Source organism: Achromobacter mucicolens (assembly GCF_902859725.1).
GTDB classification, from domain to species: Bacteria; Pseudomonadota; Gammaproteobacteria; order Burkholderiales; family Burkholderiaceae_B; genus Achromobacter; species Achromobacter mucicolens.
Window position 1 is genome coordinate 1 of record NZ_CADIJP010000020.1, and the last position, 57,671, is coordinate 57,671.

General features: G+C 65.4%; 48 protein-coding genes and 1 pseudogene (1 of these 49 running past the window's edge). 27 read left to right on the top strand and 22 right to left on the bottom strand.

All coding sequences use genetic code 11. The annotated features are described in order from the left end of the window. From HV786_RS22040 to HV786_RS22050, 3 genes are all read right to left on the bottom strand, one after another. Nucleotides 1–327: biotin/lipoyl-containing protein (locus HV786_RS22040; RefSeq protein WP_338076557.1), on the bottom strand; the 327-nt coding region annotated here is incomplete at its 3' end. Nucleotides 328–430: 103 nt separating this feature from the next. After that, nucleotides 431–3,298 (bottom strand): 2-oxoglutarate dehydrogenase E1 component, encoded by a 2,868-nt coding sequence (locus HV786_RS22045; protein WP_128827711.1) that lies wholly within the window; start codon nucleotides 3,296–3,298, stop codon nucleotides 431–433. Between the two features lie 327 nt (nucleotides 3,299–3,625). Continuing rightward, a complete protein-coding gene (locus HV786_RS22050) occupies nucleotides 3,626–4,096 on the bottom strand; it encodes an Lrp/AsnC family transcriptional regulator (RefSeq protein ID WP_056322133.1) in 471 nt (156 codons plus the stop codon). A gap of 192 nt (nucleotides 4,097–4,288) precedes the next feature. On the opposite strand from HV786_RS22050, the gene HV786_RS22055 reads away from it, so the two are divergent. Further along, a complete protein-coding gene (locus tag HV786_RS22055) occupies nucleotides 4,289–5,305 on the top strand; it encodes a 1-aminocyclopropane-1-carboxylate deaminase (RefSeq protein WP_128827710.1) in 1,017 nt (338 codons plus the stop codon). A 14-nt stretch (nucleotides 5,306–5,319) separates the two neighbouring features. On the opposite strand, the gene HV786_RS22060 is transcribed toward HV786_RS22055, so the two are convergent. Next, nucleotides 5,320–6,561, bottom strand: a complete 1,242-nt coding sequence (locus HV786_RS22060; protein ID WP_128827709.1) for an MFS transporter — start codon at nucleotides 6,559–6,561, stop codon at nucleotides 5,320–5,322. Between the two features lie 147 nt (nucleotides 6,562–6,708). On the opposite strand from HV786_RS22060, the gene HV786_RS22065 reads away from it, so the two are divergent. The 4 genes and pseudogenes from HV786_RS22065 (at nucleotide 6,709) to HV786_RS22080 (ending at nucleotide 11,216) form a co-directional block, all read left to right on the top strand. Then, nucleotides 6,709–7,617, top strand: a complete 909-nt coding sequence (locus tag HV786_RS22065) for a LysR family transcriptional regulator (RefSeq protein WP_128827708.1) — start codon at nucleotides 6,709–6,711, stop codon at nucleotides 7,615–7,617. Between the two features lie 101 nt (nucleotides 7,618–7,718). Continuing rightward, nucleotides 7,719–8,663 carry an allantoinase PuuE gene (gene puuE, locus HV786_RS22070; RefSeq protein WP_128827707.1) on the top strand — a complete coding sequence of 315 codons (945 nt, stop codon included), beginning with the start codon at nucleotides 7,719–7,721 and terminating at the stop codon, nucleotides 8,661–8,663. Between the two features lie 77 nt (nucleotides 8,664–8,740). Then, nucleotides 8,741–9,985, top strand: a pseudogene (locus HV786_RS22075) (hydantoinase/carbamoylase family amidase); the annotation flags it as partial. A gap of 4 nt (nucleotides 9,986–9,989) precedes the next feature. Beyond that, the gene (locus HV786_RS22080; protein WP_175211863.1) at nucleotides 9,990–11,216 is read left to right on the top strand and encodes a M20 family metallopeptidase; all 1,227 of its coding nucleotides are present in this window, start codon (nucleotides 9,990–9,992) and stop codon (nucleotides 11,214–11,216) included. Here the strand turns inward: HV786_RS22080 and HV786_RS22085 are convergent. Next, the gene (locus HV786_RS22085; protein WP_175211865.1) at nucleotides 11,213–13,264 is read right to left on the bottom strand and encodes an OPT family oligopeptide transporter; all 2,052 of its coding nucleotides are present in this window, start codon (nucleotides 13,262–13,264) and stop codon (nucleotides 11,213–11,215) included. The genes HV786_RS22080 and HV786_RS22085 overlap by 4 nt on opposite strands. A 212-nt stretch (nucleotides 13,265–13,476) precedes the next feature. On the opposite strand from HV786_RS22085, the gene mdeB reads away from it, so the two are divergent. The 3 genes from mdeB to HV786_RS22100 all read left to right on the top strand — a co-directional run bounded on the left by mdeB (nucleotide 13,477) and on the right by HV786_RS22100 (nucleotide 19,232). After that, on the top strand, nucleotides 13,477–16,164 hold the full coding sequence (gene mdeB / locus HV786_RS22090; RefSeq protein WP_175211867.1) for an alpha-ketoglutarate dehydrogenase: 2,688 nt from the start codon (nucleotides 13,477–13,479) through the stop codon (nucleotides 16,162–16,164). A gap of 214 nt (nucleotides 16,165–16,378) precedes the next feature. Beyond that, a complete protein-coding gene (locus HV786_RS22095; protein WP_056322119.1) occupies nucleotides 16,379–18,679 on the top strand; it encodes an NADP-dependent malic enzyme in 2,301 nt (766 codons plus the stop codon). A 100-nt stretch (nucleotides 18,680–18,779) separates the two neighbouring features. Next, nucleotides 18,780–19,232, top strand: a complete 453-nt coding sequence (locus tag HV786_RS22100; protein ID WP_128827706.1) for a DUF2214 family protein — start codon at nucleotides 18,780–18,782, stop codon at nucleotides 19,230–19,232. 9 nt (nucleotides 19,233–19,241) lie between these two features. On the opposite strand, the gene HV786_RS22105 is transcribed toward HV786_RS22100, so the two are convergent. After that, a complete protein-coding gene (locus HV786_RS22105; protein WP_128827705.1) occupies nucleotides 19,242–20,354 on the bottom strand; it encodes a hypothetical protein in 1,113 nt (370 codons plus the stop codon). A gap of 170 nt (nucleotides 20,355–20,524) precedes the next feature. Here HV786_RS22105 and HV786_RS22110 point away from each other — a divergent pair, with 170 nt between their 5' ends. From HV786_RS22110 to HV786_RS22125, 4 genes are all read left to right on the top strand, one after another. Further along, the gene (locus HV786_RS22110) at nucleotides 20,525–21,064 is read left to right on the top strand and encodes a fimbrial protein (RefSeq protein ID WP_128827704.1); all 540 of its coding nucleotides are present in this window, start codon (nucleotides 20,525–20,527) and stop codon (nucleotides 21,062–21,064) included. A gap of 79 nt (nucleotides 21,065–21,143) precedes the next feature. Then, complete coding sequence (locus HV786_RS22115) at nucleotides 21,144–21,881, top strand: fimbria/pilus periplasmic chaperone (RefSeq protein ID WP_128827703.1); 738 nt, start codon at nucleotides 21,144–21,146, stop codon at nucleotides 21,879–21,881. A 139-nt stretch (nucleotides 21,882–22,020) separates the two neighbouring features. Continuing rightward, nucleotides 22,021–24,591: a fimbria/pilus outer membrane usher protein gene (locus HV786_RS22120; protein ID WP_128827702.1), complete on the top strand. Its 2,571-nt coding sequence runs from the start codon at nucleotides 22,021–22,023 to the stop codon at nucleotides 24,589–24,591. 14 nt (nucleotides 24,592–24,605) lie between these two features. After that, complete coding sequence (locus HV786_RS22125) at nucleotides 24,606–25,631, top strand: fimbrial protein (protein WP_158216662.1); 1,026 nt, start codon at nucleotides 24,606–24,608, stop codon at nucleotides 25,629–25,631. A gap of 95 nt (nucleotides 25,632–25,726) precedes the next feature. On the opposite strand, the gene HV786_RS22130 is transcribed toward HV786_RS22125, so the two are convergent. The 7 genes from HV786_RS22130 to HV786_RS22160 form a co-directional block, all read right to left on the bottom strand. Further along, nucleotides 25,727–27,037, bottom strand: coding sequence for a citrate synthase (locus HV786_RS22130; protein WP_056322100.1), 1,311 nt, complete (start codon nucleotides 27,035–27,037; stop codon nucleotides 25,727–25,729). A 19-nt stretch (nucleotides 27,038–27,056) separates the two neighbouring features. Continuing rightward, entirely contained in the window at nucleotides 27,057–27,317 is a 261-nt protein-coding gene (locus tag HV786_RS22135) for a succinate dehydrogenase assembly factor 2 (RefSeq protein WP_056322097.1), read from the bottom strand. Nucleotides 27,318–27,341: 24 nt separating this feature from the next. Continuing rightward, nucleotides 27,342–28,058: a succinate dehydrogenase iron-sulfur subunit gene (locus HV786_RS22140; protein ID WP_056322095.1), complete on the bottom strand. Its 717-nt coding sequence runs from the start codon at nucleotides 28,056–28,058 to the stop codon at nucleotides 27,342–27,344. Nucleotides 28,059–28,076: 18 nt separating this feature from the next. Continuing rightward, complete coding sequence (gene sdhA, locus HV786_RS22145) at nucleotides 28,077–29,855, bottom strand: succinate dehydrogenase flavoprotein subunit (protein ID WP_056322092.1); 1,779 nt, start codon at nucleotides 29,853–29,855, stop codon at nucleotides 28,077–28,079. A 3-nt stretch (nucleotides 29,856–29,858) separates the two neighbouring features. Continuing rightward, entirely contained in the window at nucleotides 29,859–30,242 is a 384-nt protein-coding gene (sdhD, locus tag HV786_RS22150) for a succinate dehydrogenase, hydrophobic membrane anchor protein (RefSeq protein WP_056567857.1), read from the bottom strand. Continuing rightward, a complete protein-coding gene (gene sdhC / locus HV786_RS22155) occupies nucleotides 30,243–30,656 on the bottom strand; it encodes a succinate dehydrogenase, cytochrome b556 subunit (RefSeq protein WP_128827700.1) in 414 nt (137 codons plus the stop codon). Nucleotides 30,657–30,776: 120 nt separating this feature from the next. Next, the gene (locus tag HV786_RS22160; RefSeq protein WP_056322083.1) at nucleotides 30,777–31,556 is read right to left on the bottom strand and encodes a GntR family transcriptional regulator; all 780 of its coding nucleotides are present in this window, start codon (nucleotides 31,554–31,556) and stop codon (nucleotides 30,777–30,779) included. A gap of 357 nt (nucleotides 31,557–31,913) precedes the next feature. Between HV786_RS22160 and HV786_RS22165 the strand changes: the two genes are divergently transcribed. From HV786_RS22165 to HV786_RS22230, 14 genes are all read left to right on the top strand, one after another. After that, nucleotides 31,914–32,903 (top strand): malate dehydrogenase, encoded by a 990-nt coding sequence (locus HV786_RS22165; RefSeq protein ID WP_056322080.1) that lies wholly within the window; start codon nucleotides 31,914–31,916, stop codon nucleotides 32,901–32,903. Between the two features lie 211 nt (nucleotides 32,904–33,114). Beyond that, nucleotides 33,115–34,005: a methylisocitrate lyase gene (prpB, locus tag HV786_RS22170; RefSeq protein ID WP_056322077.1), complete on the top strand. Its 891-nt coding sequence runs from the start codon at nucleotides 33,115–33,117 to the stop codon at nucleotides 34,003–34,005. Nucleotides 34,006–34,095: 90 nt separating this feature from the next. Beyond that, the gene (gene prpC, locus HV786_RS22175) at nucleotides 34,096–35,289 is read left to right on the top strand and encodes a bifunctional 2-methylcitrate synthase/citrate synthase (RefSeq protein ID WP_128827699.1); all 1,194 of its coding nucleotides are present in this window, start codon (nucleotides 34,096–34,098) and stop codon (nucleotides 35,287–35,289) included. 58 nt (nucleotides 35,290–35,347) lie between these two features. Next, nucleotides 35,348–36,799, top strand: coding sequence for a bifunctional 2-methylcitrate dehydratase/aconitate hydratase (locus HV786_RS22180; protein WP_128827698.1), 1,452 nt, complete (start codon nucleotides 35,348–35,350; stop codon nucleotides 36,797–36,799). 126 nt (nucleotides 36,800–36,925) lie between these two features. Next, nucleotides 36,926–37,354 carry a CopD family protein gene (locus HV786_RS22185; RefSeq protein WP_172802131.1) on the top strand — a complete coding sequence of 143 codons (429 nt, stop codon included), beginning with the start codon at nucleotides 36,926–36,928 and terminating at the stop codon, nucleotides 37,352–37,354. A 33-nt stretch (nucleotides 37,355–37,387) separates the two neighbouring features. Then, entirely contained in the window at nucleotides 37,388–39,172 is a 1,785-nt protein-coding gene (locus HV786_RS22190; protein ID WP_175211875.1) for a THUMP domain-containing protein, read from the top strand. A 200-nt stretch (nucleotides 39,173–39,372) separates the two neighbouring features. Further along, complete coding sequence (locus HV786_RS22195) at nucleotides 39,373–39,561, top strand: hypothetical protein (RefSeq protein WP_008161862.1); 189 nt, start codon at nucleotides 39,373–39,375, stop codon at nucleotides 39,559–39,561. A gap of 333 nt (nucleotides 39,562–39,894) precedes the next feature. After that, nucleotides 39,895–40,416 carry an RDD family protein gene (locus tag HV786_RS22200; RefSeq protein WP_128827696.1) on the top strand — a complete coding sequence of 174 codons (522 nt, stop codon included), beginning with the start codon at nucleotides 39,895–39,897 and terminating at the stop codon, nucleotides 40,414–40,416. A gap of 146 nt (nucleotides 40,417–40,562) precedes the next feature. Further along, nucleotides 40,563–41,468, top strand: a complete 906-nt coding sequence (locus HV786_RS22205; RefSeq protein WP_128827695.1) for a DUF2167 domain-containing protein — start codon at nucleotides 40,563–40,565, stop codon at nucleotides 41,466–41,468. Between the two features lie 103 nt (nucleotides 41,469–41,571). After that, nucleotides 41,572–42,444, top strand: coding sequence for a UDP-2,3-diacylglucosamine diphosphatase (locus HV786_RS22210; RefSeq protein ID WP_128827694.1), 873 nt, complete (start codon nucleotides 41,572–41,574; stop codon nucleotides 42,442–42,444). 125 nt (nucleotides 42,445–42,569) lie between these two features. After that, nucleotides 42,570–44,285, top strand: coding sequence for an acetate--CoA ligase (locus HV786_RS22215; RefSeq protein WP_128827693.1), 1,716 nt, complete (start codon nucleotides 42,570–42,572; stop codon nucleotides 44,283–44,285). Nucleotide 44,286: 1 nt separating this feature from the next. Then, entirely contained in the window at nucleotides 44,287–44,808 is a 522-nt protein-coding gene (locus HV786_RS22220) for a gamma carbonic anhydrase family protein (RefSeq protein ID WP_056322060.1), read from the top strand. Between the two features lie 97 nt (nucleotides 44,809–44,905). Beyond that, complete coding sequence (gene hslO, locus HV786_RS22225) at nucleotides 44,906–45,838, top strand: Hsp33 family molecular chaperone HslO (RefSeq protein ID WP_056322057.1); 933 nt, start codon at nucleotides 44,906–44,908, stop codon at nucleotides 45,836–45,838. Between the two features lie 92 nt (nucleotides 45,839–45,930). Continuing rightward, on the top strand, nucleotides 45,931–46,683 hold the full coding sequence (locus tag HV786_RS22230; protein ID WP_175211876.1) for a pilus assembly protein: 753 nt from the start codon (nucleotides 45,931–45,933) through the stop codon (nucleotides 46,681–46,683). Between the two features lie 39 nt (nucleotides 46,684–46,722). On the opposite strand, the gene ftsB is transcribed toward HV786_RS22230, so the two are convergent. The 4 genes from ftsB to HV786_RS22250 form a co-directional block, all read right to left on the bottom strand. Continuing rightward, nucleotides 46,723–47,190 carry a cell division protein FtsB gene (ftsB, locus tag HV786_RS22235; protein ID WP_142050246.1) on the bottom strand — a complete coding sequence of 156 codons (468 nt, stop codon included), beginning with the start codon at nucleotides 47,188–47,190 and terminating at the stop codon, nucleotides 46,723–46,725. Between the two features lie 66 nt (nucleotides 47,191–47,256). Further along, nucleotides 47,257–48,543 (bottom strand): phosphopyruvate hydratase, encoded by a 1,287-nt coding sequence (gene eno / locus HV786_RS22240; RefSeq protein WP_062838541.1) that lies wholly within the window; start codon nucleotides 48,541–48,543, stop codon nucleotides 47,257–47,259. A 4-nt stretch (nucleotides 48,544–48,547) separates the two neighbouring features. Then, nucleotides 48,548–48,832 carry a DUF1330 domain-containing protein gene (locus HV786_RS22245; protein WP_056322046.1) on the bottom strand — a complete coding sequence of 95 codons (285 nt, stop codon included), beginning with the start codon at nucleotides 48,830–48,832 and terminating at the stop codon, nucleotides 48,548–48,550. A gap of 203 nt (nucleotides 48,833–49,035) precedes the next feature. After that, a complete protein-coding gene (locus HV786_RS22250) occupies nucleotides 49,036–50,688 on the bottom strand; it encodes a CTP synthase (RefSeq protein WP_128827692.1) in 1,653 nt (550 codons plus the stop codon). Nucleotides 50,689–50,910: 222 nt separating this feature from the next. Between HV786_RS22250 and HV786_RS22255 the strand changes: the two genes are divergently transcribed. After that, complete coding sequence (locus tag HV786_RS22255; protein WP_128827691.1) at nucleotides 50,911–51,909, top strand: hypothetical protein; 999 nt, start codon at nucleotides 50,911–50,913, stop codon at nucleotides 51,907–51,909. Between the two features lie 92 nt (nucleotides 51,910–52,001). Here the strand turns inward: HV786_RS22255 and HV786_RS22260 are convergent, their stop codons facing one another. From HV786_RS22260 to gsiC, 5 genes are all read right to left on the bottom strand, one after another. Beyond that, the gene (locus HV786_RS22260; RefSeq protein WP_128827690.1) at nucleotides 52,002–53,792 is read right to left on the bottom strand and encodes an aminopeptidase P family protein; all 1,791 of its coding nucleotides are present in this window, start codon (nucleotides 53,790–53,792) and stop codon (nucleotides 52,002–52,004) included. A gap of 14 nt (nucleotides 53,793–53,806) precedes the next feature. Continuing rightward, nucleotides 53,807–54,640, bottom strand: coding sequence for a M55 family metallopeptidase (locus tag HV786_RS22265; protein ID WP_128828361.1), 834 nt, complete (start codon nucleotides 54,638–54,640; stop codon nucleotides 53,807–53,809). A 20-nt stretch (nucleotides 54,641–54,660) separates the two neighbouring features. Then, on the bottom strand, nucleotides 54,661–55,755 hold the full coding sequence (locus tag HV786_RS22270) for a DmpA family aminopeptidase (RefSeq protein ID WP_175211877.1): 1,095 nt from the start codon (nucleotides 55,753–55,755) through the stop codon (nucleotides 54,661–54,663). A gap of 145 nt (nucleotides 55,756–55,900) precedes the next feature. Beyond that, nucleotides 55,901–56,800 carry a glutathione ABC transporter permease GsiD gene (gene gsiD, locus HV786_RS22275; protein ID WP_056322031.1) on the bottom strand — a complete coding sequence of 300 codons (900 nt, stop codon included), beginning with the start codon at nucleotides 56,798–56,800 and terminating at the stop codon, nucleotides 55,901–55,903. Between the two features lie 7 nt (nucleotides 56,801–56,807). Next, nucleotides 56,808–57,671, bottom strand: the 3' portion of a protein-coding gene (gene gsiC / locus HV786_RS22280; protein WP_056322028.1) for a glutathione ABC transporter permease GsiC. 57 nt of this gene lie beyond the right edge of the window; the window shows 864 of its 921 coding nt (coding positions 58–921); its start codon lies off the right edge, out of view — the gene reads right to left on this strand; its stop codon occupies nucleotides 56,808–56,810.

Genomic DNA, 57,671 nt, shown 5'->3' on the forward strand with positions numbered 1-57,671 from the left:
GGCAGCGGCGGGCGCCGGCGCGGCGGCGGCTTGCTCAGCGGCCTTGGGCGCTTCGGCCGGTGCGGTGGCGGCGGCGGCGGCCTTGGCGGCGGTGTCGATGCGGGCCAGCACTTCGCCGGAGGTCACGGTGCTGCCATCGCCCTTGACGATTTCGGACAGCACGCCCGACGCGGGGGCCGGCACTTCCAGCACGACCTTGTCGGTTTCGACTTCGATCAGGATTTCGTCGGCTTCAACGGCAGCGCCCGGCTGCTTCTTCCAGGTCAGCAGGGTCGCTTCGGAAACGGATTCGGAAAGTTGGGGAACGACGACGTCGGTAATAGCCATTTTGTTTATTCCGTAGAGAGTGTGTTCTTGTCACGCGGCGCGGCAAGGTTCGAAACGGGGTTCCGGAACGCTTGCCGCCCGCGGCGCGTGCATCAAGTAAGGGTTACTTCGTCAACATGACCTTGAACTTGGGCGCGAAGGCCGTTTCGATCAGGGCCTTCTGCTGCTCCTGGTGCTTGGCCAGGTAGCCCACGGCCGGCGATGCCGACGCGGCACGGCCTGCGTAGCCAAGCTTCTGGCCCTCGACCATGTTCTCGTACACGTGATGCTGAACGTAGAACCAGGCGCCTTGGTTCTGGGGTTCGTCCTGCACCCAGATCACTTCGGTTGCCTTGGGGTACTTGCGCAGTTCGGCTTCGAACGACTTGTGCGCAAACGGATACAGCTGCTCGACGCGGATGATGGCGACGTTGTCGGCGCCACGCTCGCGGCGGGCGTTGACCAGGTCGTAGTACACCTTGCCCGAGCAAGCCAGCACGCGCTTGACCTTGCTGGCGTCGATGGCCTCGTCGACCTCGCCGATGACCGGGCGGAAGCTGCCGCCGGCCAGATCGGTCAGGGGCGAACCGGCGTCCTTGTTGCGCAGCAGCGACTTCGGCGTGAACAGCACCAGCGGCTTGCGGAACGGACGGATCATCTGGCGGCGCAGAACGTGGAAGATCTGCGAAGCCGACGTCGGCTGAACCACTTGCATGTTGTTGTCGGCGCACAGCTGCAGGAAGCGCTCGATGCGGCCCGACGAGTGCTCGGGACCCTGGCCTTCGTAGCCGTGCGGCAGCATCAGCGTCAGGCCCGACTGGCGGCCCCACTTGGCTTCGCCGGAGCTGATGAACTGGTCGATCACGACCTGGGCGCCGTTGACGAAGTCGCCGAACTGGCCTTCCCAGATGACCAGCGTGTTGGGTTCGGCGCTGGAGAAGCCGTATTCAAAGCCCAGCACCGCCTCTTCGGACAGCACGGAGTCGATGACGGTGAACGGCGCCTGGCCTTCCGAGACGTTCTGCAGCGGAATGTAGGTGCCGTCGTTCCAGCGTTCGCGGTTCTGGTCGTGCAGCACGGCGTGGCGGTGCGTGAACGTGCCGCGGCCCGAATCCTGGCCGGTGATGCGGATGGCGTAGCCCGAGGACACCAGGGTCGCGAAGGCGAGGTGTTCGCCCATGCCCCAGTCCAGGTTCATTTCGCCCTTGGCCATGGTGCGGCGGTCGTTCAGCAGCTTGGCGACCAGCGGGTGCACCGTGAAGCCTTCCGGCACGGTGGTGATGCGTTCGCCGATGCGCTTGAGTTCAGCCAGCGGCACGGCGGTGTCGGCCTGGTCGGTCCACTTGGCGCCCAGGAACGGCGACCAGTCGATGGCGTACTTGCTCTTGTAGTCGGTCAGCACCGGTTCGATGGTGCGCTGGCCGTCTTCCATGAGCTGGCGGTAGTCCTTGACCAGCTGATCGGCTTCGCCGTCGGCCAGCACGCCTTGCGTGGTCAGCTTGTCGGCGTACAGCTTGCGCGTGCCGGGGTGGTGGCCGATGCGCTTGTACATCAGGGGCTGCGTCAGCGACGGGGTGTCCTGCTCGTTGTGGCCCAGCTTGCGGAAGCAGACGATGTCCACGACGACGTCGTGGCGGAACTGCAGACGGTAGTCCAGCGCCAGCTTGGTGACGAACACCACGGCTTCGGGATCGTCGCCGTTGACGTGGAACACCGGGGCTTCGATCATCTTGACCACGTCGGTGCAATACAGCGTCGAACGCGAGTCACGCGGGTCGGACGTGGTGAAGCCGATCTGGTTGTTGATGACGATGTGCAGCGTGCCGCCCGTACCGTAGCCGCGCGTCTGCGCCAGGTTCAGGGTTTCCATCACGACGCCCTGGCCGGCAAAGGCCGCGTCGCCGTGCACCAGCACCGGCAGCACTTGCTTGCCTTCGGTATCGCCGCGGCGTTCCTGGCGGGCGCGTGCGCTGCCTTCGACGACGGGGTTGACGATTTCAAGGTGCGACGGGTTGAACGCCAGCGACAGGTGGACGGGGCCGCCGCGCGTGGACAGGTCGCTCGAGAAGCCGTTGTGGTACTTCACGTCGCCGTCGGTCAGACCTTCGGCGTGCTTGCCTTCGAACTCGGCGAACAGGTCGCCGGGCATCTTGCCCATGATGTTCACGAGCAGGTTCAGGCGGCCGCGGTGGGCCATGCCGACCACGATTTCCTGGACGCCGTTTTCACCGGCGTGGTTGACCACTTCGTCCATCGAGGCGATGAAGCTTTCGCCGCCTTCCAGCGAGAAGCGCTTCTGGCCGACGTACTTGGTGTGCAGGAAGCGTTCCAGGCCTTCGGACTCGGTGAGCTGCTGAAGGATGTGGCGCTTTTCTTCCGCGGTGTACGTGGGCGCGCCCAGCGTGGTTTCCAGGCGTTCCTGGATCCAGCGCTTGGCGGCGGGGTCGGAGATGTGGGTGAATTCTGCACCGATGCTGCGGCAGTAGGTGTCGCGCAGCGCCTTCAGGATGTCGCGCAGCGTCATCGTGCTGGCGGTCGTGAAGTAGGTGTTGGTGGCCGAGTACGTCTGGTCCAGATCGGCTTCGGTCAGGCCGTAGAAGGCGGGATCGAGCTCGGGGATCGGCGGACGTTCCTGGCGCTTGAGCGGATCGAGGTCGGCCCAGCGCGAACCCAGCGAACGGTAGGCGGCAATCAGCGATTGCACCGAAACCTGCTTGCTGGCCACGCTCAGGTCGGGTTCGGCGGCGCGTTGCACGAAGGCATTGGCCTTGGCGCGCTGGGCGAACGATTCGACGATGGGAGCGTGGGCCTGGTCGCGAGTGGATTCCTGGCCGTCGGTTGCGGGAGCGTGCTGCAATTGGTCGAAATATTCGCGCCAGTTGTCAGGTACCGAACCGGGGTTATCGAGGTAGGCTTCGTAAAGCTCCTCGACATACGGGGCATTACCCCCAAAGAGGTAAGACGTGGATAGAGATTCTATTTCCGAAGACATATCGCTTCACCTTTACGAGTGCTTCACTCGAGACGATGCAGGAAAACCTTCCGCGACACGGGCTTCCCGTTAAGCGGATAGCAGGGGCAGAAGGCGCGTACAAGCCTTGAAAGCCTATGGTCGAGAAGTATAACCCTTTGAGTTTACGGGCGTCTTCCCGCATTTCCGTGACGCGAAAGCCCTTTCGGAATGCCGTCATGCAGCAACGGAATGTCCGTCCAACCCCTTCCAATGCGCCGTCTACGCGCCACCAAAATCGGTCAATGCAAAATGCCGCAGCGCGTCATTTTGAATAGCAGAAAAGGCAAGTGTTGCATTTACGCCGCGTCAAACAGGCAGCGCAGTGGTCGACATGATCTCTTTCAAGACGAAAAAGGTGCGAATTTGGCGTACGCCGGGCAGCTTGATGATCTCGCCCGCATGCAGCTTGTTGAACCGTTCCAGATCGCGGATGCGCAGCATCAGGAAGTAGTCGAATTCGCCCGCAACGAGGTGGCATTCCAGGCATCCGCTGATGCTCTTGGCCGCCTCCTCGAAGTCGGTGAACGAGTCGGGTGTGGATCGGTCCAGCACCACGCCCACGATGACGAGCGTGGCCATGTCCACGTCGGCCGGTTCCAGCAGCGCGACCGTTTTGCGGATGATGCCTTCGCTTTTGAGCCGCTCGACGCGCCGCAGACACGCGGCCGGACTGAGATGCACGCGTGCGCTCAGGTCCAGATTGGTGATCTGCGCGTCGTCCTGAAGAATGCGCAGGATCTGACGGTCGATGCGGTCCAGCGTGAACACGGCGGTCATTTAATACGTCCCTGAAAATTAAATTTGGTCGCGGGTTTTAATTTGGAAATATTAAATCCCTAAATGCCAATAAACGAAGTTTCGATTTGGCGGATTGAAAAAATACGCAATTGACCCCTCAAGCCCATGATTTCTATGATTTTTGCGAACCCTGCCAAAAAGCGCAGGCCGCCCGAATCATCAGGAGCCACCATGGATCTGCAACGCTTTCCCCGACATCGCCTGACCTTCGGCGATACCCCGATCGAAAAGCTGGACCGCCTTTCACAGCATCTGGGCGGCGAGGTCGAGATCTACGCCAAGCGCGAGGACTGCAACAGCGGCCTGGCGTTCGGCGGCAACAAGCTGCGCAAGCTTGAATACCTGATCCCGCAGGCGCTGGAACAAGGTTGCGACACGCTCGTCACCATCGGCGGCATCCAGTCCAATCACACGCGCATGGTCGCGGCGGTGGCCGCCAAGCTGGGATTGGCCTGCGTGCTGGTGCAGGAAAACTGGGTGGATTATTCGGATGCGGTCTACGACCGCGTCGGCAACATCATGATGAGCCGCCTCATGGGCGCGGACGTGCGGCTGGTCGACCAGGGTTTCGACATCGGCTTTCGCCGCAGCTGGGAAGAGGCGCTTGAAGAAGTGAAACGCCGCGGCGGCAAGCCCTATGCGATTCCCGCGGGCGCGTCCGACCATGAACTGGGCGGGCTGGGCTACGTGGGCTTTGCCGAAGAGGTGCGCCGCCAGGAAGCCGATCTGGGATTCAAGTTCGACTACATCGTCGTCTGCGCGGTCACGGGCAGCACGCAGGCCGGCATGGTCGTGGGCTTTGCCGCCGACGGCCGCGCCGACCGCGTCATCGGCATCGACGCATCCGCCACGCCGGAGCAGACGCGCGCCCAAGTCCTGCGCATCGCGCGGCGCACCGCCGACCTCGTCGGACTGGACAGACCCATCGAAGACAAGGACGTGGTGCTAGACACGCGTTACGCTTATCCCGCGTATGGCCTGCCGTCAGCCGAAACCAACGATGCCATCCGTACGTGCGCCCGCCTGGAAGGCATGATGACCGACCCCGTGTACGAAGGGAAATCCATGCAGGGGATGATGGACATCATCCGCAAAGGCGAAATTCCCGCCGGTTCGAAGGTCCTGTATGCGCACCTGGGAGGGGTGCCGGCGATCAACGCCTACAGCTTTCTCTACCGCAACGGATAGCGGCGGCTTCGGCGTCATGGGGTGGCCTTGCGGGGACTTGCGGTGACATTGCCGCCCTGCCCTTGCGCCAAGGGAAACCCATGGCGGCGCGCCGCTGCCGCCACGATCAGCGTCGCCGCCAGCAACAGCAACAGCGCGGGCGCAAAGGCGGCAACGCCCGCGCCTTCCAGCAAAATGCCGCCAATGACGCCGCCGCCCGCGATCGCCAGGTTCCAGGCCGTGACCAGCATCGATTGCGCCACATCGGCCGACTCGCCCGCTGTCTTGGCCAGCGCGGTCTGCAACAGCGTCGGCGCGCCGCCGAACGCCAGTCCCCATGCCGCCACCGCCGTGGTCACCACGGCCGGATCATTGCCGCTGATGCCCAGGACCAGCGCCGACAGCGCAAACAGCACCGTGCTGGCCAGCGTCATGACGCGCAGATGGCTGTCGATCAGAACGCCGATGATCCAGAGCCCCCCGAGCGATGACAGCCCGAACACCAGCAGCATCATGTCCGTGCGGTCGCCCATGCCGCGCGCCGCCAGGAACGGCGCAATGTAGGTATAGAGAATGTTGTGCGCCAGGACGAACGAGAACACCACGAACAGCACCGCGCGCACGCCCGGCAGGGTGAAGACGTGGCGCAGCGGCGCGCGCTTGCCCACGGTCTGCCCCGCAAAGTCCGGCACCTGGATGCGCACCCACGCCATCAGGATCAGCGCCAGCGCGCTCATGATGCCGAAACACCAGCGCCACCCCACGAGGTTGCCCAGAAAGGTCCCTGCCGGCACGCCAAGCGACAACGCCAGCGGCGTGCCCACCATCGCAATGGCGATCGCCCGCCCCTTCTGGCGCTCGGGCACCATGCGCGCCGCGTAGCCCGCGGCCAGCGCCCACAGCAGCCCGGCGGACACGCCCGCAACAAAACGCGCCGCCATCGTCAGCACGTAGCTGGCGGACACCGTCGTGACGGTGTTGGCGATGACAAAGCCGGCAATCGCGGCCAGCAGCAACGGGCGGCGTCTCACGCCTTGCGTCGCGGCAGTCAACGGTATCGCCGCCACCAGCGAACCGATCGCGTAAATCGTCACCAGCTGTCCGGCCATCGCTTCGGAAATAGTCAGCCCCGCGCTGATCTGCGGCAGCAGCCCGGCCGGCAGGGCTTCCGTCAGGATCGTGACGAAACCGGCCAGCGCCAGCGCCAGCAGTACTGCAATGGGAAGACGCGACTCGCGCGCAACGGGGCCGGGGGCCGTCACCTGAAAACCTGCCATGTTCTGCCTTTTGATTGGCCGGCAGCGGGCGGATAAGCCCGACCCCGGCGCGTGTTGTGTGAAGGCAGCCATGTTGGCGGCAGGCGCGGCCCGGGACAATAATGCCGATGTTCAAAACATATCGGACAAATTGTCCTGAATCGCATCATGGTCGAATCGCTCAGCGCCATTGCTGCCTTCGTGCAGGCCGCGGAAACGCGCAGTTATTCCGAGGCCGCCCGCAACCTCGGCGTGTCCGCCTCGGCCGTGGGCAAGAGCGTTTGCCGGCTGGAAACGCGCCTTGGCGTGCGCCTGCTCCACCGCAGCACACGCAGCATCACCTTGACGGCCGAAGGCGCCGTTTTTCTTGAACGCTGCCGCCGCATCCTGTGCGAACTCGAGTCGGCCGAACTGGAACTGTCCGAAACCCGTCGGGCGCCCCAAGGGCGGCTGCGCATCAGCCTGCCGCTGGTCGGGATGCTGGTCATGCCCGCGCTGACCGCGTTCATGCACCGCTACCCGGCCATCGAACTGGACGTGGATTTCTCGGATCGTCTGGTGGATGTCATCAACGAAGGTTTCGACATCGTGATGCGCACGGGCGAGCCGACGGATTCGCGGCTGGTGTCGCGCCCGGTGGGCAACTACCGGCTGCTGCTTGTCGCGGCGCCGGACTATCTGGCCCGCCGCGGCACGCCCGGCGCCCCCGCCGACCTGAGTCATCACGCGTGCCTGCAGCACCGGTTTCCCAGCACGGGAAAACTGGAGCCCTGGCCGCTCGCGCACGACGACGCAACGCCGGCGTGGACACTGCCCGTGTCGATGGTGTGCAACACATCCGCGGCCCTGCTGGATGTGGCGGTGGCGGGTCTAGGCATCGCGTGCCTGCCCGATTTCCTGGTGCGGCCCGCCATGCAGCGCGGCGAACTGGTTTCCGTGCTGGACCGCCATGTCGAGCATCATGGCACGTTCCGGCTGCTGTGGGCGTCCAGCAAACATCTGGCGCCCAAATTGCGCGTCTTCATCGATTTCATGAGCGCGGAATTGTTCAAGGAAGACAACGCTGTGGCAGTCTGACCGCGCCGATCCGGGGCGTAGGGCATACGCTGATGGCCTGCGGCTGGTATTTGATGTACATACTTTGTATACACAATCCACACCATGCCTCTGCCCTGCCAATGTCTTCCTACGACGCTACCGCTCCCTACCCTCGCGACCTGGTCGGCTACGGCCGCAATCCGCCTCACGCGCAATGGCCAGGCAACGCGCGGATTGCGGTGCAGTTCGTCCTGAATTACGAGGAAGGCGGCGAAAACAGCGTGCTGCATGGCGACGCCGGCTCCGAGCAATTCCTGTCCGAAATGTTCAGCCCCGCCAGCTATCCGGACCGGCATCTCAGCATGGAAGGCATCTATGAATACGGCTCGCGGGCGGGCGTGTGGCGCATCCTGCGGGAATTTGAAAAGCGCCAGTTGCCGCTGACGGTGTTCGGCGTCGGCATGGCGCTGCAACGCCATCCGGACCTGACCGCGGCGTTCGTGGAACTGGGTCATGAAATTGCCTGCCACGGGTGGCGCTGGATCCACTACCAGAACGTGGATGAAGCCACCGAGCGCGAGCACATGCGCCTGGCCATCGACGCCATCACCACGCTGACCGGCACGCGGCCGCTGGGCTGGTACACGGGCCGCGACAGCCCCCGCACCCGCACGCTGGTCGCCGACGACGGCGGATTCGAGTATGACAGCGATTATTACGGCGACGACCTGCCCTTCTGGATGCAGGTGCGCAAATCGGATGGCGCCACGGCGCCGCAGCTCATCGTGCCCTACACGCTGGACTGCAACGACATGCGCTTCGCGCTGCCGCAGGGCTTTTCCCACGCCGATCCCTTTTTCCAGTACCTGAAGGACAGCTTCGACGCGTTGTATGCCGAAGGCGACGAAGCGCCCAAGATGCTCAGCATCGGCATGCACTGCCGCCTCCTGGGCCGGCCCGGCCGCATCGTTGCCCTGCAGCGTTTCCTGGATCACATCGCGCGCCACGATCGCGTCTGGGTGTGCCGCCGGCTGGACATCGCGCGACACTGGAAATCCACCCACCCCTACATCTCCGACCGTTGAACAGGACGACCATGACCAACAATCTGAACGAGCCGAACGTCGAGCCGCGCCCGCACAGCCGCCACGGCGACACGGGCATGGGCAGCGACATCTGGGACTGGCACGAGGCGCTCAGCGTCTACAGCGATCCGGGCTACGCCGAAAAAGGCCAGCTCACGGTCACCTACCTGACCGACGCGCACCGCGCCTGCGCCGCGCGCATCTCGCAATGGATGCGCGACTGCGGCTTTGACGAGGTCGGCATCGACGCCGTCGGCAATGTGGTGGGACGCTATCGCGCCGCCCAGCCCGGCGCGCCGGTCCTCATGACCGGCAGCCACTTCGACACGGTGCGCAACGCCGGCAAATACGACGGCAGGCTTGGCATCTTCGTGCCCATGGCCTGCGTGCGCGCGCTGCATCGCGAGAACCGGCGGCTGCCCTTCGACGTGGAGGTGATCGCCTTCGCCGAGGAAGAAGGCCAGCGCTACCGGGCCACGTTCCTGGGCTCGGGCGCGTTGATTGGCAGCTTCAATCCCGACTGGCTGGCGCAGAAGGATGCCGACGGCATCACCATGCGCGAGGCCATGACGCACGCGGGCCTGGACATCGATGGGATTGCCGGCCTGCGGCGCGATCCGGCCAATTACCTGGGCTTTGTCGAGGTGCACATCGAGCAGGGTCCGGTCCTGTATGAAATGGGGCTGCCGCTTGGCGTCGTCACGTCCATCAACGGCTGCGTGCGCCATCAGGTGCAGATCCTGGGTCTGGCCAGCCATGCCGGCACCACGCCCATGAACCGGCGGCGCGACGCGGCCGTGGCGGCCGCCGAGCTGGCGCTCTATGTTGAACGCCGCGCCGCCCGCGATGGCGATTCGGTCGGCACGGTAGGCATGTTCGAGGTGCCCAGCGGATCGATCAACGTCGTGCCGGGCGAGTGCCGCTTCAGCCTGGACCTGCGCGCCCCCAGCGATGCGCAGCGCGACGCGCTGGTCGATGACGTGCTGGCCGAGCTGGCCGCCATCTGCGCGCGGCGCGGTCTGCGCTATTCGATTGAAGAAACCATGCGCGCCGCCGCCGCACCCAGCGATCCGCGCTGGCAGCAGCGCTGGGAGCGCGCGGTCGACGCGCTGGGCGTCCCCGTGCACCGCATGCCCAGCGGCGCAGGCCACGACGCCATGAAGCTGCACGAGATCATGCCGCAGGCGATGCTCTTCGTGCGCGGCCAGAACAACGGCATCAGCCACAACCCCCGCGAATCCACCACCAGCGACGATATCGAACTTGCCGCGCAAGCCATGCTGGGCTTGCTCGACGCGCTGGCCAACGAAACCTCGACATAACGCCATGACCGATTACGCCCGACTCGACGCCTGGGTGGACGCCCATTTCGACGAAGAAGTCCGCTTCCTGCAAGCACTGGTGCGCGTGCCCACCGACACGCCGCCCGGCAACAACGCCCCGCACGCCGAGCGCACCGCGCAGCTGCTGCAGGATTTTGGCCTGCACGCCGAAGCGCACCCCGTGCCGGCCCAGGCCGTCGCGGACTACGGCATGCAGTCCATCACCAACCTCATCGTGCGCCGCGAATACGGCGGCGCAGGCCCGCGCATCGCGCTCAACGCGCACGGCGATGTGGTGCCCCCCGGCGACGGCTGGAAGCACGATCCCTACGGCGCCGAGATCGAGGACGGCTGCCTGTACGGCCGCGCCGCAGCCGTCAGCAAGAGCGACTTCGCCAGCTTCACGTTTGCGCTGCGGGCGCTGGAAGCCGTCGCCATGCCGTCGCGCGGCGCGGTGGAGCTGCACTTTACGTATGACGAGGAATTCGGCGGTCTGCTGGGTCCGGGCTGGCTCCTGGAGCAGGGATTGACCCGCCCCGACCTCATGATCGCGGCCGGCTTCAGCTATGAAGTCGTCACCGCGCACAACGGCTGCCTGCAGATGGAAGTGACGGTGCACGGCAAGATGGCCCACGCCGCCATCCCAAGCAGCGGCGTAGACGCCTTGCAAGGCGCCGTCGCGATTCTGAATGCGCTGTATGCGCAGAACGCGCTTTACCGGGCGATCACGTCGCAGGTCCCGGGCATTTCGCATCCGTACCTGAACGTGGGGCGGATCGAAGGCGGCACCAACACGAACGTGGTGCCCGGCAAGGTCAGCTTCAAGCTGGACCGCCGCATGATCCCCGAAGAAAACGCCGCAGAGGTCGAGGCCGACATCCGGCGCATCATCGAAGAAGCCGCGGCTTCATGTGCTGGTGTCCGTGTCGAGATCAAGCGGCTGCTGCTGGCCAATTCGATGCGCCCGCTCGCCGGCGCGCAGCCGCTGGTGCAGGCCATCCAGCAACATGGCGAGGCCGTGTTCGGCGAACCCATCCCCGCGATGGGCACGCCGCTGTATACCGACGTGCGCCTGTACGCCGAAGCCGGCATCCCCGGCGTGATCTACGGCGCGGGCCCGCGCACGGTGCTGGAATCGCACGCCAAGCGCAACGACGAACGCATCAATCTGGAAGACCTGCGCCGCGCCACGAAAGTCATCGCCCGCACGCTGGCGGATTTGCTGCACTAAGCCAGCCGCATCACCCGGCGCCAGAACAGCACGGCCACCAGCACGAAGACGGCCAACCCGAGGTAGGACGCCATGCCGGCGAACGCCTCGCCTGCGATCGCCAGCGGCGCCTCGGAGCCCGTGCCGCCGATGATGGCCGCCATCAGCACCCCCACCAGGCTCTCGCCCACGATCAGGCCCGAGGCGATCAGCACGCCGCGGCGGTTGGCCGCCTCGGCAAAGCGGTCGTAGGGCTGGTTGGCGGCGGCGGCGCGGCGGCGCAGGGCGCGCTCAAGCAGCCAGGCCAGCAGCGCGCCCGCCACGATGGGCGCGGCGACGGTCGGCGGCAGGTAGATGCCTATGCCGACCGCCAGCACGGGAATGCGCGCCACCTTGCAGGTGCGCTTCATGATCTCGTCCACCACGATCAGCCCCACGCCCACCGCCATGCCGATCAGGATCATCGTCCAGTTCAACTGGTGGGTGAAGATGCCGCGCGTGATCGCCAGCATCAGCGTGGCCTGCGGCGCGGACAGCGCCTGCGAGGCGTCCATGCCCTCTCGCGGCATCGCGTCCGCAAACCCGTAAGCGTTGTACAGCAGCTCCAGCACCGGCGAAATCACCGCCGCGCCGACGACGCAGCCGATCAGCAGCGCGACCTGCTGACGCCACGGGGTGGCCCCCACCAGCCAGCCGGTCTTCAGGTCCTGCAGGTTGTCATTCGAAATCGACGCCACCGCCACCACGGCCGAGGTGCTGAAGATCGCCAGGGCAATCGCCATCTGCACGCCGTTTTCCAGCGCCATCAGCTCGCCGCCCACGCCCAGCATCAGCACGGAAACCAGGACGATGGCGACGATGCCCACGCCGGAGATCGGGCTGGTCGACGACCCCACCAGGCCGGCCATGTAGCCGCAAGCCGCGGCCACCAGGAAACCGAACACGAAGGCAAAGAGGACCGCGTAGGCGACCAGCTTCCAGATGGCGCCGGCCGACAGCGGCGTGCCCGACAGGAACACCTGGAACGTGAAGACCAGGATCGCCACCAGCACCAGCGTCACGGCCGAGATCCAGCCTGCCGACAGGTCGCGTTCGGTGCGCGGCGCGGCGCCCGCTCGGGCCGCCCCCTCCTTGGTCAGGGCCGAAAACGAGGCGTTCACGCCGCGCGCCATCGGCACGAACAGCGTCGCCAGCGTCCAGATCGCGCCCACGCCGATCACGCCCGCGCCAATGAAGCGCACCTGCGAGGACCACAGGCCCGTGGCATAGGACGCCAGCGTCGCGCCCGCGGGCATGTCGCCCATGGCGGTCAGGATGGGCACCGCGATGCCCCAGGCAATGACCAGCCCGGTCAACATCGCCAGCCCGGCGACGATGCCGATCAGGTAGCCCGCGCCCAACAGCGCCAGCGAAAAGCCCATCGGCAGCCTGAACACGGCGCCGCCCAATGCAAACCAGCCGCTGACGCTGTCGCCCAGCACGCGCAGCCCGCTGGCGGCAAAACTGACCACGGCCGCCGCGACGCCCCCGGCGACGATGTCGCCCATGCCGGTGGCGGCGGGTTTGGCCGACGCGTGCGCGGCGGTCTGCGGCGCGTCCTGCGCGCGCTCGGCGCTGCCCACCCGCAGAATTTCCGCCGCCGCCACGCCTTCCGGATACGGCAGGTTGCTCTGCACCACCATCACGTGGCGCAGCGGAATCGTGAACATCACGCCCAGCATGCCGCCGGCCGCGCAGATGCCCAGCGTCTGCCAGAACGGGAACCCCTGCCAGTGGCCCATCATGACCAGCGCCGGCAGGATGAAGATGATGGACGACAGCGTGCCGGCCGCCGAGGCCTGCGTCTGCACCATGTTGTTTTCAAGGATGTTGGCGTCCTTGAACATGCGAAGGACCGACATCGAGATCACTGCCGCCGGAATGGCCGACGAGAACGTCAGGCCCACTTTGAGCCCCAGGAACACGTTCGAGGCGGTGAAGATGACGGTGATCAGCGCGCCGAGCAGGACGCCCCGGACGGTCAGCTCGGGCAGCGTGACCTCCGGCGGAACGCGGATGGGCTGGGTCATGGGTTTCTCCCTATTGATAGCCGCGCATTCTAGCGCCAGACCGTCCACCCCGTGGTCACCAGCGGTAAACGCGATCGTGCAGTGGAACCTGCCGTGCCGCATGAGCCTGACGAAAGATTATGCTGAAAGCGCCGGATTCCCCCGGGGAATTTGATGACTCATGCCTCGGGCATGGGTCTAGCATGAGCAGTAAAAACAGGAGACGACTTACCATGCTCGACCCTCGCCAGCCCCTATCCGGATCGGCCCTCCAGGACGACGCCGACCCCGCCGAAACCGCCGAATGGCGCGAAGCGTTGCAGTCCCTGCTGCAGGCCGACGGGGCCGAGCGCGCGGGCTACGTGCTGGACAGCGTCCTGGGCCACGCCGCCTCGCTCGGGCTGCGAGCCAACAGCCAGACCCGCACCGCCTACCTGAACACCATTCCCGCCGACCAGGAACCGCCCTTCCCCGGCAACCTCGCCGTCGAAGAGCGCATCGCCCGCATCAACCGCTGGAACGCGCTGGCGATGGTGGTGCGCGCCAATCAGGCGCATGGCGAGCTGGGCGGCCACATCGCCAGCTACGCGTCGGCCGCCGACCTGTTCGAAGTCGGCTTCAACCATTTCTTTCGCGCCCGCACGGACGGCAGCCCGGGCGACATCGTCTACATGCAGCCGCACTCGGCGCCCGGCGTCTACGCGCGCGCCTTCCTCGAAGGCTTTCTGGGCGAAGACGACCTGGCGCATTTCCGCCAGGAAATCACCGCAACCACGCGCGGCTTGCGCGGCCTGTCCTCGTACCCCCATCCGTGGCTGATGCCGGACTTCTGGCAGTTCCCCACCGGCTCGATGGGCATCGGCCCCATCAACGCCATCTACCAGGCGCGCTTCATGCGCTATCTGGAACATCGCTCGCTGGTGCCCGGCGCCGACCGCAAGGTGTGGGGCATCTTTGGCGACGGCGAAATGGACGAGCCCGAATCCATCGCGGCGCTCACGCTGGCCGCGCGCGAAAAGCTCGACAACCTGATCTTCGTCGTCAACTGCAACCTGCAGCGCCTGGACGGCCCGGTGCGCGGCAACGGCCGCATCATCGACGAACTCGAAACCCTGTATGCCGGCGCGGGCTGGAACGTCATCAAGCTCGTCTGGGGCAGCGACTGGGACGCGCTGCTGCGCCGGGACACCGGCGGCGCGCTGGCCCGCGCCTTCGCCAACACCGTGGACGGCCAGTTCCAGACCTTCGCGGCCAACGATGGCGCATTCAACCGCGCCCACTTCTTCAACCAGAATCCCGAGCTGGCGGCGCTGGTGGCCGACTGGTCCGACGAGGCCATCGACCGCCTGCACCGGGGCGGCCATGACATGGTGAAGATCCATGCCGCCTACCATCGCGCCGCGAACCATCGCGGCCAGCCCACCGTCATCCTCGCGCAGACCAAGAAGGGGTTTGGCATGGGGACGGCCGGCCAGGGCAAGATGACCACCCACCAGCAAAAGAAGCTGGACGACGAAGCGCTGCTCGCGTTCCGCGACCGCTTCGCGCTGCCGATTTCCGACGCCGACTGCCTGGCGCTCAAGTTCTACCGCCCCGCCGACGACAGCGCCGAAATGCGGCACCTGCAGGCGCGCCGCGCCGCGTTGGGCGGCTATATCCCGCGCCGAAACGCCGAGGCCCCGCGGCTCGCGCCCCCGGACGCCGACCAATGGGCGCGCTTTGCGCTGGCGGCCGACGGCAAGGAGATGTCGTCCACGATGGCCATCGTGCGCATGCTGACCGCGCTGCTCAAGGACGCCACCGTGGGCCCGCGCATCGTGCCCATCGTCGCGGACGAGGCGCGCACCTTCGGCATGGCCAACCTGTTCCGGCAGATCGGCATCTATTCCGCGCAGGGCCAGCTCTATGAGCCCGAGGACATCGGCTCGGTGTTGTACTACCGCGAGGCACGCGATGGCCAGATCCTCGAAGAAGGCATCACCGAGGCCGGCGCCATCTCGTCCTGGACGGCGGCCGGCACCAGTTACTCGGTCAACGGCCTGCCGATGCTGCCGTTCTATATCTATTACTCGATGTTCGGATTCCAGCGCATCGGGGACCTGATCTGGGCCGCCGCCGACCAGCGCGCCCGGGGCTTTCTGATCGGCGCCACGTCGGGCCGCACGACGCTGGGCGGCGAAGGCCTGCAGCACCAGGACGGCTCCAGCCACATCATGGCCGCCACCGTGCCCAATTGCCGCGCCTATGACCCGGCCTACGCCTTTGAGGTCGCCGTCATCGTCGAACATGGCATGCGGCGCATGCTGGACGAGCAACGCGATGAATTCTTCTACCTGACCGTCACGAACGAGAACCTGGCGCAGCCCGACATGCCCCAGGATCCCGCGACGCGCGAAGGCATCCTGCGCGGCCTGTACCGGCTGCGGCCCGCACGCGGCAAGGCGCAGGTCCGCCTGCTCGGCGCCGGCCCCATGCTGCGCGAAGCCGAGCTGGCTGCCGCGCGCCTGCAGGACGAATTCGGCGTGGATGCGGAAGTCTGGAGCGTGACCAGCTTTTCGGAGCTGGCCCGCAGCGGCCGCCAGGCCGAGCGCGCGCGCGTGCTGGGCCTGGAAGCACCGCAGGACCAGGACTGGGTGCACACCTGCCTGGCCGGCAGCGACGCGCCGGTGATCGCGGCCAGCGACTACGTGCGCGCCGTGCCCGAACAGATCCGCGCCTACGTAAAAGCGCCCTACCGCACTTTGGGCACGGACGGTTTCGGGCGCAGCGACACGCGGGCGCGGTTGCGCGATTTCTTCGAGGTCGGCGCCGACTGGATCGTGCTGCATGCGCTGGACAGCCTGGACAGGCAGGACGATGCGCGCGCCATGCGCCGCGCCCTGAACGCCGGCAGCCGCCAGGCGCCGCCGTGGGAAATCTAGGGGCTCATCCATTGCGCCTCGCCCATCGGGGCGGCGCTGCGCACGCGTTTGCTTGATCAAAAGCGAACGCTCGCTGCAGTGCAGCAACCAAGCACCCGCGCTTTCTGGTGAAATACGGGTGTTCCCTAAGCATTTCGCAATGAATACGGCGGGCCGCGAGCCCGCCTTTTGCATCCCTGTTTTTTTTCCGTTAGCCCTTTCAGGCCCCGATCCCATGGACGAAACTCTCACCAAACTGGCGTTGGACTACCACGCCTATCCCACTCCCGGCAAAATCTCGGTCACCCCGACCAAGACCCTGGCCAACCAGGACGACCTGTCCCTGGCCTACTCCCCCGGCGTGGCTGCGGCTTGCATGGCCATTTTCGACCAGGGCGACGACGCCGCCTCCAAGTACACGTCGCGCGGCAACCTCGTGGGCGTGATCACCAACGGCACCGCCGTGCTGGGCCTGGGCAACATCGGTCCGCTGGCCGCCAAGCCCGTGATGGAAGGCAAGGGTTGCCTGTTCAAGAAATTCGCCGGCATCGACGTGTTCGACATCGAACTCGCGGAAAACGATCCGGACAAGCTGGTGGACATCATTGCCGCGCTCGAGCCCACGCTGGGCGGCGTCAACCTTGAAGACATCAAGGCGCCCGAGTGCTTCTACATCGAGAAGAAGCTGCGCGAGCGCATGAAGATCCCCGTCTTCCACGACGACCAGCACGGCACCGCCATCATCTCGTCGGCCGCCATCCTGAACGGCCTGAAGGTCGTGAACAAGGACATCGGCTCGGTCAAGCTGGCCTGCTCCGGCGCCGGCGCCGCTGCCATCGCCTGCCTGGACCTGCTGGTTCACCTGGGCATCAAGCGCGAAAACATCTTCGTGGTCGACTCGCGCGGCGTCATCTGGGACGGCCGCGACGAGAACATGGAAGCCAACAAGAAGCGCTACGCGCAAAAGACCGACGCGCGCACGCTGGCCGACGTGGTCAATGGCGCCGACGTGTTCCTGGGCTGCTCGACCGCTGGCGTGCTGACCGCCGACATGGTCAAGACCATGGCCGACCGTCCGCTGATCCTGGCCCTGGCCAACCCGGAACCCGAAATCCGCCCCGAAGTCGCCAAGGCCGCGCGCCCCGACTGCATCATCGCGACGGGCCGTTCGGACTACCCGAACCAGGTCAACAACGTCCTGTGCTTCCCCTTCATCTTCCGCGGCGCCATGGATGCTGGCGCTTCGCGCATCACCGAGGAAATGAAGCTGGCGTGCGTCAAGGCCATCGCCGACCTCGCCCAGGCCGAGCAGAACGATGAAGTGGCCCGCGCCTACGCTGGCCAGGAACTGTCGTTCGGCCCCGAGTACATCATCCCCAAGCCGTTCGACCCGCGCCTGATCGTCCAGATCGCGCCGGCCGTCGCGCAGGCCGCCGCCGACTCCGGCGTTGCCGCCCGTCCCATCGAAGACATCGAGGCCTACCGCCAGAAGCTGATGGGCTTCGTGTACCACTCGGGCCAGCTGATGCGTCCGCTGTTCGCCCAGGCCAAGAAGGCGCCCAAGCGCGTCATCTACGCCGACGGCGAAGACGAGCGCGTCCTGCGCGCCGTGCAGACGGTTGCCGACGAGAAGCTGGCGTTCCCGATCCTGATCGGCCGTCCCGCCGTCATCGAGATGCGCATCCAGAAGGCCGGCCTGCGCCTCATCGCCGGCCAGCACTTCGAGATCGTGGATCCCGAAGACGACAGCCGCTTCAACGAAACCTGGAACGCGTACTACCAGCTCAAGGGCCGTGAAGGCGTGACGCCGGCCATCGCCAAGGCGATGATCCGCAAGCACAACACGCTGATCGGTGCGATGCTGCTGCGCCGTGGCGATGCCGACGCACTGCTGTGCGGCGTGGCCAGCAAGTACGACAACCAGCTCAAGTACATCGACGAAATCATCGGCAAGAAGGAAGGCCAGACCTACGCCGCCCTGAACGTGCTGATGCTGCCCGACCAGACGCTGTTCGTCACCGACACCCACGTCAACGAAAACCCGACGGCCGAGGAAGTCGCCAGCATCACGATCCAGGCCGCCGACGAAATGCTGCGTTTCGGCGTGGTGCCGAAGATCGCGCTGCTGTCGCACTCGAACTTCGGCAGCCGCATCACGGAATCGTCGCGCAAGATGGCCGCCGCGCGCCAGATCGTGCAAGACCGCGCCCCTGACCTGGAAGTCGACGGCGAAATGCACGCCGACGCCGCCCTGTCCGAAAAGATCCGCGTCCTGGCCTACCCGGACAGCACGCTGAAGGGCCCGGCCAACCTTCTGGTCATGCCAAATCTGGACACCGGCAACATCACGTACAACATGCTGAAGATGACCGGCAGCAATGGCGTCGCGATGGGCCCGATCCTGCTGGGCGCCGCGCGTCCCGTGCACATCCTGACCACCAGCGCCACCGTGCGCCGCATCGTCAACATGACGGCCCTGGCCGTGGTGGATGCGCAGCAGGAAGCCGCGGAAGAAGCCAAGAAGCGCCGCCGCTGATCGCACCCTCTGGCTGCAAGCTCACGGGCGCCCCTCAAACGGGGCGCCCGTTTCCTTTTTTGGATGGTAAAACCTAGCTTGACCTTTACCTGGAGACGACATGCTGGCCGATGCAATGTATGCCTGGTTCCACTACCTGGCGATCTTCGTTCTGGTGGTGGTGCTCACCGCCGAAGCCGTATTGCTGCGCCCCGACCTGACGCCCGCCGGCGTCAAGCGCCTCATCATCTACGACCGCCTCTACGGCGTGAGCGCAGTCCTCGTCCTCATCACCGGCGTGCTGCGGCTGACCGCCGGCGCCAAGGGCGCCGCGTTCTACATGGGCAATCCCTGGTTCCACGCGAAGATTTCGCTCTTTGTCGTCATCGCGCTCTGTTCCATTCCGCCCACGCTGACCTTTCTGCGCTGGGCAAAGCAACGGCGCCAGCAGCCGGAGTTCGTCCCGGCCCTGCCCGAGATCAAGCGCGCGCGGCGCTGGGTGATGATCGCCTCGCACCTGTTCATCTTCCTGCCGCTCTTCGCGGTGCTGATGGCGCGCGGCATCGGCTACTGATGCCGGCGGCTATGGGCAGCGGGCGCGCGCCGGGCGCGCCGGCTCCTTGCCGTCGACGACGAACGTGTCAAAGCGGAACACACCCGCCGCTTCGTTGCTGACGATCTTGATGAACTCGCCCTGCGGCGTATGCATCACGGACATGCCTTCGGGCACGTCCTCGTGGCCGGGCCGCACCGCGGCCTGCCCATTCCAAGGACTGAAGACCAGGACGCCCGGGTACGGCTCACGATCCTCCCCCGAGCCCCGCCGCGCGGTCTTGAACTGCGTGCCGGCGGGGTACCTCAGGCCGCCAAACTGCGTGCGGCACGCCAGCTCCGCGTCCGTGACGCGCAATACGTTGCGCGATGCATCCAGATAGAGCGTGGGCCGGCTGAGAAACAGCCCGTACAGCGGCACGGCCGCCTCGCCATCCACCTCGAGCCGCCAGCGGTCGGCGTCCCGCGAACCATCCGTGTAGACCGTGCCGCTTGATCCGCGCAACGCCGTGCCTGCCGCGATGGCCAGGCCCGCGGCCTCGTTGCCCGACGCCAGCACGCATTGTTCGAACGCCTTCATGGCGCCGTCCGGTTCGACGGCGAACTCGATGTCGTGTGCGCCGTCGCACTCCCAACCTTGCACGGTCTGCACGCCCGCGCCCCGCAGGATGACCGTGCGCGGATGCCGGCCGAGCGTGGCATAGGTTTGCGCTTCGTACTCGGTATCCAGGTAGCGCCGGGCCGACGTTGCCTGAACGCCCAGCATCTGCACCGCTTGCGGAAAACTGGCCTCGACGTAGGTGTCGAGCTTGCCCTCGTCCTGCAGCGTCAGGCGCGTGCCCGCCGGCATCGCCACGCCGCCGACCACTGCGGGCTCCTGCAACGTGACGCGCAGCGCCGCCTGCTTGCGATCGATGTCCCGGCCCACCTGCCACATCACTGCCTGGAACCACGCATAGAAGCTGAACGGCGCGGCCAGCGCAAGGCAAAGCGCGATGGATGTCTTCCAATACTTGCGGACGGTGCGCCGGGCGCCGCCGCTGGCCGCCAGGACGATGCCCCAGCCCAACAACAACAGGCCGGCAAAAAAGCCGGCCGTAAGCAGAATGAAAAAACTGGCGCTGGGAAGTGCTATCGGAATCATGGCGGTGATGCTATCCGCAAAATTACTCTCTGGCGAATTATCAGAATTTTATTAAAGACACCGCATCTCGGACCGACTGTAATCCTACATGTCGCCGAGAAGTACGCCATAAACCGCTGAAAAGCACCGTCGGCGCATTGCGTTTCAGCCCATTTGACAGGCATCAACTTATGAAATCCAAAGTACTCATCGCGCTGGCCATCGGCGCCCTCGCTTCCAATTCGCAGCTGGCATTTGCCTCGGACGGCACGATCAATTTCACGGGCGCCATATCCGCCAACACGTGCACCATCGACGGCAACGGCACCGGCAACAAGAACTTCAACGTGCTCATGCCCACGGTCGGCGTCGATTCACTGACGGCCGCGGGCCAAACGGCCGGCACCACGCCCTTCACCATCCGCCTGACCGCATGCACCCCGGGCACGGGCATGGTCCACACCCTGTTCGAACCCGGCGCCAACGGCAATGCCGCCACCGGCAACCTGACGATCGCCGCGGGGGGTGCAGCCAACGTCGAGATCCGCCTCTTGAATGGCGACGCAACACCCATCAGCGTCACCGTCGCTGACGAGGCCCAGAACTCGAAGGCCGTCTCCCTGGCCAACGGCGAGGCCACGCTTCATTACCAGGCTCAGTATTTCGCGCTCGGCCAGGCAGGCGCGGGCAACGTGAACGCCACTGCCAAATACACCATCATTTATCAATAAGCCGCCCGGCTTGGCCTTGCGCTCGTTTGCAGCCGCCCGGATCAGTAGTCAGGCCGCCATTTACAGTCCGAGGAAACCGATGAACCCATTCAACGTAGCTCTTGCAGCCGGAGCGTTGGCAGGCTGTATCTTCGCCGCCGCGCCGGCAACCGCGTCCGTCGTCATTGGCAGCACGCGAATCGTCTATGAGGCCGGCCAGGCGGAAGTCAATGTCAAGCTCAAGAACGAGGGCGACCAGCCCGCGCTCACCCAGACCTGGATCGACACGGGCGACGCCAAGGCGGCGCCGGGATCCATCCAGGTGCCATTTATCGTGACCCCGCCCGTGTCCCGCATCGACCAGGGCAAGGGCCAGACCCTGCGCCTGATGCACACGGGCGAACCGATGGCTCAGGACAAGGAGTCCGTGTTCTGGCTCAATGTGCTGGAAATTCCGCCCAAGGACAAAGCCAACCAGAACCTCTTGCAGATGGCATTCCGGTCGCGGATCAAGCTGTTCTATCGCCCCGCGGGACTCAAAGGCAAGGCCGAGGATGCGCCCTCGCAAGTCAGCTGGCGTCTGGTCCGGTCCGGCAATCGCAACGCAATCGAAGCCACCAACCCCACGCCGTATCACGTCACCTTCATCGAAGTGAATGTCGCCAGCAACGGCAAGCGCGCCAAGTTCACCGACGGCGACATGCTTGCCCCCGGCGAAAAAAAGATCCTGCCTCTGGTAGGAGACGTGGTCCAGGGCGCCAATGCCGAAGTCTCATACCGCTTCCTGAATGACCACGGCGGCGCAGTCAAAGGCGCCCGGGCCCTCAGCCCCGTCTAGCGCGACATAAGCATTACCGGCCCGCATCGACCGGCCGGCTGTCCGCTCACCAACCCATCACCCGACGCCTGCAGGGGCGGCGCGATCGGCCGGCATCAGCCAGCCGGCAGCGCCGCGCCTGATCGCGCACCTGCCCATCATGGAACGTCTCGCCACCACGCCGCATTTCGCGCTTGCCGCGATCACGCTAAGCCTGCTCAGCGCAACTGCCTGGGCCGACGGCGCCACCGAACTCGCCGCCCTGAATGCGGACGTGGAGTTCAACGATGCCTTCCTGAGCGGTGCGGACGTGGACGTCAGCCAGTTCTCGCGCTCGAACAGCGCCATCCCCGGCACCTATCGCCTCGATGTGCAGGTGAATGACCGCTGGCTGGGGCGCGCCGACGTGCGCATCGGCAAATCTTCTTCCGCAAAGGCGCCGCTTCAGGCCTGTTTCGACCCGGCGCTGGTGGAATTGGTGGGCATCGACCTTGCCAAGATCGACGCGGCGCGTGCCGAACTGCTGAACGGCAACCAATGCGTCGCGCTGACCGACCTGGTGCAGGAAGCGCGCGCGCAGTTCGATGCGGGCGAACAGCGGCTGAACGTGACGGTGCCCCAGGCCTCGCTGGTCCGGCAGGGCCGCGGTTTCGTGGACCCCAAGCATTGGGACGAAGGGGTGCCGGCCGCGCTGTTGAATTACAACGCCAACTTCTACACCTCCCGCGCCGATGGCAAGGCGTCGACGCAGAGTTTTGCGGGCCTGAATGCCGGCGCCAACGTCGGTCCCTGGCGCTTGCGCCACTCTGGCAGCGCAACCCATGGCAGCAAGAGCGGTCTGCAATACCAAAGCGTGCAGACCAACCTGCGGCGCAACCTCACCGGCATGAAGAGCCAACTGGTGATTGGAGATGCGTTCACGGACGGGTCGACTTTCGACAGCGTCGGGTTTCGTGGCGTGCAGATGTCCAGCGACGATCGCATGTATCCCGAATCACAGCGCGGCTTCGCCCCGACCTTGCGCGGCATCGCCAACACGAACGCGCGCGTCCAGGTGCGCCAGAACGGCAACATCATCTACGAAACCACCGTCGCCCCCGGTCCGTTCATCATCGACGACCTGTATGCCACCGGCTACGGCGGCGACCTGGAAATGGTGGTCAACGAAGCCGATGGCCGCGTGCTGGTATCCCGGGTGCCTTTCTCCGGCGCGGTGAATTCATTGCGCCCGGGCATGACCCGCTACAGCGTCACCGCGGGCCAATACCGCACGCCGCAGAAGGCCGATCGGCCCCTGATGGCGCAAGCGACCGTGCAGCACGGCATCAACAACCTCGTGACCGCCTATGGCGGCCTGACCGGGGCCCAGGGCTACGGCGCCGTATTGGGCGGCGCGGCGCTGAACACGGATTTTGGCGCGTTTGGCCTGGACATCACGCAGGCGGCCACGCGCCTGCCCAAGGAAAAGAACCGCACTGGGCAGAGCGTCAAACTGGGCTACTCCAAGTTTCTGGAGCCTACTCGCACAAGCCTCACGCTCGCCGCCTACCGCTACTCCAGCCGCGGCTACCTGAGCATGGCCGACGCCATGGAACTGAGATCCCGGCAAGAACAGGGGCAAGGCGCAGGCCAATATGGAACGCAGCGAGGCCGTCTGCAGGCGACGATCAACCAGAACTTGCCGGCCGGCTATGGATCCCTGCACTTCACGGGATCGACCCAGGATTACTGGGACAGGCCCGGCCGCGACACGCAGATCCAGGCGGCCTACAGCAACAGCTACAAACGCGTGAATTACAGCGTCTCGGCCACCCGCCAACTCAACGTGGGAACCCAGAAGTGGGACAACCAGGTCATGCTCAACCTGGGCATTCCGCTCGGCCGCAACCAGAATCCCGTCTATGCGTCGACCAGCATGCAAAAGGGATCGGATGGATCGAGCAGCGTCCAGCAATCCGTGGCGGGCTCGCTCGGCGCGGATAACGCGTTCAACTACGGCGTCAGCGCCGGGCGCGGCGTGTCGTCCAACGGTCCGGCCAACACCAACATTGCAGCGAACGCCTCCTACATCACGCCCGTCACGGCCGTGTCGGCCAGCGCCAGCACAAGTTCGAACTACACCCAATATGGCGGCGGCATTTCCGGCGGCGTTGTGGCCTATGGTGGCGGCGTCGTCATGACGCCGGTCACCGGCGAAACGGTTGCGATCGTCGAGGCGAAAGACGCAGCGGGCGCGCGGGTGCTCAACAGCACCGGGGTGCGCCTGGATTCCAAAGGCCGCGCGATCGTATCGACCTTGACGCCCTATGCCAGGAACGGCATCGAGCTCGATCCCAAGGGCCTGCCGCTCAATGTCGAGCTCAAGGCGACCGAACAACAGGTGGCCCCCACCGCCGGCGCGGTGGTTCGGCTGACCTTCGAAACCGAAAACGTGGGAAGCGCGGCGCTGCTGACGGTGGCCACGCGCGGCGGCGAGCCCCTGCCCTTTGGCGCCGACGTGCAGGATGCCGACGGAAACACCGTGGGTGTCGTGGCGCAAGGCGGCCGCGTGCTTGCGCGTGGGTTGAAGGACACGCAGGGCATCCTGACCGTGAAATGGGGCGCGAACAACGGCGAAGCTTGCTCGTTTGGCTATGCCCTGCCCGAGCAGCGTCTCAAGGATGCCTCGCTGCCCCAGGCGAGCGGACTGCTCTGCGAAAAGACGGCGCCCACCCGGATCGCCAAAACCTGATGATGGAAATACTGATGAACAAGACCATGTTGCGCGCGGCGTTCGGGCTGCTCGCCTTGCTGGGCTCCACGACCTCGTGGGCCACCGCGAACTGCACCCAGACGATAAGCTCGGTTTCCGTGAACACGCCGCCGCACATCACGATACCCCGCGATGCGGCCATCGGCACGGCCCTTACCGACTGGCTGACAACCGCAGCCACGACCGATTGGTTCACCTGCAGCGTCTCCGGAAACAGTGGCACGGGGACGGGACTGCACACCCTTATTCCCAGCGCAGGTCAGACGAAGGTGGTTGACGGAATCACCTACGACGTCCATGCGACAGGCGTCGACGGCCTGGGCATCATCATCGGCGGCCGCACCTACGTCAACGGCTGCGGATGGGCGGCATTCCAGGCCCTCAACCGGACATGGAGAACCCGCGGATGCAACATGCAAGGCGCGGCCACCAACGGCGGGCAGCTACGTGCGATGTTCGTCAAGACCGGCCCCGTCGCCACTGGCTTCGTTCCGCAGACAACCATTGCAAGCGCGGCATCGTTCTCGAATGAAACCGGCAGCATGCTTAGCCAGGATCCCGGCCTGGAGATCCAGTTTGTCACCATGGCGGTGCTGCTGATGTCGCAGGCCTGCACCACGCCCGACGTTTCCGTATCCCTCGGGACTCCCCAGGCTTCGGTATTCACGGGCGCGGGCGCTTCCAGTCAGCTTGTCGGGTTCGATATTTCGCTCAACGGCTGCCCCGCGGGCATGAGCGCCATTCACTACCAGATCGATGCCGCCACGCCCGTCGTGGACGCCGCAAACGCGGTCATTGGCCTGGACGCGACTTCAACGGCAACGGGCGTCGGCGTCCAGTTGCTGGACGCCGACGGAAATCCGGCCGTGCTGGGAACGAAGCTGCCGTTTGCCGGCTACAACAGCGCAACGGGCGGCAGCTTCAAGATCCCCTTGCGCGCCAGATACCGCCAAACCGGCGCCAAGGTCACGCCGGGCTCGGCCAATTCGGCAGTCACCTTCACGATGAACTACCTGTAGCCTCCGACCCGTAACCACCAAATAAAAACGCCAGTCGGCGCAGGGCTGACTGGCGTTTTGCCGGAAGGCGTTGCCTTCCGGATGCGCATTGCGAATTAACGCTTGTCCATCGGGGGCACGTCGCGCGTGACCGAACCGGTGAACAGCTGGCGCGGACGGCCGATCTTGTAATCGGGATCCGACAGCATTTCGTTCCATTGGGCGATCCAGCCCACCGTGCGGGCCAGCGCGAAGATGGCCGTGAACAGCGAGGTCGGGATGCCGATGGCGCGCTGGACGATACCCGAGTAGAAGTCCACGTTCGGGTACAGCTTGCGCTGCACGAAGTACGGATCTTCCAGGGCGATGCGTTCCAGTTCCATGGCCAGCTTGAACAGCGGGTCGTTTTCCAGACCCAGGGCGGCCAGCACTTCCTTGCAGGTTTCCTGCATCAGCTTGGCGCGCGGATCGTAGTTCTTGTAGACGCGGTGGCCAAAGCCCATCAGGCGCACGCCCGAGTTCTTGTCCTTGACCTTCTCCATGAACTCGCCAACCTTGTCGATGCCGCCGTTGGCTTGCAGTTCTTCGAGCATCTGCAGGCAAGCTTCGTTGGCCCCACCGTGAGCCGGGCCCCACAGGCAAGCCACGCCAGCCGAGATGGCCGCGAACGGGTTGGTGCCCGACGAGCCGCACAGGCGGACGGTCGAGGTCGACGCGTTTTGCTCGTGGTCGGCGTGCAGGATGAAGATGCGGTCCAGCGCGCGCTCGACGACTTCATTGACCTTGTAGTCTTCGCACGGCGTGGCGAACATCATGCGCAGGAAGTTGCCCGTGTAGGACAGATCGTTTTGCGGGTAGATGAACGGTTGACCTTGCGAGTACTTGTACGCCATCGCAACCAGCGTCGGCATCTTGGCGATCAGGCGGATGGCCGAGATGTGGCGATGCTGCGGGTTCGTGATGTCGGTCGAGTCGTGGTAGAACGCGGACAGCGCGCCCACCAGGCCCGTCAGGACGGCCATCGGGTGGGCGTCGCGGCGGAAGCCACGCAGGAAGAAGTGCAGTTGCTCGTTGACCATCGTGTGATGGGTCACTTGCGAGTCGAAATCGGCCTTCTGTTCCTGGTTCGGCAGTTCGCCGTTCAGGATCAGGTAGCAGATGTCCATGAAATCGCAGTTCACGGCCAGCTGTTCGATCGGGTAGCCGCGGTACAGCAGTTCGCCCTTGTCGCCGTCGATGTACGTGATGCCCGATTCGCACGCGGCCGTCGACATGAAGCCGGGGTCAAACGTGAACATGCCCGTCTGGCCGTAAAGCTTGCGGATGTCGATCACATCCGGACCGACCGTGCCCTTGTAGACAGGGAACTCAATGGGTGCGCTGCCATCCGAGAAGGATAGAGTGGCTTTTTTGTCAGACAGGTTCATGTTTATTCCTCTCAATTAATCAGAGCGAGCGCATCTGGCCAATAATCGCCCGAAGCTTGGGGGTGTCCAATTCGCCTTCGAGTTCCTTTCTGGCCAGCAGCAGATCGAGAAGATCGTTGTCTCCCATCTCGAAAAGCTGGGTCAATGCGGCCACGTCATCATCGGTAAGTTCAGCTTCGTGGGCATCCAGATACCGGGTGATGATCAAGTCGTTTTCGAGCAGGCCGCGGCGCGCCCGCCAACGCAGTCGCGCCCGCTCCAGTTCAGTCAGCCTGCTCATTCGTACACCTCAAATACACAAAAACTAGACCGTGCGGCGGACCATCAGTTCCTTGATCTTGCCGATCGCCTTGGTCGGGTTCAGTCCCTTGGGACAGACGTCGACGCAATTCATGATCGTGTGGCAACGGAACAGACGGTACGGGTCTTCCAGGTTGTCCAGGCGCTCGCCGGTGGCTTCGTCGCGGCTGTCGGCGATGAAGCGGTAGGCTTGCAGCAGGCCGGCCGGGCCGACGAACTTGTCAGGATTCCACCAGAACGACGGGCAGGAAGTGGAACAGCACGCGCACAGGATGCACTCGTACAGGCCATCGAGTTCCTCGCGCGCCTCGGGCGACTGCAGGCGCTCTTTTTCGGGCGGCGGCGTGTCGTTGATGAGGTACGGGCGGATCGAGTGGTACTGGTTGAAGAAGTGCGTCATGTCCACGATCAGGTCGCGGATGACCGGCAGGCCAGGCAGCGGACGCAGGACGATCGGTTCCTTCAGCTCGCGCAGGTTCGTGGTGCAGGCCAGGCCGTTCTTGCCGTTGATGTTCATGGCGTCCGAACCGCACACGCCTTCACGGCAGGAGCGGCGCAGGGCTAGGCTGTCATCGACGTCGTTCTTGATGCGCACCAGCGCATCGAGCAGCATCTTGTCGGTGGGCTGGAGTTCGACGTCCAGCTTCTGCATGTAGGGACGCTCGTCCTTGTCCGGATCGTAGCGGTAGATTTCGAACTTGACGATTCTCTTGGTGCTCATAGTAGGCTCAATCCGGACTTAGAAGGTACGCGCCTTGGGCGGGAAGGACTCGACCGTCAGCGGCTTCATCTGAACAGGCTTGTAATCCAGGCGGCTGCCTTCGGAGTACCAAAGCGTGTGCTTCAGCCAGTTCTCGTCGTCGCGGGTCGGGTGGTCGTCAAGCGCATGCGCGCCGCGGCTTTCGGTGCGGGCGGCGGCCGACTTGATGGTGGCGCGGGCCACTTCGGTCATGTTCGCCAGTTCCAGCGCCTCGACGCGGGCGGTGTTGAACACCTTGGACTTGTCCTTGAAGTAGATGCTGTCGGCTTGCTTGGCCAGATCTTCGATCTGGGTCACGCCTTCGTTCAGCAGCTCCAGCGTGCGGAACACGCCGCAGTGGCGCTGCATCGAGAAGCGGATGGCGTTGCCGATGTCTTGCGTCTTTTCGCCGGACGTGCGCGATTCCAGCTTGTTGATGCGGTCCAGCGAGAATTCGACGGCCTGTTGCGGCAGGTCCTGGTGCGCGCGCTGGCGCTCAGGATGCGAATTCACGATATGGTTGCCGGTGGCGCGGCCGAACACGATCAGGTCGAGCAGCGAGTTCGTGCCCAGGCGGTTCGCGCCGTGGACCGACACCGCGGCGCATTCGCCGATGGCGTACAGGCCGTTGACGATCTTGTTCTCGCCGTTTTCGCGCGTCAGCACCTGGCCGTGGTAGTTGGCCGGAATGCCGCCCATCTGGTAGTGGATGGTCGGAACGACGGGGATCGGTTCCTTGATCGGGTCCACGTTGCCGAACTTGATGGCGATTTCGCGGATCGAGGGCAGGCGCTTGTTGATGACGTCGGCGCCCAGGTGGTCAAGCTTGAGCACCACGTAGCTGCCGTCCGGACCGCAACCGCGGCCTTCCTTGATTTCCTGGTCCATCGAGCGCGACACGAAGTCACGCGGCGCCAGATCCTTCAGGGTGGGCGCATAGCGCTCCATGAAGCGTTCGCCATCCTTGTTCAAGAGGATGCCGCCTTCGCCGCGCACGCCTTCCGTGATCAGCACGCCCGCACCGGCCACGCCGGTCGGGTGGAACTGCCAGAATTCCATGTCTTGCAGCGGGATGCCGGCACGGGCAGCCATGCCCAGGCCGTCGCCGGTGTTGATGAACGCGTTGGTGGAAGCGGCCCAGATACGGCCCGCGCCGCCGGTGGCCAGCACCGTGGTCTTGGCTTCCAGGATGTAGATCTCGCCCGTTTCCATTTCGAGGGCGGTCACGCCCACGACGTCGCCGGCTTCGTTGCGCAGCAGGTCCAGCGCCATCCATTCGACGAAGAACTGGGTGCGCGCGGCAACGTTGCGCTGATAGAGCGTATGCAGCAGGGCGTGGCCGGTACGGTCGGCAGCGGCACAGGCGCGCTGGACGGGCTTTTCGCCGAAGTTCGCGGTGTGGCCGCCGAACGGACGCTGATAGATCGTGCCGTCGGGGTTGCGGTCGAACGGCATGCCGAAGTGCTCGAGCTCGTACACGGCGTTCGGGGCTTCACGGCACATGAATTCGATGGCGTCCTGGTCGCCCAGCCAGTCCGAACCCTTGACGGTGTCGTACATGTGCCAGTACCAGTTGTCTTCGCTCATGTTGCCCAGGGAGGCGCTAACGCCGCCCTGCGCGGCAACGGTGTGCGAGCGCGTGGGGAACACTTTGGAGAGCACCGCAACGGACAGCCCCGCTTGGGACAGTTGCAGCGAACAACGCATGCCGGCTCCGCCGGCGCCAACGACCACCACATCAAACTGGCGGCGCGGCAGGGATTTCATGACAGAGACCACGGCTTAAATGCTCCAGAGGATTTGCGCGAAGTAAACGACCGAACCGACCAGCCAGAGGATCGTCAGCACTTGCAGCAGCAGGCGCACGCCCACCGACTTGACGTAGTCCATCCAGATGTCGCGCACGCCAATCCAGGCATGCCAGGCCAGCGCAATGAATGCAAGGGTGGCCAGGATCTGGCCAACCGGAAGAACGCCCACGTAGAAATTGAACAGCGCGGTCCAGTGCTCGTACGTGAAGGCAGGCATCATGAGGATGCCGATGAGCAGCACCAGCGTGTACACGGCCATGATGACGGCGGTGATGCGCTGGATGATGAAGTCCATGACGCCATAGTGCGCGCCGACGACCAGGCGCTTGGGTCCGTAGTTTTTAGCGGCGGCCATTTACAGCACTCCGAACAGTTTGAGAGCAAACACCAGGGTCAGCGCGAGGCTGACGCCGAACACCACGCCGGCGCTCTTCTTGGACGATTGCTTGTCGATGCCGATGTGCAGATCCAGCATCAGGTAGCGGATGCCCGCACAGAAGTGGTGCAGGTAGCCCCACACGAGGACGAGGAAAACGAGCTTGACGATCGGGTTGCCGGCGTACGCGGCCACGGCGGCGAACGTCTGGGGCGCGGCCACGCTGGCCGCGAACAGCGGCAGGATGACCAAGGGAAGACAGAGGAACAACAACGCGCCGCTGACGCGGTGCAGAATGGACAGCTTGCCGGCCAGGGGCAGGCGGTAACTGGCAATTTGCGCAATACCAATATTGCGAAACTGCGGACGTGGCTTGGCAGCGGTGTCGGACATGACGGCCTCGGTGTTTCGGAACTAGGGAATCGTTACGGCTAAATTGCCGCGGCCCTTGCGGGCAAACGCGGTATTTTCGCCCAGAGACGGGTTGGTATCAAATCGTAGGTAAAAAGCTCATCAATTCAGACTATTGCGGTAGTGGTATCGATCGGTCAAGTACAACCCCCGGCGGATTTCCATGGGGCGGTCACCGTACGTGTAAGACACCCGGTCTACCTGCAACAACGGCGTTCCGGCGGCAACATTAAGCAGCGTACAGACTTCAGCCGGCGCGGCGACCGCGCGCAGCTTCTCGTCCGCGCGCACCATGCTGACGCCGAACTCGGATTCAAAAAGGCCATAGAGCGGCGCCTTGTTGGCGGTCAGCAGCTCCAGGGTGAGACCACGGAAGATGGAACCGGGCAGCCAGATGTCGTCCAGCACGGTGGGTGTCTGCCCCATGGACAGCAGGCGGCGGATCATGACGACGGTTTCGCCGGCGCGCAGGTCGAGCGCGCGGGCGATCTCGGCGGGCGCGCGCGTGCGGCGGCATTCCAGGATGCGGCTTTCCGCCCGGCCGGCCTCGCCCTCTTCGTCGGGGGCCAGGCGCAGGAAGCGGTAGCGCACGCGGGCTTCGTGGTGGGTGGCGACAAAAGTGCCCTTGCCCTGGCGGCGCAGCAGCATGTGCTCGGCCGCCAGCTCATCGACCGCCTTGCGCACCGTGCCCTGGCTCACCTGGAAACGGGCGGCCAGATCGATTTCGCTGGGGATGAGCTCGCCGGGCTTCCATTCGCCGCGTTCGAGGCTTTGAACAAGCAGATCCTTGATCTGGCGGTAGAGCGGACTGAAAGCGGCTCCCTCGCCCGTCGGACGGGCGGCGCGATTGCGTAAGGAGGTTTCGGGCCGAGGCTCTGCCATGGATCTTCTTGAGAGTGTCATGTTTATCCGGATGAATGAGAAGACAACGCCAGGGATGCAAACTCATCCGCATGCGCTGCTGCCGCCGGTCTTCAGGCTTGATGCAGACGCACGGCCGAGCGGGGCCGCGGCGCATTCGAATAAACGCTCTATTGTGGCATATCGGGAGGCGAGCTGTCCAACGTCTTATGTCTTATATAAGATAGAAGAGCGATTGACGCTTACGTTAATTCGATCTAGGATTCAAAGCTGCCCGCGCGACGCGCGGCGGCCCTCTTGGCCGCCTGAATTTCCGCGCCCAACGATTACACTGATTGGTGAGATTTCTTTCTCGCCAAACCATTACGGAGAACGTTCATGTCCAAGCCTGCCTTGCGTGTCGCCGTCACCGGCGCCGCCGGCCAAATCGGTTACGCACTGCTATTCCGCATCGCCTCGGGCGAAATGCTGGGTAAAGATCAACCCGTCATCCTGCAACTGCTGGAAATCCCCGACGAGAAAGCGCAAAAGGCCCTGAAGGGCGTCATCATGGAACTGGATGACTGCGCCTTCCCGCTGCTGCAGGAAGTGACCGCGCACAGCGATCCGCGCACCGCCTTCAAGGACGCCGACGTGGCCCTGCTGGTGGGCGCCCGCCCCCGCGGCCCGGGCATGGAGCGCAAGGACCTGCTGTCCGTCAACGCGCAGATCTTCACGGCGCAGGGCAAGGCCCTGAACGACGTCGCCAGCCGCAACGTCAAGGTGCTGGTCGTGGGCAACCCCGCCAACACCAACGCCTACATCGCCATGAAGTCGGCGCCGGACCTGCCCGCCAAGAACTTCACCGCCATGCTGCGCCTGGACCACAACCGCGCGCTGTCGCAACTGGCCGCCAAGTCGGGCAAGGCCGTGGCCGACATCGAAAATCTGATCGTCTGGGGCAACCACTCGCCCACGATGTACCCCGACTACCGCTTCGCCACCGTCGGCGGCGAATCGCTGTCCAAGCTCATCAACGACGACGCCTGGAACCGCGACACGTTCATCCCCACCGTGGGCAAGCGCGGCGCCGCCATCATCGAAGCCCGTGGCCTGTCCTCGGCCGCTTCGGCCGCCAACGCCGCCATCGACCACGTCCGTGACTGGGTCCTGGGCAGCAACGGCAAGTGGGTCACGATGGGCATCCCGTCGGACGGCTCTTACGGCATCCCCGAAGGCATCATCTACGGCGTGCCGGTCACGACCGAAAACGGCGAATACAAGCGCGTCGAAGGCCTGGAAATCGACGCCTTCTCGCGTGAGCGCCTGGACTTCACGCTGAAAGAGCTCCTCGAAGAGCGCGACGGCGTCAAGGACCTGCTGAAGTAAGCAGCGCGCAGTAAAGGTTTGGGCCCGTTCATGCGGGCCCAAACCTTAGGCGGGTCCGCCACGCGCGGCCCGCCATGCAGGCAGCACCGGGAAATACACCTGTCTCTTTGCCAAGCCGCAAAGGTACGCGCCGCGGGATTGTCGCGCAGGGGACAGATTTATTTTTCGGACCCGCGATAACGTCGTGGGCTACCAAGAACAGGAGACAACCATGTCCAGACCCGACTCGCCCGGCGCCCTCTTTCGCCGCGCGCTCGCCGAAGAAAATCCCCTGCAGATCATCGGCGCCATCAACGCCAACCATGCCCTCCTGGCCAAGCGCGCCGGCTATCGCGCCATCTACCTGTCCGGCGGCGGCGTCGCGGCCGGATCGCTGGGCCTGCCGGACCTGGGCATCAACACGATGGATGACGTCCTGACCGACGTGCGCCGCATCACCGACGTGTGCGATGTGCCGCTGCTGGTGGACATCGACACCGGCTTCGGCCCGTCGGCGTTCAACATCGCCCGCACGGTCAAGAGCCTGATCAAGTTCGGCGCGGCCGCCTGCCACATCGAGGACCAGGTGGGCGCCAAGCGCTGCGGCCACCGCCCGGGCAAGGAAATCGTCACGACCGAGGAAATGGCCGACCGCGTGAAGGCCGCCGCCGACGCGCGCACCGACAGCGACTTCTACCTGATTGCCCGCACCGACGCGATTGCCTCGCACGGCGTGGACGCCGCCATCGAGCGCGCGCTGGCCTGCGTGGAAGCCGGGGCCGACGCGATCTTCGCCGAAGCCGCCTACGACCTGCCCACCTACGACCGCTTCGTGAAGGCCGTCAAGGTGCCGGTGCTGGCCAACATCACCGAATTCGGCAAGACGCCGCTCTTCTCGGTCGAAGAACTGAAGAGCGTCGGCGTGGGCATGGTGCTGTACCCGCTGTCGGCCTTCCGCGCCATGAACAAGGCCGCCGAGGCCGTCTACACCGCGATCCGCCGCGACGGCCACCAGAAGAACGTGGTCGACCTGATGCAGACCCGCGAGGAACTGTACGATCGCATCGGCTATCACGAGTTCGAATCCAGACTGGATGCGCTCTTCCAGAAGGGCAAGGCGTAATCCCGCAACGTCCAGGCGCCGCCGCGGCAACCCCGCGGCGCCGTCCGCCACCCATTGCATCTTCCATCGCGTAAGGAAAGGAGTAGAGACATGAGCACGGCTCCCAAGAAGCAAGAAGCCAAATCGGACGCCAAGCCGGAAGAAAAGGCCGGTTTCAAGCCCAAGAAGTCGGTTGCGCTGTCCGGCGTGGTCGCGGGCAACACCGCCCTGTGCACCGTCGGCCGCAGCGGCAACGACCTGCACTATCGCGGCTATGACATCCTGGACATCGCCGATACCAGCGAGTTCGAGGAGATTGCTCACCTGCTGGTCCATGGCAAGCTGCCCAACAAGGCCGAGCTGAAGGCCTACAAGGAAAAGCTGCGCAGCCTGCGCGGCCTGCCCGCGCAATTGCAGGTCGCCCTGGAAGCCCTGCCCGCCGCCAGCCACCCGATGGACGTGATGCGCACGGCCGTGTCGGTGCTGGGCTGCGTGCTGCCTGAAAAGGACGACCACAACACCCCGGGCGCACGCGACATCGCCGACCGCCTGATGGCCAACCTGGGCTCGGCCCTGCTCTACTGGTACCACTACAGCCACAACGGCCGCGTGATCGACGTGCAGACGGACGACGACAGCATCGGCGGCCACTTCCTGCATCTGCTGCATGGCGAAAAGCCCAGCGACGAATGGGTCAAGGCGATGCACATTTCGCTGAACCTGTACGCCGAGCACGAATTCAACGCCTCCACGTTCACGGCCCGCGTCATCGCCGGCACGGGTTCGGACATGTTCTCGGCCATCTCGGGCGCCATCGGCGCCTTGCGCGGCCCCAAGCACGGCGGCGCCAACGAAGTGGCGTTCGAAGTGCAGAAGCGCTACGAAACCCCGGAAGAAGCCGAGGCCGACATCCGCCGCCGCGTGGAAGCCAAGGAAGTCATCATCGGTTTTGGCCATCCGGTCTACACGGTCTCCGACCCGCGCAACAAGGTCATCAAGGACGTCGCCAAGAAGCTGTCCAAGAAGGCCGGCACGACCAAGATGTTCGACATCGCCGAGCGCCTGGAAACCGTCATGTGGGACGTCAAGAAGATGTTCCCCAACCTGGACTGGTTCTCGGCCGTCAGCTATCACATGATGGGCGTGCCCACCGCCATGTTCACCCCGCTGTTCGTCATTGCGCGCACCGCGGGCTGGTCGGCCCACATCATCGAGCAGCGCATCGACAACAAGATCATCCGCCCCACCGCCAACTACGTGGGCCCGGAAGACCAGAAGTTCGTGCCCATCGACAAGCGCAAGTAAGACGCGATCGAGGGCGCGGCATGGCCACCTGTATTCACTTTTCCGAAGAGGTACTGCTATGTCTGCCCCGATCTCGAACGTACGTCCCGAGCCCGACCAGGTCCTGGCCGATATCGCGGACTACGTTCTGAATTTTGAAGTCCGCAGCGAACTGGCCTACGAGACGGCACGCAACTGCCTGATCGACACCCTGGGCTGCGGCCTGGAAGCGCTGGAGTATCCAGCGTGCCGCAAACTGCTGGGCCCGGTCGTGCCGGGCACCGTGGTGCCCCAGGGCGCCAAGGTGCCCGGCACGCAATTCCAGCTCGACCCCGTCCAGGCCGCATTCAACATCGGCGCCATGATCCGCTGGCTGGACTTCAACGACACGTGGCTCGCGGCCGAATGGGGCCACCCGTCGGACAACCTGGGCGGCATCCTCGCCACGGCCGACTGGCTTTCGCGCACGGCGGTCGCGTCGGGCAAGCCCCCGCTCACGATGCGCGACGTGCTGACCGGCATGATCAAGGCGCACGAGATCCAGGGCTGCATCGCCCTGGAGAACTCCTTCAACAAGGTGGGCCTGGACCACGTCGTGCTGGTCAAGGTGGCCTCCACGGCGGTCGTGGCGCAAATGCTTGGCCTGTCCCGCGACGAAGTCATCAACGCCGTGTCGCTCGCCTGGGTCGACGGCCAAAGCCTGCGCACCTACCGCCACGCCCCCAACACCGGCAGCCGCAAAAGCTGGGCCGCGGGCGATGCCACCAGCCGCGCGGTGCGCCTGGCGCTGATCGCCCGCACCGGCGAAATGGGGTATCCCTCGGTGCTGACCGCCAAGACCTGGGGCTTTTACGACGTGCTCTTCAAGGGCCAGCCGTTCAAGTTCCAGCGGCCCTACGGCAGCTACGTGATGGAAAACGTGCTGTTCAAGATTTCGTTTCCAGCCGAATTCCATGCGCAGACCGCCGTCGAATGCGCCATGCAGATCCACGGCCTGCTCAAGTCGCTGGGCAAGACAACCGACGACATCAAGCAGATCCGGATACGCACGCACGAGGCGTGCATCCGCATCATCGACAAGAAGGGTCCGCTGAACAATCCCGCCGACCGCGACCACTGCATCCAGTACATGGTGGCCGTGCCGCTGCTGTTCGGGCGCCTGACGGCAAGCGATTACGAAGACGAGATCGCGCAGGATCCGCGTATCGACGCGCTGCGCGCCAAGATAGTCTGCGTCGAGGATCCGGCCTTCACCAGCGACTATCACAACCCCGCCAAGCGCTCGATCGCCAATGCGCTGACCGTGCAGTTCAACGATGGCACGGCGCTCGATGAGATCGTCTGCGAATACCCCATCGGCCACAAGCGCCGCCGCGCCGACGGCATCCCGCTGCTGGAAGCCAAGTTCCGTACCAATCTGGCCCGCATATTCCCGCCGCGCCAGCAGCAGCGCATCCTGGACGCGTCGCTGGCGCAGACAACCCTGGAGTCGATGCCGGTCCATGAGTACATGGACCTCTATGTGATCTAAGGGGTGCCAGCCCCCAGACGCAGCCGCCCAATCTGACGCCGTGCGCACGCGGGTGTCAGATTGGGCGGCCACGGGTATCGGCCACCGGCGCGCATACAATGCGGCTTTCCTCAACTGGATCGCGCCATGGCCATGCTCTGGGTCAAGACCTTTCACATCGTCTTCATCGCCTCCTGGTTTGCCGGCCTGTTCTATCTGCCGCGCATCTTTGTGAACCTGGCCCAGCAGTCGGATCCCGCCGTGCAGACGACGCTGCTCGGCATGGCGCGCCGGCTGTACCGCTTCACCACCATTCTGGCGGTCGTGGCCATCATTTTCGGGATGTGGCTTTACGTGGGTTACCGTATCGGCGTGGGCCCCGGCAATGGCTGGATGCACGCCAAGCTCTTTTTCGTGCTGCTCGTCATCGGCTACCATCACGCCTGTGGCCTCATGCTGCGCAAATTCGAACAGGGCAAGAACACCCGTTCGCACAAGTTCTATCGCTGGTTCAACGAAGTTCCCGTCTTGCTGCTCTTGGTGGTGGTGGCGCTGGTCGTCGTCAAACCCTTCTGATACCCCTACCTTTGCACATTCGCCAGGATTCGTATGTCCTCTGATGAACAGGACCGCCCGCGCAAGACGCTGACGATCAAGAAAACGGCCCGCGACGCCCAAGCCGAAGGCGCGGGCAAGCGCACCCGCACCGGCGCCCGCGCGCGTCTGGTGGCGCAGATCGAGCGCACCCGCGAAAACACCGAACGCCAGAAGGATCCCGCTGGCTACCAGCGGCGTCAGGAAGATGAGGCGCGCGGCGCCCGCAAATCCTCCGCCGGTGGCCGCAATGCGCCTGCCCGCGGTCCGTCGTCTCGAACGGAGCAGTCGGAACGCGGTCAATATGATCGCGGCCCGGCCGACCGTTCCGCGCCTCGCCGCGGCGCCGCCGACCGCGGCCGCGCGAACGACAGCCGCCGCGACGACGCGCCCGCGCCTCGCGCCGGACGCACGCCGCAGCGCGCGCCGCGCCTGGACGACCAATACATCGCGCCAGCCACGCCGGCCGGCCGCTTCTACGACCCGTTCGAGGACGACGGCCCCGCCCCCGAATTCGCGCCCGAACCCGACAGCGCGCACGACACCGGCTTTGCGGACGAATCCGATTTCGCGCATGAGCCGCAAGCCCGGCGCGAGCCCGCCGCGCCCCGCGTCGACGTCCGCAGCCGCCGCCCGCGCGAACCGCGCCAGGCGGAAACCTTCACCGTGTTCGCGCCCTGCCCGCAAGGCCTGGAAGAAGCGCTGACCGCCGAAATGCAGGCGCTTGGCTACGAAGACGCCAAGGCCGGCCGGGCGGGCTGTTCGTTCACGTCCGATTGGTCGGGCATCCAGCGCGCCAACCTGTATTCGCGGCTGGCGACCCGCATTCTGGTGCAAGTGGCCCATGCCGAGATTTCGCACGAAGACGACATCCTGGATCTGGCCCGCGACACCCCCTGGGAGCGCTGGTTCGGCGCCGAACAGACGCTGCGCGTGGACACGTCGGCCATCAAGAGTCCGGTGCAAAGCCTGCAGTATTGCAATCTGCGCGCCAAGGACGGCATCTGCGACCGCCTGCGCGAGCTCGAAGGCGAGCGCCCCAGCATCGATACGGTGCGCCCGGATGCGCGCGTGCACCTCTTTCTGACGGGCCACACGGCGACGCTGTATCTGGACACGTCGGGCGAATCCCTGTTCAAGCGCGGCTGGCGCCTGGACAAGGGCGAGGCCCCGCTGCGCGAAAACCTGGCGGCGGGCATGCTGGCGCTGGCGGGCTGGGATCCGGCCGCGCCGCTGCTGGACCCCTTCTGCGGCTCCGGCACCATTCTGATCGAAGCGGCCTGGATTGCCCTGGGCGTGCCCCCGGGCATTTCCCGCCCGTTCGGATTCGAGCGCCTGCGCGACCACGATGCCTACCGCTGGCGCGACCTGAAGGACGACGCCCGCGCCCGCATCCTGCCCCAGCTCGATGCGCCGCTGGTCGGATACGACCTGAACCCCCTGGCCATCGAGTACGCCCGCAACAACGCCGAGCGCGCCTGGCTGACGGCCGATTCGATCCGCTTTGAAGTGGGTGATGCGCGCGAGGTGACGGCGCCCGCCGACCACGGCTGGATCGTCACCAATCCGCCCTACGGCGAGCGCATGGGCGCGGAACAGGACGCGGACCTGTGGCGCGATTGGGCCAGTTGCCTGAAGCGTAATTTCGCGGGCTGGCAGCTGCATGTCATCACCAGCGACCTGACGCTGCCCAATCAGATGCGCCTGAAGCCCAAGCGGCGCATCCCGCTGCACAACGGCGCGCTGGACTGCCGCCTGTTCGGCTTTGAACTGGTTGCCGCCGGCTACCGCGACGCCTGAGCACGTTGTAAAAGCGCCGCAACATGGCGCGCCTATCTTTGCTTATGGTGCCCCGTCGCGCGGTTTTGGGGCATCATCAGCACCAAGGTGTTGCCAAGTTGCACCAGCCTGCATCGGCCACTTGCATAGTTTCAGGGTAAACCCCTATAATCCGGGTTATCCCTAGTAGCAAACAACTGTGCAAGCCCGTGGAGGCTATAGTGATCAACCCGAACAACACCATTCGCCTGACCGACGAACTCGAGCGTCAACTGATGCTCCAGGCTATCGAAGAACAATTCCGCCCGCATCCGATGCGGGCGTTGGCTGCAGGCCTGCGCAAGCTGGCCCACGGCATCAAGGCCCTGGCTGGCAAGACGAGCGCCAAGAACGCGCATTCCGCTGCCTGAGCAAGGCCTGGGCCGCTGGCCCAACGATTTTCCCCTTGGGGGCTGCATAGCCCCTTTTATAGACCCGCCCTCAACGGCGGGTTTTTTTTTGCGCGCAAACCGGAATGAATCGGCGCTGCCCCGCCGCCCGGCCGCCCGAAGGCGGGGCAGCCCCCGCAGGGGGGAACAAGCACGCATCGCGTGCGCAGTGTGGGGGCCACAACGAGCCGCCCCGCCGCCCGGCCGCCCGAAGGCGGGGCAGCCCCCGCGGGGGGCAGCAAGCACGCACCGCGTGCGCAGCGTGGGGGCATCACCCCCGGCGTGGGGTCAACAATTTATGGATAATACCGGTCCATGAATGACGCCACCCTCGACCAGACTCCGAACCGGCTGCGCCGGTTTGCCTGCATGATGTACGAAGCCGTGCTGCTGTTCGGCGTCGTGTTTCTGGCGGGCTACCTGCTGGACACGCTCACCCAGAGCCGCAACGCGCTGGAATTGCGGGCCGCGCGCCAAGCGTGGCTGTTCGTGGCGATCGGTGCCTATTTCGTGCTGTGCTGGCGCCGCCGCGGGCAGACGCTGCCCATGAAGACGTGGAACATACGGCTGGTGGATCGCCACGGCAACACCCCGTCGACCGGCCTGCTGATCCTGCGCTACATCCTTGCCTGGCCGCTGGTGCTGGCGGGCGCCGCGGTGGTCTGGGCGGCGGCGCTGGCCACGGGATGGCCATCGGTGGACATGTTCATCGTCGCCGCCCCCTTTGCCATCTTCATCTGGTCCTGGCTGGATCCCGACGGCCAGTTCCTGCACGACCGGATCCTGGGCACGCGCCTGCGCAATGCGCCGCAGGCCAAGGGCAAAAAGGCCCGCTGAACCGCGCCGCGGGTGCGCCGGCATGCTGGCGCCAACCCGGTTTGATGCGGACCAAGGCGCAAACCATTAAGCGCCCCTGTTCAGAAAGATGACAGCCGCACGCCGGGACAATGAGGCCCCAATTAATTTACGGCTTCATCATCACCATGCGCGCAATCCTTTCCCGCCTGTCGCTGGCCTTCGCCAGCGCGCTGTTGTTCCTGCACGCAGGCGCGTCCGCCCAGAACGCATCGGCCCAGCAGGAGATCGAAGCGGCATCCAAAGCCGCCTTTGCCGCGGCCCGGCAAGGTCCTGACGACGTAACGCTTGGCGATCAGGCAACCCTGAAGCTGCCCCAGAACATGTTTTTCGTGCCCCGCCCGCAAGCCGAGCGACTTATGCAGGCCTACGGCAATGGCAAGGATCCCTCGCTGCTGGGTGTCGTGATGCCCAAGAGCGACGATGAGGACTGGGTCGTCACCATCAACTTCGACAAGGCGGGCTATATCAAGGACGACGACGCCCGGAACTGGAACGTCGGCGAGTTGCTGGACAGCCTGCGTGAAGGCACCGAGGCGTCCAACGAGGAACGCAAGAAGCGCGGCTTTCCCGAACTGACGGTGGACGGCTGGGTGGAGACGCCCAAGTACGACAGCAACAACCAACGCCTGGTCTGGTCGGTGGCTGCCAAGCACAAGGGCGCGGCCGCCGACGAAGACGGCACGGTCAACTACAACACCTATGCGCTGGGCCGCGACGGCTACATCACGCTGGATCTGATCACAGAGAAGAACAAGGTGCCCACGGACAAGGCAGCGGTGCTGGCTCTGCTGGACAACCTGCATTACGTGCAAGGCAAGCGCTACGCCGATTTCGACGCCTCGAGCGACAAGGTTGCCGAGTACGGCCTGGCGGCCCTCGTGGCGGGCGTGGCCGCCAAGAAGCTGGGGCTGTTCGCGGTAATCGCGGCGTTCCTGGCCAAGTTTGCCAAGGTGGGCATCCTGGCCGCGGCCGCGCTGGGCGGCGCGGCCTGGAAGCGTCTGAAGGGCAAGAAGGGCACCGAACAGTCCTGATCCGCCCGCGCGGCGGCGCGCGGCCCCTGCCCGCGCGCGCCGTCACAACCGCGTCACGGATCCGTCACGCACACGTCATCGCGAGGTGGTCTCATGCTCAAGCATGACCACTGCCCACAGGGAAGCGACCGTGAACGAAATCCAACCCGCGCATTGGCGCGCCCTCTGGATTTCCGATATTCACCTGGGCACTGCCGGGTGCAAGGCGGAATTCCTGCTCGATTTCCTGGATCACAACGATTCGGACACCCTCTATCTGGTCGGCGACATCGTCGACGGCTGGCAGTTGCGCAAGCACTGGCATTGGCCTCGTGCGCACAACGACGTGATCCAGCGCATCCTGCGCAAGGCCCGCAACGGCACCCGCGTGGTGTTCATCCCCGGCAACCATGACGAGTTCGCCCGGGAGTTCGCGGGTTTCGCCTTCGGCGACATCGAGGTCCTGGACGAGGACGTGCATGTCACGGCCAAGGGGCTGCGGCTGCTCGTGCTGCACGGGGACCAGTTCGACGGCGTCATCCAGCACAGCCGCTGGCTGGCGCACCTGGGCGACGGGCTCTACCAGCTTGCTCTCTGGATCAACCACCACTTCAACCGCCTGCGCCACCGGCTGGGCCTGCATTACTGGTCGCTGTCCCAATACTTGAAACACAAGGTCAAGAACGCGGTGTCGTTCATCACCGACTTCGAGGAGGCTTTGGCCGGCGAGGCGCGGCGCCGCGGCCTGGACGGCGTGGTCTGCGGCCATATCCACAAGGCCGAACTGCGCGACGTCGGCGGCATTCTGTATTGCAATGACGGCGACTGGGTGGAAAGCCTCACGGCGCTGGCCGAAACGCACGACGGGCAGCTCCAGCTCCTGGACTGGGCGGTGTTGCAGGCCGAACGCCAGCGCGACCCGGCCAACCGCCCGCCCCGGTCGCTGACCTTGCCGGCCCTGCCTTCCGCCCTGCGCCGCCAGGGCAAATACCCGTGATAACCCTTATGCGTCCCCGTTACGCAACGCGGATATTGCAGTTCAAGCCCCTCTAGGTCATGCTTGCAACTGGTTAGCGGGCGTCATGGCCCGTTCACGCTGCAACATGCTCACAACATAGGGCCATGAACGACCAATATCAGGCGCTCTACCAAACATTCCGCTGGCTGGTGCCCACCCAGTTCAACATCGCGGAAGCGTGCTGCCACCGCTGGGCATCCAGTAGTCCGGATGCGCGGCGCATTGCCATCTACTACGAAGATGAGTCCGGCAACCGCGAGGTCTGGACCTTCGCCCGTCTGGCGGAAGCCGCCAATCAGCTGGCCAACGGCCTGGTGAAAATGGGCGTTGGCCGGGGCGACCGGGTCGGTGTGGTTTTGGGACAACGCCCTGAGACCGTGGTCGCCCACATGGCCATCTACAGCGTGGGCGCGGTGGTCCTGCCCCTGTCCGCGCTCTTTGGCCCCGAGGCGCTGCAAAGCCGCCTGTGCGATGCCGAAGCGCGCGTTGCCATCGTCGACCACGCCTCCAGCGCCAATCTGCTGGCCGTCACTGAAAACTGCCCCGCCCTGCAACAGGTCATCGGCATCGGTTTCGCCGACGAACGCGTGCTGCCGTGGCGCAGCCTGCTGGCCCGCCAGCCCAACGAATTCAAGGCCGTCCAGACCCGCTCGTCGGATCCGGCCATCCTGCTCTATACCTCCGGCACCACCGGCGCGCCCAAGGGCGCCCTGCTGCCCCACAGCGTGCTGATCGGCAACCTGCCGGGCTTCGTCGCCTCGCAGGACTGGTTCCCCAAACCCGCGGATGTGTTCTGGTCGCCCGCGGACTGGGCCTGGACCGGCGGCATGATGGACGCGCTGCTGCCCACCCTGTACTTCGGCCATCCCATCGTCGGCACCCGCGGGCGTTTCTCGGTCGAGCGCGCCTTCGAGCTCCTGGAACGCTACCAGGTCACCAACACGTTCCTGTTCCCCACCGCCCTGAAGATGATGATGAAGGCGGTGCCCGAGCCCCGCCAACGCTACCAGTTGGCCCTGCGTTCCATCATGAGCGCCGGGGAAAGCGTGGGCGATACGGTGTTCGAATGGTGCCGCACGGCCCTGGGCGTCACGCCGAACGAGATGTTCGGCCAGACCGAGATGAACTACGTGGTGGGCAACAGCAACAAGCGCTGGCCCGCCAAACCCGGTTCCATGGGCCGCCCGTATCCGGGCCACAACGTCGCGGTGCTGGACAGCGACGGCGTGCCGGTTCCTCCGGGCGGAACCGGCGAAATCGCCGTGAACCGGCTCGACATCCACGGCTTTCCCGACCCGGTGATGTTCCTTGGCTACTGGCGCAACGAGGCGGCCACGCAGGCCAAGTTCAAGGGCGACTGGTGCCTGACGGGCGACCTCGCCACCATCGACGAGGACGGCTACCTCTGGTACGCCGGCCGCGCCGACGACGTGTTCAAGTCGGCCGGATACCGGATCGGTCCGGGCGAGATCGAAAGCTGCCTGATCGGCCATCCTGCCGTGGCCAACGCGGCGGTCGTGCCCAAGCCGGATGCCGAGCGCGGCGCGCTGGTCAAGGCCTACGTGGTGCTGACGCCGGAATTTGCCCAGCGGGACCACAGCGAAATCACCGAGAACCTGCAGGAGCACGTGCGCGAGCGCCTGGCGCCGTACGAGTACCCAAAGGAAATCGAATACGTGGACGAACTGCCCATGACCACCACGGGCAAGATTCAGCGGCGCATCCTGCGGCAGCGCGAAGAAGAACGCGCGCTGGCCCACGCGCCCCAAACCGACGCTGGCGTGCCCGTCGCCGCCCCCGCGCGACAAACGGAGACATAGCATGGCCATTTACCAACTCAACGACCTGATCCCCCGCATCGACCCGCAAGCCTACGTGGCCGACAGCGCGGATCTCATCGGCAACGTCACGCTGGAAGCCGGCGTCAGCATCTGGTCGCATGTATCCATCCGCGCCGACAACGACGCCATCCTGATCCGCGAAGGCACCAACATCCAGGAATCCAGCGTCCTGCATGTCGACGAAGGCTGTCCCATGACCATCGGCCCGAACGTCACGGTCGGTCACCAGGCCATGCTGCACGGCTGCACCATCCATGAAGGCGCGCTGGTCGGCATGCAGGCCATCGTGCTGAACAATGCCGTCATTGGCCGCAACTGCCTGATCGGCGCGGGCGCGATCATCCCCGAAGACCGCGTCATCCCGGACAATTCGCTGGTCATCGGCATCGGCAAGATCGTGCGGGAGCTTTCCGCCGACGAAATTGCCAACATGCACAAGAACACCGCCCATTACGTGGCGCGCGGCCAACAGTACAAGACCGCCCTGAAACGGATCGGCTGACGGCTCCCCCGAGGGCTGTCCTGGCAGCCTCGGCAAGCGTCCCAACCCCTGCTGCCAGCAGGGGGAATACCCCACCGCGATCGGCTAACATTCCGCTATGACCGATCAGCTCAAGAAATACCTCACCGAAGACCGCAGCGTCCGCGTCCAAGCGGTGCGCCTGTCTGACACCTGGAAGGCCGTCCAGGCCAACCACGACTACCCGCCCGCCATCACCGACCTGTTGGGTGAACTGGTGGCGGCATCCACCCTGCTCGCCGCCAACATCAAGTTCGATGGCTCGCTGGTGCTCCAGATCCAGGGCGATGGCCCCATCGCCCTGCTGGTGGTGGAATGCCGCTCGGACCTGAGCCTGCGCGCCACCGTCAAGATGCGCGAAGGCCACGAGGTGCCTAGCGCCGGCGACATGCAAAGCCTGTTGAATCCTGGCGGCAACGGGCGCTTCATCGTGGTGCTGGACCCGCAGCGCAAGCTGCCCGGCCAGCAGGCCTACCAAGGCATCGTGCCGCTCGAAGGCGACACGGTCGCCGAGGCGCTGCAACACTACATGAAGGCCTCCGAACAGCTCGACACGCGTCTGTGGCTGTCGGCCGACGCCGATCACGCCGCCGGCATGCTGCTGCAACGCCTGCCGCATCATGGTGGCGGAGAAACCGACCGCGCCCTGACCGAACAGGTGGCTGCCGAGACCTGGGAGCGCATCAATGCCCTGGCCGGCACGCTCAAGCGTGACGAAATCCTGGCCACTGACATCGACACGCTGATCCACCGCCTGTTCTGGGAAGAAACGCTCATCGCCTTCGACCCGCAGCCCGTCAGCTGGCACTGTCCGTGCACGCGCGAGCGCGTGGCCAACATGCTGCGTTCGCTGGGCGAAGCAGAGGTCAACAGCATCCTGGAAGAACGTGGTCAGGTCGACGTGGCCTGCGACTTCTGCGGCAAGCCCTACAAGTTCGACACCGTCGACTGCGCGGCGCTTTTCTCGGCGAACCAGCCGGCAGCCGGAGACGAACCTCCCACCGTGCATTGATGTCCCCCCGGCGGCAAGCCCGCCGGGATGTTTTCGTCACACCGGATTCTCCTCATCGACGGGCGGTCATGGGCGCGCCACACTGCGCAGCCATGACCGCCTTTATTTTTCCTGCCGCATTTCGCGCCATCCGCCGACAGCATGGCGCGGCCGCCCTTGAATTCGCCGTGGCGGGCGCCGCGGTGCTGCTGCTGGGTCTGCTGTGCATCGAAGCCGTCCAGTGGCAAGGCGCGCGCCAGATGGCCCATCTGGCGCTGACAGAAGCAGCGCGCGCCGGCGCCACGGGCCACGGCGACCCGGCCCGCATGCGAGCAGCCTTTCTGCGGGCGTTGCTGCCGTTGCACGCGCATGCCGAGGGCCAGCCTGGCGCGCGGCGGCGCCTGGACAACGCGATGGCCAATCTGAAGGCGTTGACCGGCGTTGAGCCCTGGCGCATCGAAGTGCTGCTGCCGGACGACCAGTCGTTCCGCGAGCACGGGCACGCGGGCTTGCAGGTGGCCGCCGCGCCCGGCTTGCGCGCCATCGACAACGGCTACCAGGACCTGCAACACGCCCGCCGCCCGCCACGCCCTGGCGGCCAGGACATCTTCCTGGCCAACACGCTCAGGCTGCGTCTGACCTACCTGCACAAACCGCTGCTGCCGCCGTCGCGGGCGCTGCTGGCGGTGCTGGGCCGGCAGGACGGCAGCTACGCCGGGCACGCGCTGGCCAAGGGCGTGTTGCCGATCGTGGTGGAGCTGGAGCAGGAAATGCACACGCATCCGGTGGACTGGGCGCGCAGGCGCCCCCACCCTGAAGGCGTGGTGTATGGACCGTGCCGCCAGATGCGTTGCGGCCCTGGATAAGCCGGGCCGCCGCTGGCAAGGTCAAAAAACCGCCGGGCATCACTGCCGGGCGGTCGAATTGGAATGGTTGGCGCTGGTAGCGGCGGGCCTGGCTGGCGTTGCCGCCGCGGGCCGGGGTGTGGTTGCTGCAGAGGCCGGCCGGGTGGCGGGCGCGTTTGCCCGTGCGGGCGTGCCAGTGGTGGCAGGCTTGGGCGGCGCCTCGGCGGAAAGCGAGGCGCCCGCAGGAGGCTGGGTGTTCTGGGGCAGGATGTGCACGAATACTTCGCCGTCGCGCATCATGCCCAGTTCACCGCGCGCCCGTTCCTCGATAGCCCCCGATCCGCCTTCCAGATCGCGCACTTCCGCCTCGAGGGCGGCATTGCGCGCGCGCAGGCCTTCGTTGGTCTCGCGCTGCTCAGCCACCTGGCGTTGCAGATCCCAGACCTTGAACCAGCCGCCCTTACCCAGCCACAGCGGGTATTGGATCAGGCCTAGCAGCACGAACAGCACCAGGAACAACAGGCGCATACGCGGGAACCTCAACTGTCGTGGCGTGGATGCGGCCCGGGCAACACGCCTGGGCCGCGCTTTTTATCAACGCAGGTTGTAGAAAGCTTCCAGGCCGGGATACGACGCGACTTCAGCCAGCTCTTCTTCGATGCGCAGCAGCTGGTTGTACTTGGCCATGCGATCCGAGCGCGACAGCGAGCCGGTCTTGATCTGCATGGCGTTGGTCGCCACGGCGATGTCGGCAATGGTCGAGTCTTCGGTTTCGCCCGAGCGGTGCGAGACGACGGCGGTGTAGCCGGCGCGCTTGGCCATTTCGATGGCGGCAAACGTTTCCGTCAGCGTGCCGATCTGGTTGATCTTGATGAGGATCGAGTTGGCAACGCCCTTCTGGATGCCTTCACGCAGGATCTTGGTGTTGGTGACGAACAGGTCGTCGCCCACCAGCTGGACCTTCTTGCCGAGCTGGTCGGTCAGGAGCTTCCAGCCTTCCCAGTCGTTTTCGGCCATGCCGTCTTCGATCGAGATGATCGGGTACTTATCGCACCACGTGGCCAGGAGGTTCGTGAATTCTTGCGAGGACAGCGAGATGCCGCCTTCGCCGGCCAGCGTGTACTTGCCGTCGCGGTAGAACTCGGAGCTGGCGCAGTCCAGGCCCAGGGCGATCTGCGTGCCCGGCTCGTAGCCGGCTTCGGTGATGGCCTTGAGGATGAGCTGGATGGCGGCTTCATGGCTGGGCACGTTGGGCGCGAAACCGCCCTCGTCGCCCACGGCGGTCGACATGCCCTGGCTGTGGATCAGCTTCTTGAGCATGTGAAAGACCTCGGCGCCCCAACGCAGGGCTTCGCGGAAGCTGCCCGCGCCCACCGGCAGAATCATCAGTTCCTGCAGGTCCAGCGTGTTGTTGGCGTGCGCGCCGCCGTTGATGACGTTCATCATCGGGACGGGCATGCTCATCGGGCCGCTGCCGCCGAAATAGCGGTACAGGGACAGGCCCGACTCGTCGGCGGCGGCGCGGGCCACGGCCATGCTGGCGGCCAGGATGGCGTTGGCGCCCAGGCGCTCCTTGGATTCGGTGCCGTCCAGTTCGATCAGCGTGCGATCGACGAACGTCTGTTCCTGCGCATCGAGGCCCATCAGGGCTTCGGAGATTTCGGTGTTGAGGTTTTCAACGGCGCGCAGCACGCCCTTGCCCAGATAACGGCCCTTGTCGCCGTCGCGCAGCTCGATGGCTTCGCGGGCGCCGGTGGATGCGCCCGACGGCACGGCCGCACGGCCCATGGCGCCGGATTCCAGCAGCACATCGCATTCCACGGTGGGGTTGCCGCGCGAATCCAGAATCTCGCGGCCGATGATGTCGACGATTGCACTCATGACTTTACATTCCCTGAACGATAAACATATTCATGACGGCCGCGCCTTCGCGGGCATTGCGGGCACGGCGGTACTGCCAGGAATCGTAGAACGCCTGCGCCGCGGCCATGGACGGAAATTCCATGACGACGGTGCGGCCGGGTTCACGCCCCTCGAGGTGCTTCGATTCGCCGCCGCGCACCAGGATCTTGGCATCGTACGCGCGCATGGCGAGCGTGGACAGACGCTTGTAGTCCTCGTACTGCGCGGGCTTGGTCACTTTGACGTCGGCGATCAGATAGGCACTCATGGGGTTCCTTCAGAGCAGTTGCGTTGGTTTCGGTCTGACGCCGGATACGGCGCCGCCGCCAGTGTCGCGCAAGGCGCACGGGCGACGCATATCCGATGCTAATCGGTTGTATCCGAAAGAAGCGCCGCCGTATAGGGCGGCGCTGGGGAATCGGCCCGCGGCCCCGAGGATCCGCTTACGGAACTCAGGACCGCGGACACGCATCAGGCCTCCTGGCCGCGGCGAGCCTTCTGCTCGATGGCGGCGCGGATGTAGCTGGAGAACAGCGGGTGGCCGTCGCGCGGGGTGGACGTGAACTCCGGGTGGAACTGGACGCCGACGAACCACGGGTGGTTGGGCAGTTCCATCATTTCGGGCAGGTTCTCGGTCGGCGTGCGGGCGCTGATCACCATGCCGGCTTCTTCGAGGCGCGGCACGTAGACGTTGTTGACCTCGTAGCGATGGCGGTGACGTTCGTTCACCTCGTCGCCATAGATGGCCTGCGCGCGGGTGCCGGGCTTGACCGGCACGCGTTGCGCGCCCTTGCGCATGGTGCCGCCCATGTCGGACGACGTGTCGCGCTTTTCGACCTTGCCTTCGCGGTCCATCCACTCGGTGATGAGTGCGACCACCGGGTGCGGCGCGGAGGGATCGAATTCCGTGCTGTTGGCGCCGCCCAGACCGGCGACGTGACGCGCGAATTCGATGACCGCCAGTTGCATGCCCAGGCAGATGCCCAGGTACGGCACGCCGTTTTCGCGGGCGTAGCGGATCGCGGCGATCTTGCCTTCGGTGCCGCGCTTGCCGAAGCCGCCCGGAACCAGGATGGCGTCCAGGTGCTTCAACTGATCGGTGCCGCGGGTTTCGATGTCTTCCGAGTCGATGTACTCGATGTTGATCTTCGAGCGCGTGTGGATGCCGGCGTGAACCAGGGCTTCGGTCAGCGACTTGTACGACTCGGTCAGGTCGACGTACTTGCCGACCATGCCGATGGTGAGCTGGTGCTCGGGGTGTTCCAGCGCCTCGACCAGGTTGTCCCACATGGACAGGTCGGCCGGCGGCGGGGTCAGGCCCAGCGCCTCGCAGACGATGTTGTCCACGCCCTGCTTGTGCAGCATGGCCGGGATCTTATAGATGGAGTCGGCGTCCCAGACGGAAATGACCGCGTCCAGGGGCACGTTGGAGAACAACGAGATCTTGGCGCGCTCGTCGTCCGGAATGCGGCGGTCGGCGCGGCACAGCAGCGCGTTCGGGTAGATGCCGATTTCGCGCAGCTTCTGCACCGAGTGTTGCGTGGGCTTGGTCTTCAGTTCGCCGGCGGAGGCGATGAAGGGCACGAGCGTCAGATGCACGAAGGCCGCGTTGTTGCGGCCCATGCGCAGGCTCATCTGGCGGGCGGCTTCGAGGAACGGCAGCGATTCGATGTCGCCCACCGTGCCGCCGATTTCCACGATGGCGACGTCGGTGTTGCCATTCCAGCCGGCTTCGGCGCCACGGGCGATGAAGTCCTGGATTTCGTTCGTGATGTGCGGAATCACCTGGACGGTCTTGCCCAGGTAGTCGCCACGGCGCTCCTTGCGCAGCACCGATTCGTAGATCTGGCCGGTGGTGAAGTTGTTCACCTTGTGCATGCGAGCGGAAATGAAACGCTCGTAGTGGCCCAGGTCCAGGTCGGTCTCGGCGCCGTCTTCCGTGACGAACACCTCACCGTGCTGGAAGGGGCTCATCGTGCCCGGATCGACGTTGATGTAGGGGTCGAGCTTCAGCATGGTTACTTGCAAACCACGCGACTCAAGGATGGCGGCAAGCGACGCGGCGGCGATGCCCTTGCCCAGGGAAGACACCACACCGCCGGTGACAAATACGTATTTGGTCATCGTAATGAGCACCCGGGACGAGCGGGCGCGTGCGGGAAATTTGGATTATAGCCGGGCGACGCGACTTGTTTGGGTTTTCCCCTAGCACCGTGCGGGTAACAATTGGCTGCACTCGGCAAGTCCATTGCCACAAGCCCTGCGGCGCCCGCATGGTATGGTCGCTCCCTAATTTTGAACCGCTGCCCGTGCGGGCGGCGCCCTCCCATCCCCGCCCCCGCGCCGATGACCGCCCTCTCCCGCCCCGTTCCCTCCCTTGCCTGGCGCATCGCCGTCGCCGCCGTCCTGTTGCGGCTGACGTATATCGCGCTGGTGCAGGCCTACACCTTGCTGAGCCCGACGCCCTATGTGGAGCAACTGCGTGAAAGCTACACGCAGCCGCCGGTGCTGGCCCCGCTGCTGGCCAACATCGTCTCGACCCTGCTCATCGTCGGACTCGCGGCCTGGGGCGCAACGCGCCAGTGGCTTGCGCGCCGCGATGCGGCAACCGTGGACCAGCCGGGCAGGCTGCTGGGCACGTTCCTGGCTTTGCAGGCGCTCTACACGCTGTGCCTGTCCAGCGGCATGGCCTACGCGCAGCACCTGTTGATGAGCGGCCTGATCAAGGAAGGTTCCTGGCTCCAGACGGCCCTCGGCCTGGATGTCGCCGGACGTTTCATCGTCATGAACCTGGGTATCCGCGTCGTCACGGTGGCGCTGGAGATCGCCGGTATCTGCCTGGCGCTGCGCATCGCCGCCTGGACCACCACCCCGGCCGTCCCGGGCGCCGGCTCAGCGCTGACCCGCCGGCATGCGGCATGGATCAGCGGACTGACCATCCTGATCTGGCAGTCCAGCGTGTCGATCATGCTGGGCGGCTATCTGCAGATGCAGACGCTGGAAGCGGGCTGGGCCCAGTATGCGCTGGGATATTGGGTGCTGCCCATCGTCTTGCTGGCGCTGACCACGCTCGTCTGCCTGAAGGTGCTGCCGCGCCCGCTGGAACGTTCCGGCATCGGCCGCGCCGTGGCGCTGGGCAGCGTGGCGTTCTGGATCGCCCAGGTGCTGGGCATTGGACTGGGTATCGTCGTGCTCAAGTCCATGACCTGGGATCAACTGGCCTGGGCCGTCCAATCGCACGCGTCCGCCGCGCTGGCGCTGCTGGCTTACGGCGCGCTGCTGGCGCTGGGTTGCCTGACGGCCACGCGCCTGCTTCACCGCAAGCAGGACGCGCCGGCGCGGTAACCGGCGGCGCGCCGCGCCATGAAAAAAGGCCGTGGCGTCATGCGCCGCGGCCGTTTTTTTTTTGCGCCGGCCCTGCCGGCAATACCGTCAGGTCAGATCGCCGCGCAGCGCAGCGTCAGCCACGCCAGCGCCTCGCCCTCGACCAGCGGCGACAGGCGCTCGAACACCGTCTTGTGATAGTCGTTCAGCCAGTCGATCTCATCTTCGCGCATCAGCGAAGGCTCGATGCAGCGCGTGTCGATGGGGCACATCGTCAGCGTCTCGAAGCACAGGAATTCACCCAGCTCCGAGGTCAGCCAGCTGCGGTTGGCGACCAGGTTCTCGATGCGCACGCCCCAGCGGCCCGGGCGGTAGATGCCCGGTTCGTTCGAGGTGATCATGCCCGGCTCCATGGCCGTGTGCGGACCGGGCATCGCGCGGTACGAAATGACCTGCGGGCCTTCGTGCACGTTCAGGAAATAGCCCACGCCGTGGCCCGTGCCATGGCCGTATTCCGCGCCGCCTTCCCAGATGGGCGCGCGCGCGATCGCATCGAGCATGGGCGACGGCGTGCCGCGCGGGAACGACGCGCGCGACAGCGCGATCATGCCCTTGAGGACCAGCGTGAAATCGACCTTCTGGTCCGCGCTGGGCGTACCCACCGCGACCACGCGCGTGATGTCTGTGGTGCCGCCCAGGTACTGGCCGCCCGAGTCGATGAGCAGCAGGCCATCGCCTTCGATCGTGGCATGCGACTCCGGGGTGGCGCGGTAATGCGGCATGGCGCCGTTGGCGTTGAAGCCCGCGATGGTCGCAAAGCTGGGGCAGACGTACGCAGGACGGCGCGCGCGGGCGGCCGTGATCTGCTCGTCGATAGTCAGTTCGGTGATGGTTTCTTTGCCCAGCGCGCCTTCGAACCAGGCGAAGAATTCGCACAGCGCGGCGCCGTCCTGCGCCATCGCCTGACGCACGTTCGCCAGTTCCGCGTCGGTCTTGCGCGACTTGAGCAGCGTGGACGGATTGATGGCTTCCACGCGCGGCACGGCCGGGTCCATGGCATGGAACACGCCGCAGGTGACGCGGGCCGGATCGATCAGCAGCTTCTGGTCCACTTCCAGCGAGGCCAGCGCATCCGCGGCCTGGGCGTAGTCCGCGACTTCGATGCCATCGGCGGCCAGAATGGCGCGCAGGCTGTCATCGATCTTGCCTTCTGCCACAAAGAGCGTGGCGTGGTCCAGGCCGACCAGGGCGTGGCCGACAAAGACCGGGTTGTAGTCCACGTCCGCGCCGCGCAGGTTGAACAGCCAGGCAATATCGTCAAGCGTGGAAATGAAATGCACGTCGGCGCCATGCTTGCGCATGGCGTCGCGAACCTGGGCCAGCTTGTCGGCGCGGGTCACGCACGCGTCGGGCGCGACGTGTTCATAGATCTTGGCGTCCGGCAGCCCGGCGCGATCGGCCCAGACCTCGTCCAGCAGGTCTTCGCGGATCTCCAGCACGGCGCCAGAGGCGGCCGCGGCAGCGGACAGGGCGCGGAAAGCGCCCAGGCCCAGCACCTGGCCGTCCACCCCGATGACGTCGCCCGCGCCGGTGTTGGCGGCCAGCCAGTCGACATGGCCCGGCGTCGTGGCCAGCGCAATCTTCATCAGTTGCACCCCCGTGCCGGCAAGCTGCGCTTCAGCCTGCACCCAATAGCGGCTGTCCACCCACAGGCCGGCAAAGCTTGGCGTGACCACCAGCGTGCCCACCGACCCCGTGAAGCCCGACAGCCAGCGCCGCCCCTGCCAGCGGGCCGGCAGGTATTCGGACAGGTGCGGGTCCGAGGAAGGAACGACGTAGGCAGTCAGACCGCGGCGGGTCATGGCCTGCCGCAATTGGGCAATACGGGCGTCGGTGCTAGACATGGAAGATGGGATCCTTAGCGCAACATGAAAGACATGGCGGCCAGGCTGTTCAGCGTGCGGATGGCGGACTGCATGCTATCCGTGGTGAATCGCAAGGTGACGCCGTCCACGCGTTCGAGCGTGGGCCACATGCAGAACAGATCGGCGAGCGCCGAGCTCTGCGTCTGCAACCGGCATTCTATAGGCGCGGGAATGCGGAAAGGAACGGCTTTCTTGTCGCCGCCGCGCATGAAATTGCGCACCGCGGTTTCGGCAGCCGCGGCAATCGCGCGGCGCGAGGCGGCGGGCGACAACGTGATGCCGCTGCCCTGCCCGTGCGCAACCTTGGTCTGCACCCATTCGGCGCCCGGAAAGGTGTCGCGGGTTTCCTCGATGAACACGTCGTCGCCCGAGCCCAGGATGACGGGCACGCCCAACTCGCCGGCCAGCGCGCCGTACAGGCCCGCTTCGCCCAGCTCCATGCCGTTGATGACGACGCGCGCGAACGCGAAGCTGTTGATGGTGTGGGCCAGGATGCCGCGGCCTTGCGAGCGCGAGTGGTAGCCGATCATGAAGACGGCGTCGCACGCCTCTTCCAGCCCGCCCATCATGCCCAGGTAGCGCGGCTTGCCCAGCACCAGGCGAGCGCGCTCGTCCAGGCCATCGGGCAGCAGGTTGCGAAAGCCGCCGTGCGAATCGTTGACCAGAATCTCTTCGGCGCCGCCCGCGATGGCGCCCTGCACCGCCGCGTTGGCCTCGGCGGTCATCCAGGCGCGGGCCCGTTCGTACTCGCCGTTGCCGGCACGGACCTGCTCGGCATGGAAGACGCCGGCGACGCCTTCGATATCGGTGGAAATAAGGATCTTCATGAAAGGGGCCTTGAAAGTGTTCAGAGTTCGGTGTCGGACAGCCACTGGCGCCAATCGGGCGCGGCGTGGCGGATGCAATCGCGGTGGTTCCCGTCGCGCCCGGTCACGCTTTCGGCGTGCCACAGCGCGGCAATGATCGCCTGTTCGCAGGCTTCGGCGGCGGCCTCGAAGAGCGGATCGATGCGGGCCTCGTGCAACATGGCGATCGCGGGCATGGGCGACTCGGCCAGCTGCGGAATCGTGTATGCCGTCGAAAACGCCAGCGCAATGTCGCCGCTGCCGTGGCCGAACACCGAGCCGGTGCGCGCCAGCCCCGCGCCCGCGCGCAGCGACAGCCGGCGCAACTGCCGCGAATCGAGCGGCGCGTCGGTGGCCACCAGCAGGATGATCGATCCCTTCTCGGGCGCGATCACCGCGTTTTCGCCTTGCTGCGCCAGCTTGCCGTCAAGCTGGTCCGCCAGCCGGCGGCCAAACGGCCTGCCCGCCACCGTCAGGTTGGGCAAACGGCCAAAGTTGGAAAGCACCAGCGCGCCCACGGTGTACTGCGGTCCGTCCTTGATCCGCGCAACGCGCGAGGCCGAGCCGATGCCGCCCTTGAACGAAAAGCTGGACATGCCCCGGCCGGCGCCAACGGCGCCCTGCGCGAATCGCTTGCCGGCGGCGGTCAGCGCGTCGGCGTAATGCGATTCCTGGACCGCCATCGCCTGAATGTCGTTCAGAAAGCCGTCGTTGCACTCGAAGACCAGCGGATTCACGGTCGCCATGCCGCGGCCGATGCCGGGATTGGCCGCGACCGCGGCGCGGATCTGCGCATTGGCCACCGTGCCCACGCCGAACGTATTGGTCAGCGCGATCGGCGTTTCCAGCACGCCCAATTCCTGCACCTGAACCAGACCCGTGCTCTTGCCAAAGCCGTTCAGCACGGTGGCCGCGGCCGGCGTCTTGTCCAGGAAGGGATCGCCGCCATGCGGACACACGACGGTCACGCCCGTCTGCAGCGGGCCATCGGCCAGGGTGCAGTGGCCGACGGTGATCTCGCCCACGTCGCAGATCGAGTCCAGCGGGCCCGAGGGCAGTACGCCGATCCGCGGAATGTCCAGCGCTTGTTTGTCCATGTTCGTCTACGTGTCGCCACGCTCCAGAATGCAAAACGCCGCCACCCTGGGTCCGGGACACGCGCGGGGCAGCGCGTGGCGGACGGAGGCGGCGGCGGAAGAATCGCCCTCCACGCCGGCCTGGGCAATCAGGCCGGCGGCAGGTTTACTTGCGGTCGATCTTGGGATCGAGCGCGTCGCGCAGGCCGTCGCCCAGCAGGTTGAACGCCAGCACCGTCAGGAAGATGGCAAGCGCCGGGAAGATGGCGACGTGCGGTGCGATGACCATGTCGGCGCGCGCTTCGTTCAGCATCGCGCCCCACTCCGGCGTGGGAGGCGAAGCGCCCATGCCCAGGAACGACAGGCTGGCCGCAGTGATGATCGAGGTGCCGATCCGCATCGTGCCGTACACCACGATCGGCGAGATCGTGCCGGGCAGGATGTGGCGCATGATGATCGTCCAGTCGGACGCGCCCACGCTCTTGACGGCTTCGACGTACGTCATCTGCTTGATCGACAGCGTGTTGCCGCGCACCAGGCGGGCAAACGCAGGCACGCTGAACACGGCCACGGCCACGATCACGTTGACCATGCTGGAGCCCAGGATGGCGACCACGCCGATGGCCAGCAGCATGCCGGGAAATGCCAGCAGCACGTCGGAGATACGCATCGTGATGCGTTCCCACCAGCCTTCGTAGTAGCCGGCCATCAGGCCCATGAACGTGCCGACGATGGCGCCCATGGCGACCGACAGAAAGCCGGCGGCCAGCGAGATGCGCGCGCCCATGATGATGCGGCTGAAGATGTCGCGGCCCAGCGAATCCACGCCCAGCCAGTGAGCGAGGGACGGACCGGCGTTCAGCGCGTCGTAGTCGAAGAAGTTCTCAGGGTCGTACGGCACGATCCACGGCGCGAAGACCGCGACGATGACCAGCAGCAGGACGAAGAGGCCCGCGCCGACGGCAAGCTTCTGCTTCTTGAATTTGCGCCAGAACTCGGTGGCGGGCGTGCGCACGTCGTTCTTGGGAACGGCGGCGATGGTTGCGGCGGGTGTCGTATTGCTCATGGCCGCCTCACTTGTAACGGATGCTGGGATTGATGACGCCATACAGCACGTCGACAATCAGGTTGATCAGGATGAATTCCAGCGAGAACAGCAGCACGAGGCCCTGGATCACCGGATAGTCGCGCTGGGTCACGGCGTCCACCAGCAGGCGGCCAAGGCCCGGCCAGTTGAACACGGTCTCGACCACGATCGAGCCGCCCAGGAGGAAGCCGAACTGCAGGCCCATCATGGTCACGACGGGAATCAGCGCGTTGCGCAGCGCGTGCTTGATGATGACTCGGCGCTCGGACAGGCCCTTGGCGCGGGCCGTGCGCACGAAGTCCTCCTGCACGACTTCCACGAACGATGCCCGCGTGAAGCGCGCCATCACGGCAGCCACGGCGGCGCCCAGCGTGATGGAAGGAAGAATGTAGTGTTGCCAGGTCGAGGCGCCCACCGTGGGGAGCCAGCCGAGGTTCACCGAGAAAATCTGCATCAGCATCATGCCCAACGCGAACGCGGGGAACGAGATGCCGGACACCGCCAGCGTCATGCCAAGACGGTCGGGCCAGCGATTGCGCCATACCGCCGACACAATGCCGATGATCATGCCAAAGCCAACGGACCACACCATGCTCGCAAGGGTGAGCCACAAGGTGGGCATGAAACGGTCGGCGATTTCGGTCGAGACAGGGCGCTTGGTGCGCAGCGAGGTCCCGAGGTCGCCCTGCAGCATGTGGCTGAAGTAGCGCACGAACTGCTGCGGCAGGGGCAGATCCAGCCCAAGTTCCTTGCGCACGAGCTCGACGGTTTGCTGGTCGGCCTCGGGGCCAGCGGCCAGCCGCGCCGGGTCGCCCGGAAGCATGTGCACAAACAGGAACACGACCACCGC

Bases quoted from the DNA above. Each gene is read 5' to 3' on its own strand.
- HV786_RS22045 (WP_128827711.1), bottom strand. From the start codon at position 3,298: ATGTCTTCGGAAATAGAATCTCTATCCACGTCTTACCTCTTTGGGGGT.
- HV786_RS22050 (WP_056322133.1), bottom strand. From the start codon at position 4,096: ATGACCGCCGTGTTCACGCTGGACCGCATCGACCGTCAGATCCTGCGC.
- HV786_RS22055 (WP_128827710.1), top strand. From the start codon at position 4,289: ATGGATCTGCAACGCTTTCCCCGACATCGCCTGACCTTCGGCGATACC.
- HV786_RS22060 (WP_128827709.1), bottom strand. From the start codon at position 6,561: ATGGCAGGTTTTCAGGTGACGGCCCCCGGCCCCGTTGCGCGCGAGTCG.
- HV786_RS22065 (WP_128827708.1), top strand. From the start codon at position 6,709: ATGGTCGAATCGCTCAGCGCCATTGCTGCCTTCGTGCAGGCCGCGGAA.
- puuE (WP_128827707.1), top strand. From the start codon at position 7,719: ATGTCTTCCTACGACGCTACCGCTCCCTACCCTCGCGACCTGGTCGGC.
- HV786_RS22080 (WP_175211863.1), top strand. From the start codon at position 9,990: ATGACCGATTACGCCCGACTCGACGCCTGGGTGGACGCCCATTTCGAC.
- HV786_RS22085 (WP_175211865.1), bottom strand. From the start codon at position 13,264: ATGACCCAGCCCATCCGCGTTCCGCCGGAGGTCACGCTGCCCGAGCTG.
- mdeB (WP_175211867.1), top strand. From the start codon at position 13,477: ATGCTCGACCCTCGCCAGCCCCTATCCGGATCGGCCCTCCAGGACGAC.
- HV786_RS22095 (WP_056322119.1), top strand. From the start codon at position 16,379: ATGGACGAAACTCTCACCAAACTGGCGTTGGACTACCACGCCTATCCC.
- HV786_RS22100 (WP_128827706.1), top strand. From the start codon at position 18,780: ATGCTGGCCGATGCAATGTATGCCTGGTTCCACTACCTGGCGATCTTC.
- HV786_RS22105 (WP_128827705.1), bottom strand. From the start codon at position 20,354: ATGATTCCGATAGCACTTCCCAGCGCCAGTTTTTTCATTCTGCTTACG.
- HV786_RS22110 (WP_128827704.1), top strand. From the start codon at position 20,525: ATGAAATCCAAAGTACTCATCGCGCTGGCCATCGGCGCCCTCGCTTCC.
- HV786_RS22115 (WP_128827703.1), top strand. From the start codon at position 21,144: ATGAACCCATTCAACGTAGCTCTTGCAGCCGGAGCGTTGGCAGGCTGT.
- HV786_RS22120 (WP_128827702.1), top strand. From the start codon at position 22,021: ATGGAACGTCTCGCCACCACGCCGCATTTCGCGCTTGCCGCGATCACG.
- HV786_RS22125 (WP_158216662.1), top strand. From the start codon at position 24,606: ATGAACAAGACCATGTTGCGCGCGGCGTTCGGGCTGCTCGCCTTGCTG.
- HV786_RS22130 (WP_056322100.1), bottom strand. From the start codon at position 27,037: ATGAACCTGTCTGACAAAAAAGCCACTCTATCCTTCTCGGATGGCAGC.
- HV786_RS22135 (WP_056322097.1), bottom strand. From the start codon at position 27,317: ATGAGCAGGCTGACTGAACTGGAGCGGGCGCGACTGCGTTGGCGGGCG.
- HV786_RS22140 (WP_056322095.1), bottom strand. From the start codon at position 28,058: ATGAGCACCAAGAGAATCGTCAAGTTCGAAATCTACCGCTACGATCCG.
- sdhD (WP_056567857.1), bottom strand. From the start codon at position 30,242: ATGGCCGCCGCTAAAAACTACGGACCCAAGCGCCTGGTCGTCGGCGCG.
- sdhC (WP_128827700.1), bottom strand. From the start codon at position 30,656: ATGTCCGACACCGCTGCCAAGCCACGTCCGCAGTTTCGCAATATTGGT.
- HV786_RS22160 (WP_056322083.1), bottom strand. From the start codon at position 31,556: ATGGCAGAGCCTCGGCCCGAAACCTCCTTACGCAATCGCGCCGCCCGT.
- HV786_RS22165 (WP_056322080.1), top strand. From the start codon at position 31,914: ATGTCCAAGCCTGCCTTGCGTGTCGCCGTCACCGGCGCCGCCGGCCAA.
- prpB (WP_056322077.1), top strand. From the start codon at position 33,115: ATGTCCAGACCCGACTCGCCCGGCGCCCTCTTTCGCCGCGCGCTCGCC.
- prpC (WP_128827699.1), top strand. From the start codon at position 34,096: ATGAGCACGGCTCCCAAGAAGCAAGAAGCCAAATCGGACGCCAAGCCG.
- HV786_RS22180 (WP_128827698.1), top strand. From the start codon at position 35,348: ATGTCTGCCCCGATCTCGAACGTACGTCCCGAGCCCGACCAGGTCCTG.
- HV786_RS22185 (WP_172802131.1), top strand. From the start codon at position 36,926: ATGGCCATGCTCTGGGTCAAGACCTTTCACATCGTCTTCATCGCCTCC.
- HV786_RS22190 (WP_175211875.1), top strand. From the start codon at position 37,388: ATGTCCTCTGATGAACAGGACCGCCCGCGCAAGACGCTGACGATCAAG.
- HV786_RS22200 (WP_128827696.1), top strand. From the start codon at position 39,895: ATGAATGACGCCACCCTCGACCAGACTCCGAACCGGCTGCGCCGGTTT.
- HV786_RS22205 (WP_128827695.1), top strand. From the start codon at position 40,563: ATGCGCGCAATCCTTTCCCGCCTGTCGCTGGCCTTCGCCAGCGCGCTG.
- HV786_RS22210 (WP_128827694.1), top strand. From the start codon at position 41,572: ATGACCACTGCCCACAGGGAAGCGACCGTGAACGAAATCCAACCCGCG.
- HV786_RS22215 (WP_128827693.1), top strand. From the start codon at position 42,570: ATGAACGACCAATATCAGGCGCTCTACCAAACATTCCGCTGGCTGGTG.
- HV786_RS22220 (WP_056322060.1), top strand. From the start codon at position 44,287: ATGGCCATTTACCAACTCAACGACCTGATCCCCCGCATCGACCCGCAA.
- hslO (WP_056322057.1), top strand. From the start codon at position 44,906: ATGACCGATCAGCTCAAGAAATACCTCACCGAAGACCGCAGCGTCCGC.
- HV786_RS22230 (WP_175211876.1), top strand. From the start codon at position 45,931: ATGACCGCCTTTATTTTTCCTGCCGCATTTCGCGCCATCCGCCGACAG.
- ftsB (WP_142050246.1), bottom strand. From the start codon at position 47,190: ATGCGCCTGTTGTTCCTGGTGCTGTTCGTGCTGCTAGGCCTGATCCAA.
- eno (WP_062838541.1), bottom strand. From the start codon at position 48,543: ATGAGTGCAATCGTCGACATCATCGGCCGCGAGATTCTGGATTCGCGC.
- HV786_RS22245 (WP_056322046.1), bottom strand. From the start codon at position 48,832: ATGAGTGCCTATCTGATCGCCGACGTCAAAGTGACCAAGCCCGCGCAG.
- HV786_RS22250 (WP_128827692.1), bottom strand. From the start codon at position 50,688: ATGACCAAATACGTATTTGTCACCGGCGGTGTGGTGTCTTCCCTGGGC.
- HV786_RS22255 (WP_128827691.1), top strand. From the start codon at position 50,911: ATGACCGCCCTCTCCCGCCCCGTTCCCTCCCTTGCCTGGCGCATCGCC.
- HV786_RS22260 (WP_128827690.1), bottom strand. From the start codon at position 53,792: ATGTCTAGCACCGACGCCCGTATTGCCCAATTGCGGCAGGCCATGACC.
- HV786_RS22265 (WP_128828361.1), bottom strand. From the start codon at position 54,640: ATGAAGATCCTTATTTCCACCGATATCGAAGGCGTCGCCGGCGTCTTC.
- HV786_RS22270 (WP_175211877.1), bottom strand. From the start codon at position 55,755: ATGGACAAACAAGCGCTGGACATTCCGCGGATCGGCGTACTGCCCTCG.
- gsiD (WP_056322031.1), bottom strand. From the start codon at position 56,800: ATGAGCAATACGACACCCGCCGCAACCATCGCCGCCGTTCCCAAGAAC.